The sequence below is a fragment of the Tepidiforma sp. genome (genome assembly GCF_026419595.1).
In the GTDB taxonomy this organism is placed as follows: Bacteria; Chloroflexota; Dehalococcoidia; order Tepidiformales; family Tepidiformaceae; genus Tepidiforma.
The window spans coordinates 1-54,914 of the sequence record NZ_JANZZD010000009.1; the positions used below are offsets into that span (position 1 = coordinate 1).

59 protein-coding genes and 4 tRNA genes (1 of these 63 running past the window's edge) are annotated in these 54,914 nt (G+C 70.7%); 34 read left to right on the forward strand and 29 right to left on the reverse strand.

Features of this window, described 5'->3' with window-relative positions; genetic code table 11:
* The 3 genes from pgk to N2041_RS06535 all read right to left on the reverse strand — a co-directional run.
* Positions 1-100 (reverse strand): phosphoglycerate kinase (gene pgk, locus N2041_RS06525; RefSeq protein WP_367187701.1); only part of this gene is annotated, 100 nt, incomplete at its 3' end.
* An 8-nt stretch (positions 101-108) separates the two neighbouring features.
* A complete protein-coding gene (gene rpiB / locus N2041_RS06530; protein ID WP_297677014.1) occupies positions 109-576 on the reverse strand; it encodes a ribose 5-phosphate isomerase B in 468 nt (155 codons plus the stop codon).
* Positions 573-1,217: an L-threonylcarbamoyladenylate synthase gene (locus N2041_RS06535; protein WP_297677016.1), complete on the reverse strand. Its 645-nt coding sequence runs from the start codon at positions 1,215-1,217 to the stop codon at positions 573-575. The genes rpiB and N2041_RS06535 overlap by 4 nt, the downstream gene beginning before the upstream one ends.
* A gap of 71 nt (positions 1,218-1,288) precedes the next feature.
* Here N2041_RS06535 and guaA point away from each other — a divergent pair, with 71 nt between their 5' ends.
* From guaA to N2041_RS06570, 7 genes are read left to right on the forward strand one after another with little or no spacing between them, the layout of a single operon-like run.
* Positions 1,289-2,878: a glutamine-hydrolyzing GMP synthase gene (gene guaA, locus N2041_RS06540; RefSeq protein ID WP_297677018.1), complete on the forward strand. Its 1,590-nt coding sequence runs from the start codon at positions 1,289-1,291 to the stop codon at positions 2,876-2,878.
* A gap of 4 nt (positions 2,879-2,882) precedes the next feature.
* The gene (gene purD / locus N2041_RS06545; protein ID WP_297677019.1) at positions 2,883-4,160 is read left to right on the forward strand and encodes a phosphoribosylamine--glycine ligase; all 1,278 of its coding nucleotides are present in this window, start codon (positions 2,883-2,885) and stop codon (positions 4,158-4,160) included.
* Positions 4,161-4,201: 41 nt separating this feature from the next.
* Complete coding sequence (gene purB, locus N2041_RS06550; RefSeq protein ID WP_297677021.1) at positions 4,202-5,494, forward strand: adenylosuccinate lyase; 1,293 nt, start codon at positions 4,202-4,204, stop codon at positions 5,492-5,494.
* Positions 5,491-6,273 carry a hypothetical protein gene (locus tag N2041_RS06555; protein WP_297677022.1) on the forward strand — a complete coding sequence of 261 codons (783 nt, stop codon included), beginning with the start codon at positions 5,491-5,493 and terminating at the stop codon, positions 6,271-6,273. The genes purB and N2041_RS06555 overlap by 4 nt, the downstream gene beginning before the upstream one ends.
* Positions 6,270-7,145: a phosphoribosylaminoimidazolesuccinocarboxamide synthase gene (locus tag N2041_RS06560; protein WP_367187702.1), complete on the forward strand. Its 876-nt coding sequence runs from the start codon at positions 6,270-6,272 to the stop codon at positions 7,143-7,145. Before N2041_RS06555 ends, N2041_RS06560 begins: the two co-directional genes overlap by 4 nt.
* A complete protein-coding gene (purS, locus tag N2041_RS06565) occupies positions 7,142-7,474 on the forward strand; it encodes a phosphoribosylformylglycinamidine synthase subunit PurS (RefSeq protein WP_297677025.1) in 333 nt (110 codons plus the stop codon). The genes N2041_RS06560 and purS overlap by 4 nt, the downstream gene beginning before the upstream one ends.
* A gap of 1 nt (position 7,475) precedes the next feature.
* A complete protein-coding gene (locus N2041_RS06570) occupies positions 7,476-8,264 on the forward strand; it encodes a cobalamin-binding protein (RefSeq protein ID WP_297677027.1) in 789 nt (262 codons plus the stop codon).
* On the opposite strand, the gene N2041_RS06575 is transcribed toward N2041_RS06570, so the two are convergent.
* The 10 genes from N2041_RS06575 to argF all read right to left on the reverse strand — a co-directional run bounded on the left by N2041_RS06575 (position 8,248) and on the right by argF (position 17,812).
* Positions 8,248-9,636, reverse strand: coding sequence for a hypothetical protein (locus N2041_RS06575; protein ID WP_297677029.1), 1,389 nt, complete (start codon positions 9,634-9,636; stop codon positions 8,248-8,250). The two genes, N2041_RS06570 and N2041_RS06575, sit on opposite strands and share 17 nt — an antisense overlap.
* Positions 9,637-9,738: 102 nt before the next feature.
* Positions 9,739-10,383, reverse strand: a complete 645-nt coding sequence (locus N2041_RS06580) for a GNAT family N-acetyltransferase (RefSeq protein WP_297677031.1) — start codon at positions 10,381-10,383, stop codon at positions 9,739-9,741.
* Complete coding sequence (locus N2041_RS06585; RefSeq protein WP_297677032.1) at positions 10,380-10,826, reverse strand: NUDIX hydrolase; 447 nt, start codon at positions 10,824-10,826, stop codon at positions 10,380-10,382. The genes N2041_RS06580 and N2041_RS06585 overlap by 4 nt, the downstream gene beginning before the upstream one ends.
* Complete coding sequence (locus tag N2041_RS06590) at positions 10,823-11,743, reverse strand: HEAT repeat domain-containing protein (protein ID WP_297677034.1); 921 nt, start codon at positions 11,741-11,743, stop codon at positions 10,823-10,825. Before N2041_RS06590 ends, N2041_RS06585 begins: the two co-directional genes overlap by 4 nt.
* Before the next feature lie 16 nt (positions 11,744-11,759).
* The gene (locus N2041_RS06595; RefSeq protein WP_297677036.1) at positions 11,760-12,767 is read right to left on the reverse strand and encodes an NAD(P)H-dependent glycerol-3-phosphate dehydrogenase; all 1,008 of its coding nucleotides are present in this window, start codon (positions 12,765-12,767) and stop codon (positions 11,760-11,762) included.
* Positions 12,767-13,390, reverse strand: a complete 624-nt coding sequence (gene plsY / locus N2041_RS06600; protein ID WP_297677038.1) for a glycerol-3-phosphate 1-O-acyltransferase PlsY — start codon at positions 13,388-13,390, stop codon at positions 12,767-12,769. The genes N2041_RS06595 and plsY overlap by 1 nt, the downstream gene beginning before the upstream one ends.
* A complete protein-coding gene (der, locus tag N2041_RS06605; RefSeq protein ID WP_297677040.1) occupies positions 13,387-14,730 on the reverse strand; it encodes a ribosome biogenesis GTPase Der in 1,344 nt (447 codons plus the stop codon). Before der ends, plsY begins: the two co-directional genes overlap by 4 nt.
* Positions 14,727-16,004 carry a CdaR family protein gene (locus N2041_RS06610; RefSeq protein WP_297677042.1) on the reverse strand — a complete coding sequence of 426 codons (1,278 nt, stop codon included), beginning with the start codon at positions 16,002-16,004 and terminating at the stop codon, positions 14,727-14,729. Before N2041_RS06610 ends, der begins: the two co-directional genes overlap by 4 nt.
* Positions 16,001-16,813 (reverse strand): diadenylate cyclase CdaA, encoded by an 813-nt coding sequence (cdaA, locus tag N2041_RS06615; protein ID WP_297677044.1) that lies wholly within the window; start codon positions 16,811-16,813, stop codon positions 16,001-16,003. The genes N2041_RS06610 and cdaA overlap by 4 nt, the downstream gene beginning before the upstream one ends.
* A gap of 66 nt (positions 16,814-16,879) precedes the next feature.
* Positions 16,880-17,812: an ornithine carbamoyltransferase gene (argF, locus tag N2041_RS06620; RefSeq protein WP_297677046.1), complete on the reverse strand. Its 933-nt coding sequence runs from the start codon at positions 17,810-17,812 to the stop codon at positions 16,880-16,882.
* Between the two features lie 93 nt (positions 17,813-17,905).
* Here argF and N2041_RS06625 point away from each other — a divergent pair, with 93 nt between their 5' ends.
* From N2041_RS06625 to N2041_RS06650, 6 genes are all read left to right on the forward strand, one after another.
* A complete protein-coding gene (locus N2041_RS06625) occupies positions 17,906-18,088 on the forward strand; it encodes a hypothetical protein (RefSeq protein WP_297677048.1) in 183 nt (60 codons plus the stop codon).
* A 51-nt stretch (positions 18,089-18,139) separates the two neighbouring features.
* Positions 18,140-18,215 (forward strand) — tRNA-Trp (locus tag N2041_RS06630).
* Between the two features lie 70 nt (positions 18,216-18,285).
* A tRNA-Leu gene (locus N2041_RS06635) sits at positions 18,286-18,370 on the forward strand.
* A 15-nt stretch (positions 18,371-18,385) separates the two neighbouring features.
* Positions 18,386-18,459 (forward strand) — tRNA-Cys (locus N2041_RS06640).
* Between the two features lie 116 nt (positions 18,460-18,575).
* Entirely contained in the window at positions 18,576-19,757 is a 1,182-nt protein-coding gene (locus tag N2041_RS06645; protein WP_297677049.1) for a thiolase family protein, read from the forward strand.
* Between the two features lie 4 nt (positions 19,758-19,761).
* On the forward strand, positions 19,762-20,181 hold the full coding sequence (locus tag N2041_RS06650) for a Zn-ribbon domain-containing OB-fold protein (RefSeq protein ID WP_297677050.1): 420 nt from the start codon (positions 19,762-19,764) through the stop codon (positions 20,179-20,181).
* Between the two features lie 11 nt (positions 20,182-20,192).
* Here the strand turns inward: N2041_RS06650 and N2041_RS06655 are convergent.
* From N2041_RS06655 to N2041_RS06665, 3 genes are all read right to left on the reverse strand, one after another.
* A tRNA-Pro gene (locus N2041_RS06655) sits at positions 20,193-20,269 on the reverse strand.
* An 86-nt stretch (positions 20,270-20,355) separates the two neighbouring features.
* Positions 20,356-21,690: an MFS transporter gene (locus N2041_RS06660; RefSeq protein WP_297677052.1), complete on the reverse strand. Its 1,335-nt coding sequence runs from the start codon at positions 21,688-21,690 to the stop codon at positions 20,356-20,358.
* Positions 21,691-21,772: 82 nt separating this feature from the next.
* A complete protein-coding gene (locus N2041_RS06665) occupies positions 21,773-22,552 on the reverse strand; it encodes an exodeoxyribonuclease III (protein WP_270056757.1) in 780 nt (259 codons plus the stop codon).
* A gap of 135 nt (positions 22,553-22,687) precedes the next feature.
* Here N2041_RS06665 and N2041_RS06670 point away from each other — a divergent pair, with 135 nt between their 5' ends.
* A complete protein-coding gene (locus N2041_RS06670) occupies positions 22,688-22,852 on the forward strand; it encodes a hypothetical protein (RefSeq protein ID WP_297677055.1) in 165 nt (54 codons plus the stop codon).
* A gap of 2 nt (positions 22,853-22,854) precedes the next feature.
* On the opposite strand, the gene N2041_RS06675 is transcribed toward N2041_RS06670, so the two are convergent.
* Both N2041_RS06675 and N2041_RS06680 read right to left on the reverse strand, forming a co-directional pair.
* Positions 22,855-23,628 carry a hypothetical protein gene (locus N2041_RS06675; RefSeq protein WP_297677195.1) on the reverse strand — a complete coding sequence of 258 codons (774 nt, stop codon included), beginning with the start codon at positions 23,626-23,628 and terminating at the stop codon, positions 22,855-22,857.
* 19 nt (positions 23,629-23,647) lie between these two features.
* Positions 23,648-24,544, reverse strand: a complete 897-nt coding sequence (locus N2041_RS06680; RefSeq protein ID WP_297677057.1) for an amidohydrolase family protein — start codon at positions 24,542-24,544, stop codon at positions 23,648-23,650.
* A gap of 101 nt (positions 24,545-24,645) precedes the next feature.
* On the opposite strand from N2041_RS06680, the gene N2041_RS06685 reads away from it, so the two are divergent.
* The 6 genes from N2041_RS06685 (at position 24,646) to acpP (ending at position 32,275) form a co-directional block, all read left to right on the forward strand.
* Entirely contained in the window at positions 24,646-25,887 is a 1,242-nt protein-coding gene (locus N2041_RS06685; protein WP_297677059.1) for an MFS transporter, read from the forward strand.
* Positions 25,888-25,917: 30 nt separating this feature from the next.
* The gene (gene priA, locus N2041_RS06690) at positions 25,918-28,392 is read left to right on the forward strand and encodes a primosomal protein N' (RefSeq protein ID WP_297677061.1); all 2,475 of its coding nucleotides are present in this window, start codon (positions 25,918-25,920) and stop codon (positions 28,390-28,392) included.
* 99 nt (positions 28,393-28,491) lie between these two features.
* The gene (fabD, locus tag N2041_RS06695; RefSeq protein ID WP_297677063.1) at positions 28,492-29,481 is read left to right on the forward strand and encodes an ACP S-malonyltransferase; all 990 of its coding nucleotides are present in this window, start codon (positions 28,492-28,494) and stop codon (positions 29,479-29,481) included.
* On the forward strand, positions 29,478-30,716 hold the full coding sequence (fabF, locus tag N2041_RS06700) for a beta-ketoacyl-ACP synthase II (RefSeq protein WP_297677065.1): 1,239 nt from the start codon (positions 29,478-29,480) through the stop codon (positions 30,714-30,716). The genes fabD and fabF (N2041_RS06700) overlap by 4 nt, the downstream gene beginning before the upstream one ends.
* Before the next feature lie 8 nt (positions 30,717-30,724).
* Complete coding sequence (fabF, locus tag N2041_RS06705; RefSeq protein ID WP_367187697.1) at positions 30,725-31,969, forward strand: beta-ketoacyl-ACP synthase II; 1,245 nt, start codon at positions 30,725-30,727, stop codon at positions 31,967-31,969.
* A gap of 54 nt (positions 31,970-32,023) precedes the next feature.
* Entirely contained in the window at positions 32,024-32,275 is a 252-nt protein-coding gene (gene acpP / locus N2041_RS06710; RefSeq protein ID WP_270056768.1) for an acyl carrier protein, read from the forward strand.
* 39 nt (positions 32,276-32,314) lie between these two features.
* Here acpP and N2041_RS06715 read toward each other — a convergent pair whose 3' ends face one another.
* The gene (locus N2041_RS06715; protein ID WP_297677070.1) at positions 32,315-33,484 is read right to left on the reverse strand and encodes a cysteine desulfurase family protein; all 1,170 of its coding nucleotides are present in this window, start codon (positions 33,482-33,484) and stop codon (positions 32,315-32,317) included.
* Between the two features lie 116 nt (positions 33,485-33,600).
* Here N2041_RS06715 and nusA point away from each other — a divergent pair, with 116 nt between their 5' ends.
* The 6 genes from nusA (at position 33,601) to N2041_RS06740 (ending at position 38,823) form a co-directional block, all read left to right on the forward strand.
* On the forward strand, positions 33,601-35,130 hold the full coding sequence (gene nusA, locus N2041_RS06720) for a transcription termination factor NusA (RefSeq protein WP_297677072.1): 1,530 nt from the start codon (positions 33,601-33,603) through the stop codon (positions 35,128-35,130).
* 30 nt (positions 35,131-35,160) lie between these two features.
* Positions 35,161-35,472 (forward strand): YlxR family protein, encoded by a 312-nt coding sequence (locus N2041_RS14905; RefSeq protein ID WP_367187698.1) that lies wholly within the window; start codon positions 35,161-35,163, stop codon positions 35,470-35,472.
* Positions 35,469-37,247: a translation initiation factor IF-2 gene (gene infB, locus N2041_RS06725; RefSeq protein WP_297677074.1), complete on the forward strand. Its 1,779-nt coding sequence runs from the start codon at positions 35,469-35,471 to the stop codon at positions 37,245-37,247. Before N2041_RS14905 ends, infB begins: the two co-directional genes overlap by 4 nt.
* A gap of 16 nt (positions 37,248-37,263) precedes the next feature.
* Positions 37,264-37,635, forward strand: a complete 372-nt coding sequence (rbfA, locus tag N2041_RS06730; protein ID WP_297677076.1) for a 30S ribosome-binding factor RbfA — start codon at positions 37,264-37,266, stop codon at positions 37,633-37,635.
* On the forward strand, positions 37,613-38,536 hold the full coding sequence (gene truB / locus N2041_RS06735; RefSeq protein ID WP_297677078.1) for a tRNA pseudouridine(55) synthase TruB: 924 nt from the start codon (positions 37,613-37,615) through the stop codon (positions 38,534-38,536). Before rbfA ends, truB begins: the two co-directional genes overlap by 23 nt.
* Positions 38,537-38,682: 146 nt before the next feature.
* Positions 38,683-38,823, forward strand: coding sequence for a DUF5679 domain-containing protein (locus tag N2041_RS06740; RefSeq protein ID WP_297677080.1), 141 nt, complete (start codon positions 38,683-38,685; stop codon positions 38,821-38,823).
* An 87-nt stretch (positions 38,824-38,910) separates the two neighbouring features.
* Here N2041_RS06740 and N2041_RS06745 read toward each other — a convergent pair whose 3' ends face one another.
* Genes N2041_RS06745 through N2041_RS06760 form a run of 4 tightly spaced genes read right to left on the reverse strand, consistent with a single transcriptional unit; the run spans position 38,911 to position 42,482 of the window.
* Positions 38,911-39,681, reverse strand: a complete 771-nt coding sequence (locus N2041_RS06745; protein ID WP_297677082.1) for an inositol monophosphatase family protein — start codon at positions 39,679-39,681, stop codon at positions 38,911-38,913.
* Positions 39,681-40,679, reverse strand: coding sequence for an aldo/keto reductase (locus N2041_RS06750; RefSeq protein ID WP_297677084.1), 999 nt, complete (start codon positions 40,677-40,679; stop codon positions 39,681-39,683). The genes N2041_RS06745 and N2041_RS06750 overlap by 1 nt, the downstream gene beginning before the upstream one ends.
* A gap of 42 nt (positions 40,680-40,721) precedes the next feature.
* On the reverse strand, positions 40,722-41,099 hold the full coding sequence (locus tag N2041_RS06755; protein ID WP_297677086.1) for a hypothetical protein: 378 nt from the start codon (positions 41,097-41,099) through the stop codon (positions 40,722-40,724).
* Between the two features lie 36 nt (positions 41,100-41,135).
* Positions 41,136-42,482 (reverse strand): aspartate aminotransferase family protein, encoded by a 1,347-nt coding sequence (locus N2041_RS06760; RefSeq protein ID WP_297677088.1) that lies wholly within the window; start codon positions 42,480-42,482, stop codon positions 41,136-41,138.
* A gap of 61 nt (positions 42,483-42,543) precedes the next feature.
* On the opposite strand from N2041_RS06760, the gene N2041_RS06765 reads away from it, so the two are divergent.
* The 5 genes from N2041_RS06765 (at position 42,544) to N2041_RS06785 (ending at position 48,008) form a co-directional block, all read left to right on the forward strand.
* Positions 42,544-43,218, forward strand: coding sequence for a bifunctional 2-polyprenyl-6-hydroxyphenol methylase/3-demethylubiquinol 3-O-methyltransferase UbiG (locus tag N2041_RS06765; protein WP_297677090.1), 675 nt, complete (start codon positions 42,544-42,546; stop codon positions 43,216-43,218).
* A gap of 110 nt (positions 43,219-43,328) precedes the next feature.
* Complete coding sequence (gene lpdA / locus N2041_RS06770; RefSeq protein WP_297677092.1) at positions 43,329-44,750, forward strand: dihydrolipoyl dehydrogenase; 1,422 nt, start codon at positions 43,329-43,331, stop codon at positions 44,748-44,750.
* Positions 44,747-45,736 carry a pyruvate dehydrogenase (acetyl-transferring) E1 component subunit alpha gene (gene pdhA, locus N2041_RS06775; protein WP_297677094.1) on the forward strand — a complete coding sequence of 330 codons (990 nt, stop codon included), beginning with the start codon at positions 44,747-44,749 and terminating at the stop codon, positions 45,734-45,736. Before lpdA ends, pdhA begins: the two co-directional genes overlap by 4 nt.
* A 3-nt stretch (positions 45,737-45,739) precedes the next feature.
* Positions 45,740-46,723, forward strand: coding sequence for an alpha-ketoacid dehydrogenase subunit beta (locus tag N2041_RS06780; protein ID WP_297677096.1), 984 nt, complete (start codon positions 45,740-45,742; stop codon positions 46,721-46,723).
* 4 nt (positions 46,724-46,727) lie between these two features.
* The gene (locus N2041_RS06785) at positions 46,728-48,008 is read left to right on the forward strand and encodes a dihydrolipoamide acetyltransferase family protein (RefSeq protein ID WP_297677098.1); all 1,281 of its coding nucleotides are present in this window, start codon (positions 46,728-46,730) and stop codon (positions 48,006-48,008) included.
* On the opposite strand, the gene N2041_RS06790 is transcribed toward N2041_RS06785, so the two are convergent.
* The 5 genes from N2041_RS06790 to N2041_RS06810 form a co-directional block, all read right to left on the reverse strand.
* Positions 48,005-48,871, reverse strand: a complete 867-nt coding sequence (locus tag N2041_RS06790; protein ID WP_297677099.1) for an acyl-CoA thioesterase II — start codon at positions 48,869-48,871, stop codon at positions 48,005-48,007. The genes N2041_RS06785 and N2041_RS06790 overlap by 4 nt on opposite strands.
* Positions 48,868-49,203, reverse strand: coding sequence for an RNHCP domain-containing protein (locus N2041_RS06795; protein WP_270056785.1), 336 nt, complete (start codon positions 49,201-49,203; stop codon positions 48,868-48,870). The genes N2041_RS06790 and N2041_RS06795 overlap by 4 nt, the downstream gene beginning before the upstream one ends.
* Positions 49,204-49,241: 38 nt before the next feature.
* On the reverse strand, positions 49,242-49,781 hold the full coding sequence (locus N2041_RS06800) for a GNAT family N-acetyltransferase (RefSeq protein ID WP_297677102.1): 540 nt from the start codon (positions 49,779-49,781) through the stop codon (positions 49,242-49,244).
* Position 49,782: 1 nt separating this feature from the next.
* On the reverse strand, positions 49,783-51,183 hold the full coding sequence (locus tag N2041_RS06805; RefSeq protein ID WP_297677104.1) for a hypothetical protein: 1,401 nt from the start codon (positions 51,181-51,183) through the stop codon (positions 49,783-49,785).
* Positions 51,184-51,383: 200 nt separating this feature from the next.
* Positions 51,384-52,001 carry a molybdenum cofactor guanylyltransferase gene (locus tag N2041_RS06810; protein ID WP_297677106.1) on the reverse strand — a complete coding sequence of 206 codons (618 nt, stop codon included), beginning with the start codon at positions 51,999-52,001 and terminating at the stop codon, positions 51,384-51,386.
* Positions 52,002-52,023: 22 nt separating this feature from the next.
* On the opposite strand from N2041_RS06810, the gene yqeC reads away from it, so the two are divergent.
* The 3 genes from yqeC to N2041_RS06825 all read left to right on the forward strand — a co-directional run bounded on the left by yqeC (position 52,024) and on the right by N2041_RS06825 (position 53,968).
* Positions 52,024-52,806, forward strand: coding sequence for a selenium cofactor biosynthesis protein YqeC (yqeC, locus tag N2041_RS06815; RefSeq protein ID WP_297677108.1), 783 nt, complete (start codon positions 52,024-52,026; stop codon positions 52,804-52,806).
* The gene (locus N2041_RS06820) at positions 52,769-53,149 is read left to right on the forward strand and encodes a hypothetical protein (RefSeq protein WP_297677110.1); all 381 of its coding nucleotides are present in this window, start codon (positions 52,769-52,771) and stop codon (positions 53,147-53,149) included. The genes yqeC and N2041_RS06820 overlap by 38 nt, the downstream gene beginning before the upstream one ends.
* Before the next feature lie 66 nt (positions 53,150-53,215).
* A complete protein-coding gene (locus N2041_RS06825; protein WP_297677113.1) occupies positions 53,216-53,968 on the forward strand; it encodes an ACT domain-containing protein in 753 nt (250 codons plus the stop codon).
* 3 nt (positions 53,969-53,971) lie between these two features.
* Here N2041_RS06825 and N2041_RS06830 read toward each other — a convergent pair whose 3' ends face one another.
* Positions 53,972-54,914: the 3' portion of a M20/M25/M40 family metallo-hydrolase gene (locus N2041_RS06830; protein WP_297677115.1), read on the reverse strand. The gene runs 149 nt beyond the window's last position; the window shows 943 of its 1,092 coding nt (coding positions 150-1,092); the start codon falls outside the window, past its right edge; it ends in the stop codon at positions 53,972-53,974.

Consider the following 54,914-nt stretch of genomic DNA (forward strand, 5'->3'; position numbering starts at 1 on the left):
CATCGGTGATGACCCCATTCTCGATGGGGACGTTGAGGTCGGCGCGGACGAGCACGCGCTTGCCGCGGACGTCGATATCGCGGACCGTCTTCTTGCCGATGCCGTCGCTCACGGGCGGCTCGCTTCTGCCGCGATGCCGCGGCGCTCGACGTCGCGCAGCTTGGCGACGCGCCGTTCGTGCCGGCCGCCTTCGAACTCGTTCGCGAGGAAGGCGCGGAGGATGTCCTCGGCGACGCCGCGGCCGATCTCCCATGCGCCGAGGGCGAGGACGTTGGCATCGACGTGCTGGCGGGCACGCGCCGCGCCCCAGCTGGTGTGGCAGAGCGCGCAGCGGATGCCGGGGACTTTGTTCGCGGTGATGCTGATGCCGACGCCGTTCGAGCAAAGGACGACGCCGAGGTCGGCGCGGCCATCGAGGACGGCGCGGGCGACGGCCTCGGCGAAATCCGGGTAGTCGACGGAGTCGGGGGAGTGGGTGCCGAGGTCGAGCACCTCGTGGCCGAGGCCGCGGGCGAAGTCGGCGAGGTGGTTTTTCAATTCGAAACCGGCGTGGTCGGCGCCGAAGGCGAGTTTCACGAGCGGACGCTCCTGCGGACCGGGATGGTGGCGAGGCCCAGTATACGGGCGAGATCTTGCGCGGCGATGGCGCCTTCGCGGAGGATGACGGGCTCCGCGCCGGAGAGGTCGATGACGGTGGAGTCGATGCCCTGCGCGGTCGGCCCGCCGTCGATGGTCATCGCGCAGAAGGCGCCAACCTGGCGGGAGGCTTCGTCGGCGGTGACCGGGCTGGGGCCGCCGTGGACGTTCGCGCTGGTTGCTGCGAGCGGAGCGCCGAGGGCGTCGACGATATCGAGGACGATATCGACCGGGACGATGCGGAAGCCGACGGTCGCGCCGCCGGAGAGCGCGGGGCTCGACCAGCCCGGGCGGGCGGGTACGATGATCGTCCACGCGCCGGGGCCGAGCGCTTCGACGAGGCGGAGCGCGGCCGGGGTCGGCGCCGCGTACTGCTCGAGGAGGGCCGGGTCGCGGCCGAAGAGCAGCTGGAGCGGCTGCGAGGGGTCGCGCTGCTTCGCGCGGTAGATGGCGGTGACGGCGTCGTCGTCGCGGACGTCGGCAGCGATGCCGTAGACGGTGTCCGTCGGGAGGATGATGAGTTCGCCGGCGCGGAGGAGGTCGACGGCGCGGTCGACGAGGGACGGGGAGGGTGCTGTCATCGGCATGAAACGGGGTCCGTTGCCCGGACCCCCGGGTTGGGATAGCGTTCGGTCAGAGTGTAACGCGTCCCATGGCAGGAACGGACCCGGCAGCTCCCCCGGCAGGCGCGCAGGACCCCGCGAAGCGGCACGAGAGCATCGTGGTGCTCGATTTCGGGTCGCAGTTTTCGATGCTGATCGCGCGGCGGGTGCGGGAGCTGAATACGTACTGCGAGCTGCTGCCGTACGACACGCCGCAGGAGCGGCTGGCGGGGATGGACGTGCGGGGCATCATCCTCTCGGGCGGGCCGAACAGCGTGTACGAAGACGGCGCACCGCTGGCGCCGGACTGGGTGTGGGCATCGGGGCTGCCGGTGCTCGGCATCTGCTACGGGATGCAGGTGATGGCCCACCAGCTGGGCGGCAAGGTGGCGCCCGGGCGGGAGCGGGAGTACGGGCCAGCGGTCGCGCACCGCGACCACGCCGCGCCGCTGCTGGAGGGGCTGCCGGCCGACTTCGAAGTCTGGATGAGCCACGGCGACCGGATCGAGGTGCTGCCGCCGGGCTTCACGGGGTATGCGAGCACGGCGAACTCACCCCATGCCGTGATGGCCGACCCTGCGCGGGGCTACTACGGCCTCCAGTTCCACCCGGAGGTGGTGCACACCCCGCGGGGGAAGGACATCCTGAGGAATTTCGTGCAGGGGGTGTGCGGCTGTGAAGGGACGTGGACGCCGGGGAACTTCATCGAGGAGACGGTCGCGGCCATCCGCGCGCAGGTCGGGAGCGGCCGCGTCATCTGCGGGCTCTCGGGCGGGGTGGACAGCGCGGTCGCGGCGGTGCTGGTCCACCGGGCGGTGGGCGACCAGCTGACCTGCATCTTCGTCGACAACGGGCTGCTGCGGGCGGGGGAGCCGGAGGAGGTGGTGACCACCTTCCGGAAGAACCTCGCCATCAACCTCGTGCACGTGGAGGCGGCGGGCGAGTTCCTCGCGCAGCTGGCGGAGGTGACGAACCCGGAGACCAAGCGCATCCGCATCGGGAACACGTTCGTGCGGGTGTTCGAACGGGAGGCGCGGAAGATCGAGGATGCGCGGTTCCTCTGCCAGGGGACGCTCTACCCGGATGTCATCGAGAGCGGCTCGCACGGGAAGGGCGCGAGCACGATCAAGACGCACCACAACGTCGGCGGGCTGCCGCCGGACATGAAGCTGGAACTGGTGGAGCCGCTGCGGTACCTGTTCAAGGACGAGGTTCGGCGGATTGGGGAGGCGCTCGGCCTGCCTGAGGAGATGGTGTGGCGGCACCCGTTCCCGGGGCCGGGCCTCGCCATCCGGTGCATCGGCGAGGTGACGGCGGAGAAGCTCGCGATCCTGCGGCAGGCGGACCGGATCGTGATGGACGAAATCCGCGAGGCGGGACTGTACCGGGACATCTGGCAGGCGTTCGCCGTCCTCACGGACACGAAGACGGTCGGCGTGATGGGCGACTTCCGGACCTACGGGTACGCCGTGGCGGTGCGGGCGGTGGTGGCCGACGACGCGATGACCGCCGACTGGGCGCGGCTGCCGCACGAGCTGCTGTCGCGGATTTCGAACCGCATCGTGAACGAGGTCCACGGCGTGAACCGGGTGGTGTACGACATCACGCCGAAGCCGCCGGGCACGATCGAATGGGAGTGAGCGCATGAGCGCGCGGGTCCTGCTGGTAGGGAGCGGCGGGCGCGAGCACGCCGTCGCGTGGAAGCTTTCACAGTCGCCGCAGGTTGGCGAGATCTTCGTCGCGCCCGGGAATGCCGGGACGGCCGCGCTGGCGCGGAATCTCGATATCCAGCCGACGGACATCGACGGGCTGGTGCGGGCGGCGAAGGAGCACCGCATCGACTTCTACCTCGCGACGATGGACGACCCGCAGCCGCTGGGCCTCGTGGACCGGCTGCAGGCGGAGGGCGTGCTCTGCTACGGCCCCTCAGCAGCGGCCGCGCGCATCGAGGCGAGCAAGGCGTGGGCGAAAGCGTTCATGGAACGGCACGGCATCCCGACCGCGCGGGGGCGCTCGTTCAGTTCGTTTGAGGAGGCGGCGGCGTGGGTCGAATCGCTGCCGGAGCAGCGGCTGTGGGTGAAGGCCTCGGGCCTCGCGGCCGGGAAGGGCGCGGTGGGCGCGGCGAACCGGGAGGAGGCGATCGGCATCCTGCGATCGATGCTCATCGAGCGGGCGTTCGGCGACGCCGGGAGCACGGTGGTGGTCGAAGAGGAGCTGAGCGGGTTCGAGACGAGCGCACACGCGTTCTGCGACGGGAAGATGGCCGTGCTGTGGCCGTTCGCGACCGACTACAAGCGCGCGCTCGACGGCGCGCAGGGGCTCAACACTGGCGGGATGGGCGCGTACGCACCGACCAAAGGCGTCGATTCGGGGCTGGCCGGGGTCATCAAGGAGCGCGTCATCGATCCGGTGCTGCGGGGCATGGAGGAGGAGGGGCACCCGTTCGTTGGCACGCTCTTCCCGGGGCTGATGGTGCGGGACGGCGACGTGAAGGTGATTGAGTACAACGCACGGTCGGGCGACCCGGAGACGCAGGTGCACATGCTGCGGCTGGAATCGGACCTGTACGCGGTGACGCGCGCCGCGGCGGAGGGGCGGCTGGGGGAGGTCGAGGTGCGGTGGGCCGCCGAGCCGGCGGTCTGCGTGGTGCTGGTGCCGGGCGGCTACCCGGGGAAGTACGAGACCGGCCACCCGATCGAAGGGCTCGACCGCGTCGACCCCGACGTGTTCGTCTTCCACGGCGGCACGAAGCTGGTCGACGGGCAGGTGGTGACGAGCGGCGGGCGCGCGCTGACGGTAGCGGCGCGGGCGGCGACGGTGCGCGAGGCACGGGAGAAGGTGTACGAGAACGTCCGGCGGATTCACTTCAAGGACATGCACTACCGGACAGATATCGCGCTGGAGGTGGCGGCCGGGGGCTGACGCGGCTTCTCCGAGCGGGGCCGGCGGGCTACCATTGCGGGGTGATCCCGCGCTACTCGCGGCCGGAGATGGCCGCCATCTGGACCGACGAAGCGAAGTACCGCCGCTGGCTCGACGTGGAGATCGCCGCGTGCGAGGCGTGGGCCGAGCTGGGCGTCATCCCGCGGGAAGCGGCGGAGAAGATCCGGCGGGACGCGCGCTTCGACCTCGCGAAGATCAACGAGTACCTCGCCATCACGCACCATGACGTGACGGCGTTCCTGCGCAGCGTGGCGGATTCGCTGGGCGAAGAGGGGCGGTACGTCCACTTCGGGCTGACGAGCTCGGACGTCTGGGACACGGCGACGGCGCTGCAGCTGCGGGACGCGAGCGACATCCTGCTCGCGGATATCGACGGGCTGCTGGCGGTGCTCGAGCGGCAGGCGCGGGCGCACCGGGACACGCTCTGCGTGGGCCGGACGCACGGGGTGCACGCGGAGCCGACGACGTTCGGGCTGAAGCTGGCCGTATGGGTCGACGAGATGCGCCGGAACCGGGCGCGGATGGCGGCCGCGCGGGAGGCGGTGGCGGTCGGGGCGATCTCGGGGACGGTGGGCACACACGCCTCGGTGCCGCCGCGGGTGGAGGAGCTGGTGTGCGAGAAGCTCGGCCTCGGCATCGAGGCGGCTTCGACGCAGGTCATCCAGCGGGACCGGCACGCGCAGTTCGTGACGACGCTGGCGCTCATCGGGGCGTCGCTGGAGAAGTTCGCGACGGAGATTCGTGCCCTGCAGAAGACGGAAGTGCGCGAGGCGGAGGAGCCGTTCGACGAGGGGCAGACAGGTTCGAGCGCGATGCCGCACAAGCGGAACCCGGAGCTGTGCGAGCGGATCACCGGGCTGGCGCGGGTGCTGCGCGGCTACGCCGTGACGGCGATGGAGAACGTGGCGCTCTGGCACGAGCGGGACATCAGCCATTCGTCGACGGAGCGGATCGTCTTCCCGGACGCGACGCTCGTGCTGGACTACATGCTGAACCTGTTCACCGGGATCATGGAGCGGCTGCGGGTGTACCCGGAGCACATGCGGGAGAACCTCGAGCGCTCCTACGGGCTGGTGTTTTCGCAGCGGGTGCTGCTGGCGCTCATCGAGACGGGGCTGAGCCGGCAGGAGGCGTACGCCATCGTGCAGCGGAACGCGATGCGCGCATGGAACGAGCGGGTGCCGTTCCTCGACCTGCTGCTGGCGGACCCGGAGGTGACTTCGCGGCTGCCGGAGGCGGAGCTGCGGGGGCTGTTCGACTACGGCTACTACCTGAAGAACATCGGCGCGACGTTCGAGCGCCTCGGCCTGTGATGCAGCAGGGCGCGCCGGGGAATGCGGGCCTGCTGCCGGCGCGCCGGGTCATCGGCACGGCGTGGGACGTCATCACCTCGCGGCCGCGGGAGGCGCTGCTGCCGGTGGCGGCGGTCGAAATCCCGGTCGCGGTGCTGACGGCCGGCGTGACGGCGCTGGCGCTGCTGACCGCGCTGGGGGACGTCGAACTCGGGACCGAGGACCGGGGCTACCTCCTCCTCATCATCGTGACGGCGGCGGTGCAGGCGCTCTTCGCGCAGGTGGCCCACGGGGCGGCAATCGTGTCGATTGCGGGGCTGCTGCGCGGCGAGCGGCTGACGCTGAGCGAGGCGCTGGACCCGCCGTTCACCCGGATGGGCGGGCTGCTGGCGATCCTCGTCATCCTGCTGGCGGTGACGGCGGGGCTCGCGCTGACGCTCATCGGGCTGGTGCTGCTGCCGTACATCGCGGTGCGGCTGGCGCTGACGCACCAGGCGTTCCTGCTGGAGGGGCGGTCGCCGTTCGGGGCGTTCGGCCGGAGCTGGGCGTTGATGCAGGGCCACATGCTCCGCATGCTGGGGGTGATGCTGCTGACGCTGCTCATCTTCATCGGGCCGGCGCTGCTCATCCAGGCGCTCGACGCGCTGGTCGTCGGGCCGCGCGGAGCGCAGGTGGCGCTGCAGGCGGGCGTCTCGGTGCTGCAGGGAATCCTGACGATCCCGCTGGTGGCGTTCACCTCCGCGACGACGACGGTGTTCTACCTGAACCTGGAAGGGGCGCAGCCGTGGTCGAAACGATGATCCGCTCGGAGCTGCCGTGGCCGGTCTACCGGGGCAAGGTGCGCGATACGTACGACCTGGGCGACCGGCTGCTGATCGTGGCGACGGACCGCATCTCGGCGCTGGACGTCGTGCTGCCCACGCCGATTCCCGGGAAGGGGAAGGTGCTGACGATGCTCTCGGCGTGGTGGTTCGAGCGCATCGGCGGCGTCGTACCGAACCACTTCATCGCCGTCATCACGGAGGCGAACCGCCGCGAGGTGCCGTTCGAGCTGGGGCCGGAGTATTTCGGGCGGTCGATGCTGGTGCGGAAGGCGAAGCGGCTCGACGCCGAGTGCATCGCACGGGGGTACCTCGCGGGTTCGGGCTGGAAGGAGTACCAGGCGACGGGCACGGTGTGCGGCATCCCGCTGCCGGAAGGGCTGCGGGAGTCGGACCGGCTGCCGGAGCCGATCTTCACGCCGAGCACGAAGGCGGCCGAGGGACACGACCGGAACATCACCTACGCGGAGCTGGAGGAGCTGGTAGGGCCGGAAGCAGCGAACGCGATGCGGATCCGGACGATGGCCGTCTACGGATATGCGCACACCGTGGCGCTGGAACGGGGCATCATCATCGCGGATACGAAGCTGGAGTTCGGCTGGTGGAACGAGGAGGTCATCCTCATCGACGAGGTGCTGACGCCGGACAGCAGCCGGTTCTGGCTCGCCGAAGAGTACCGGCCGGGCGGCCCCCAGCCGAGCCTCGACAAGCAGCCGGTGCGCGACTGGCTGGCGGCGAACTGGCGCGATGGCGACCCGGTGCCCGAGCTGCCGCGCGATGTGGTCGAGGCGACGACGGAACGGTACCTCCGGGGGTACCGGATGCTGACTGGAGAGGAGCTTTCGCTGTGAGCAAGAAGGACGGGAAGTCGAAGGCGGACAAGGCAGAAAAGGTCGAGAAGAAGGCCAGGAAGGAGCCCGGCGAGGCGAAGGGGTTCCTCGCGCGGGTGTACGTGGCGCTCAAGCCGACGGTGAACGACCCGGAGGGCCTGACCATCGCGAATGCGCTCGGGTCGCTGGGGTTCGATGGCGTCGACGGGGTGCGGTCGGGCAAGTACTTCCAGGTGCGGCTGCGGGCAGCGGACGCGAAGGCTGCGGCGGAACAGGTGGACCAGATGTGCAGCCGGCTGCTGGCGAACCCGGTCATCGAGACGTACGAGTTCGAACTCGAGAAGGCGTGAAATGGGCAGCGGTCCGCAACGGATCGTTTGCCTGACCGAGGAGACGACCGAGATCGCGTTCGCGGTCGGCGCGGGCGAGCGGGTGGTCGGGGTCACCGGTTACGCCATCCGGCCGCCGGAGGCGCGGAAGAAGCCGAAGGTCGCGGCCTTCCAGACGGCGCACGTGGAGCGGATCCTGGCGCTGGAGCCGGAGCTCGTGCTGGGCTTCAGCGACCTGCAGGCAGAGATCGCGCGGGAGCTCATCCGGGCGGGCGTGACGGTGCTCATCACGAACCAGCGGACGCTGGCGGAGACGGCCCAGGCGATCCGGCTCATCGGGGCAGCGTGCGGGGAGCCCGCGGCCGGCGAGCAGCTGGCGGAGCAGTTCGAGGCCGAGCTGGCGGCGATCGCGGCGCGGCCGACCCGCCCGGCGCGGCCGCCGCGGGTGTACTTCGAGGAGTGGGACGACCCGCTGATTTCGGGGATTGCGTGGGTGAGCGAGCTCATCGAGCGGTGCGGCGGGGAGGACATCTTCCCGGAACTGCGCAGGTGCCGGGCGGCGCCGCAGCGGGTGGTCGACCCGGCAGAGGTCGTGCGGCGCGACCCGGAGGTCATCGTCGCGAGCTGGTGCGGGAAGAAGGCGCGGCTCGAGCGGATAGCGGCGCGGCCGGGCTGGGACGGCATCGGCGCGGTGCGCGAGGGCCGGCTGTACGAAATCAAGTCGCCGGACATCCTGGCGCCGGGGCCGAGCCTGCTGCACGGGGCGCGGCAGCTGGCGGCGATTCTCGATGGGGTTACTGGCGCGGCGTGACGGGGCCGGGGTCGACCGCGAAGTAGACTTCGCAGGCGCGGCGGGCAGCGCCGGGTTCGAGCACGGGCGGGCGCTTCACGAAGCGGGATTCTTCGATGATGAGCTGGAGGATGTCGCGCGGGTGGCAGCTGCGGAGGTTGCCGCCAGAGGCGCGGCGGACGAGTTCGACGGCGACCTCGATGCCCTGGGGGCTCGCCTCGACGCCCATGGCGTCGGCGAAGCGGCGGAAGATCTCGGCCATCTGCTCGGGCGTCGGCTCGGGGATGCGGATCTTGTAGGGGATGCGGCGGAGGTGGGCCTCTTCGAGCATCGTTTTCGGCTCGAGGTTGGTGCTGAAGCAGATGGTCGAGCGGAACGGGAAGGTGATGCGTTCGCCGGTGACGAGCGACATGGTGTCTTCGCCGCGTTCGAGGGCGGCAATCCAGCGGTTGAGCAGGGCGTGGGGGGAGACCTGCTGGCGGCCGAAGTCGTCGATGGCGAGGAGGCCGCCGTGTGCCTTCACGTGGGCCGGCGCCTGGTGATAGCCGAGGGCCGGGTCGTAGGCGAGGTCGAGGTCTTCGGGGCGGAGTTCGCCGCCGACGAAGACGAACGGGCGGCGGATGCGCAGCCAGCGGCGGTCGAACTGGGAGGTGGCGTCGGCGGTGTCATCGCCTTCGACCGGCTGGTGCACGAGGTCGTCGTAGAGGCGAATGATGTGGCCGCTGACGTAGACGGCCATCGGCATGAGGGTGACGCCCTGGATCGCCTCGCTCGTGAGTTCGAGGATGGTCGTCTTGCCGTTGCCGGGGGCGCCCCAGAGCATGGCGGGGCGGCCGCTGGTGAGCGCGAGGCAGACCTTGGCGACGACGTCGCGGGCGAGGACGAGCTGCTGGAGGGCGCGGGCGAGGCGGACGGGGTCGGGCGCGCCGATTTCGGTGTCGCGTTCGAGGACGCGGAAGTAGTCCTGGATGGGTACGGGCACGGGGCCGACGTACTTGCTGCGGCCGAAGGCGTTCTCGGCTTCGCGCATGCCGAGTTCGGTGAGGCGGTACTGCCATTCGGTTTCGAGGCGGCCGGAGGCGGATGTGGTTTCGACGAGGCGCTGGCGGCGGAGCTCATCGAGGGCTTCGCGGGCGACGCCGGGGGAGACGCGCATGGCGTTCGCGATGCCGATCGGCGTGGGGACGGTGATGCGGTAGAGGGTCTTGAGGGTGAGGTCCTCGATGAAGCGCTCGGGGAGGCCCAGCTCGTAGATGTGGTCCGGGGCCTCGGGGAGCGAGGGGAGGGCGCGCAGGTGGCTGGGGGCCTGGCGCGGGGGCTGCTGGCGCGGTTCCTCGGCGTACTCCGGCTGCATGGCGAGGCTGCCGGAGGTCGGGGGGAATGGGTGCTCCATATCACCTACCTGCGTGGCACCGAGCGCCGTTCGGGGCGCGTGCCCTACCTTGAAGGTCGGCAGACGGGGAACCGCGCCCAGATCCGGGGGGTGATGAAGCGGCTATTCCCCCGGTGACAGCGGCGTGAACGGCGGGTGGTCGGGCCCGCGGCGCGGCGGGGGCGGGTCGGCGAATGCGAAACGGCCTTCCATGTCCCAGAGGAGCCACCATTCGCGGCGAACTTCCATCCGCAGGTAGCGGTCGGCGCCGCGGAGGACGGCGACCGTGGGGCTGAAGCCGGCAGCGGCGAAGGCGCGGCGGGCGGGCAGGTTGGATTCGAGCGTGTGGAGGTAGACCTCGCGGAAGGGGTGCGCGGCGAAGAGGTAGCGGAGGAAGAGGACGACCGCTTCGCGGCCGAGGCCGGCGCCGCGGCGGCGGGCATCGCCGATGGTGATGCCGAGTTCGGCGGCATCGCCGGCTTCGCCGTTGTAGTACATGACGGTGCCGATGTGTTCGCCCGCGATGGTGTCGATGGCGAGCTGGTCGCGGCCGTAGCCGGCGAGGCGGGTTTCCTGTTCGAAGGTTTCGAGGAAGCGCGCGAAGGAGGGCGGGACGGGCGCCTGGCCGTTGAGGCGGGCGGTTTCGGGGTCGCGCCGCCAGTGGTACTCATCGATGGCGTCGCTGCGGCGCCGGCGGCGAAGGAGAACGTTCCGGCCGCGGGCGACGACGATTTCGGCGTCGCCGGCTGGCGGCGTTTCGAGCGTCACACCTCGACTCCGAGGCGGCGGGCGGCTTCGCGGACGAGATTCCGCTCGCCTTCGTAGGTGAGGAGTTCGAGGGCTTCGGGGATGGAGACCCAGCGGACCTCGTCGAACTCGTGGTCGTGGTCGGCGACGTCGCCGCCGACGGGCTCCATCAGCCAGTGATGGACGCGCTTGTGGTAGCGGGTGCCGTTGGCGGTGAACCAGTACTCGATGCTGCCGATCGGTTCGCCGAGGCGGACATCGAGGCCGGTTTCTTCGCGGACTTCGCGGAGCGCGGTCTGTTCGAGGGGTTCGCCTTCATCGGGGGTGCCTTTGGGGAGCACCCAGAGGCGCTCGGCGCGGCGGCCGCAGATGGCCACCTGCACCTCGCCGGTTTCGCTGCGGCGCCACGGGATGCCGCCGGCGGAGACGACGTCTTCGATGGGGAGGCGGGAGCGCGAACTCACGACAGCTCTCCGAAGCGGCGGAACTGGATGCCGCGGGCGGCCTCGAGCGCGGCTTCGACAGCGTCTTCGAGGCCGGGCGGGACTTCCTCGCGGTAGGCTTCGAGGAGTTCGACGGCTTCTTCGCCGCCGATATCCCCGAGGGCTTCGATCACGGCGAAGAGCACCTCGGCGTCGTCGTCGCTGAGCGCGTCGCCGAGCGCGGGGACGAGCTCTTCGGAGCCCAGCGCGCCGGCGGCGAGGGCGGCCTCGAAGCGCATTTCGGGGTCATCGGCGGCGAGCTGCTCGGCGATGTACTCGGCCCATTCTTCGCGGGCGGAGTAGCCCATGGCCCGGATGGCGGCGAGGCGGAGGGCGGGCTGGCCGCTTTCGTAGGCGGCTTCGATGACGGCCGGGACGCGGGGGTCGCCGCTGGGGCCGAGCGCCTCGACCGCGGCGGCGCGGAGGTCTTCGGCGGCGGATTCAGCCGCTTCGAGGAGGGCAGCCGTCATGCGCCGCGCCGCGCTCTCCTCGAGGCGGCCGTATTCGGCGGCTTCGAGGAAGCGCAGGAGGCTGCGGGCAGCGGCGGCGCGGACCTCGAGGTCGCGTTCGGTTTCGACGAGGGCGACGAGGAGGTCGCCGGCAGCCGGGTCGAGCGATTCCCAGAGGGCCTGGATGGCGCGGAGGCGGACGGACGGTTCGGGGTCGGCGAGGCCGACGCGGCCGAGGGCGGTGAAATCGAGGGCGAGGTCTTCGTCGGCGAGCTCGTAGGCTTCATCGAGGAGGAATTCGCGCGCTTCGAGGGGGATGTCGAGCCAGCGCTCGCGAAGGTAGGCGGCGTCGGCGCGGTCCAGGTCGGAGAGGGCGGCGAAGTCCGCAGGCCGGGGGCGAGTGCCGGCGGCGACGGCGTCGAGGAAGCGCTGAATCCCGGGCGAGGGCATCACCGTGATCGTAGCATCACCGGCGGGGGAGTTCTTCGCGGGCGAGGGGGCGGCCGAGGAGGCGGAGCATCGCCTCGGGGACGGTGCGGGCGCCGCCGATGACGGCCGCGACCTCGGCCGTGATCGGAAGTTCGACGCCGGCGGCGGCGGCCATGCGGAGCGCGACCGGCGCGGTGCGCGCGCCTTCGACCGTTTCGCCGATTTCGGCCGCGGCCTCGGCGGGGGAGCGGCCGGCAGCGAGGAGTTCGCCGAAGCGGCGGTTGCGGCTGAGGGGCGAGAAGCAGGTCGCGGCGAGGTCGCCGACGCCGGCCAGGCCGTTGAAGGTGGCGAGTTCGGCACCAAGGGCGAGCCCGAGGCGGGTCATCTCGGCGAGGCCGCGGGTCATGATGGCGGCGACGGCGTTGGCGCCGAAGCCGAGCCCCCACGCTGCGCCGGCGGCGATGGCGATGACGTTCTTCAGGGCGCCGGCGAGCTCGACGCCGACGACGTCGGTGGAGGCGTAAACGCGGAAGGCGCCGTGGGAGAGCGCGTGCTGCCAGGCGAGGCCGAGGTCGGGGTCGGGGACGGCGACGACGGCGGCGGCGGGCAGGCCGCGGATGATTTCGTGCGCGAGGTTGGGGCCGGAAAGGGCGCCGGTGCGGCCGGGGTCGAAGCCGAGCGCGGCGAGGAGGGCGGTCATGCGGCTGGAGGTTTCGAGGTCGAGGCCCTTGGTGGCGGACACGACGGGCACCGTCGCGGGGAGGCCGCTGGCGAGGACGCTCTCGCGGACGGCGTGGGACGGGACGGCGACGAGCGCGCCGGCGAGGGAGGCCGCATGCTCGGGCGTGAGCGGCGCGGGGTGGACGTGGACGCGGGGGCCGAGCACGCGGCCGGCCCCGAGGCGTTCGAGGCCGCCGGCGGCGCGGACGGCGTGGGCCTCGAGGTCCGAGCGGACGACGAGGATGACGTCGCTGCCGGCGCGCTCGAGGAGGGCGGCGAGGGTGACGCCCCAGGAGGTGGCGCCGAGGACGGCGTAGGCGGCCATCAGCCGGTGGCGGGCCGGTCGCCGCCCTGGCCGATGCGCGGTTCGGTGCCATTGAGGAGGCGCCGGATGTTCGGGATGTGCTTGTATTCGACGAGGGCGGTGGCGAAGAGGCTGTACCAGGCGAAGGCCGGGTCCGTCTTCCCGGCGATGGCGAGGCCGCAGATGATGGCGGCGCAGATCGGCACGCCGACCACGGACATGAAGGAGACGTAGCGGGTCGCGCCGACGAGGACGGCGCCGATGAGCGGGAAGAGCAGGGAGATGAGGGGCGCAAGCCCGAGGATGCCCCCGTAGGTGCTGGCGACGCCGCGGCCGCCGCGGAAGCCGGCGAAGACCGGCCAGACGTGGCCGACGATGGCGGCGCCGGCGCCGACGGCCGCGACGTCGTTCGAATCGAAGACGTAGCGGCCGACGAGGGCCGGGACGGCCCCTTTGGCGATATCCAGCACCATCACGATGGCGGCGGGAACTTTGCCGGCGGTGCGGAGGACGTTGGTCGTGCCGGTCTTGCCGCTGCCGGATTCGCGGATATCGCGGCCGAGCCAGAGGTAGCCGACGATGAGGCCCCAGGGAAGGGAGCCGAGGAGGTACCCGAAAAGTGCGCTGACGACGTAGGGGATCACGAAGCGGAATCTTCGCCCGAACGCGCCCTGAAGACCAGCTTGATGGCGGTGCCTTCAAAATCGGCAGCCTCGCGGATGGCGCGTTCGAGGTAGCGGCGGTAGCTGAAGTGGACGAGCTCGGGGTCGTTCACGAAGAGGACGAAGGTCGGCGGGTCGATGCCGGCCTGGGTGGCGTAGAAAAGCTTGAAGCGGCGGTTGTGGACGAGCGGCGGGACGTGCTCGCGGACGGCGCGGGAGAGGATGGCATTCAGTTCAGGGGTCGGGATGCGGCGGCGGCGGGCTTCGCGGGCTGCCTGGACGAGACGGAGCAGCTCGGGAAGGCCGCGGCGTTCGAGCGCGGAGATGAACGTGTAGAGGGCCCAGGGCACGAAGCGGATGCGGCTGCGCATCTGCCGCTCCGCCCAGGCCTTGCGCTCGGCGGGGTCGTCCCAGAGGTCCGTCTTGTTGACGGCGATGACGAGGCCCTTGGCGTTGTCGACGGCGATGCCGGCGATGTGGGTGTCCTGCGCGGTCACGCCTTCGCTGCCATCGACGACGAGGACGGCGACGTCGCAGCGCTCGACGGCGCGCGTGGTGCGGAGGACGGAGTGGCGTTCGACGCCTTTGCCGAGCTTGCCGGGGCGGCGGACGCCAGCAGTGTCGATGAGAACGAAGGAGCCTTCCGGGGTGTCGATTTCGGTATCGATGGCGTCGCGGGTGGTGCCGGCGACATCGCTGACGATGACGCGCTCCTGGCCGAGGATAGCGTTGACGAGCATCGACTTGCCGACGTTGGGGCGGCCGATGATGGCGACGCGGGTGCGGTCGGACTCGGGGACGAGCGGGACGTCCGGCAGGAGCGCCACGACCATGTCGAGCATGGTGCGGACGTTCACATCGTGGAGCGCGCTGACGGGGAGGGGTTCGCCGAAACCGAGCGCCGAGGCCTCGGCGATACCGGCGAGTTCGCGGGCCTCGTTGTCGGCCTTGTTGGCGACGAGGATGGTGGGCTTCTGGGCGCGGCGAACGACATCGGCCATGTCGTAGTCGCTGGCGGTGAGGCCATCGCGGGCATCGACGACGAAGACGACGACGGCGGCGGTATCGATGGCCTGCTGAACCTGTCCCATGATGAGCGGGGCGTAGACGTTCTGTTCGTTCGTCTCGTAGCCGCCGGTGTCGATGATGCGGAAGCGGCGGTCGAGCCACTCGACGTCGGCCTCGAGGCGGTCGCGGGTGGTGCCGGGCTCATCTTCGACGATGGCGCGGCGTTCGCCGACGACGCGGTTGAAGATCGACGACTTGCCGACATTGGGACGGCCGACGATGACGACGCGGGGCAGGAGGTCGGTTGAGGTCACGGGAGCACCTGGATGAGGGTGACGGTGACCGTCGATGGGGCCTGCAGCTTGAGTCCAGAGGGACCGGTCACGGTTACAGGATAGGCGGCGGTGCCGGCTGTGGCACCGGTGAGGGTGACGACCGCCTTGATATCGGAGGGGCGCAGCGCCGAAACGAGGTCGGCGGGGCCGCTCACGCGGACTTCGACGGTGAGGGGGCGGGCGGGGTCGCGGGCGAGGCCGGCCGGGAGATTCTGGAGCTCGGGCGCGACGAGCAGGCTGGCGGCCGACTCGAGGGGTTCGAAGCGGATGGTGATCGTCACGGTACGGCGGTCGAGGGAGACGTTGGGGATGGTCACGAGGTTGCGGACGAGCCGGAGCTCCGTCCGGGCGCCGGTGACGTCGACTTTCTCGGCGGTCACGGCGTTCAGCTCGTTGACGACGGCGCGCTCGCCGGAGATGTTGACGGCTGGCGGGTCGATGGTGATGGAGGCCACGCGGTACCCCGCTGCGGGCGCCCCGGTGAGGTCGACGAGGACGGGGACGGAGCGCTGGACGAAGGCCTGGACGATGCGGATGGTGGCGGTCGCCCGCGGCGGCGAGATGGCGACGGTTTCGACGGTGCCGGTGGCGGAGCGGGCGACGAGTTCGCCGGTGACGACGTAGGACTGGTCTTTCACGCCGCTGAGGTTGACGTCGAGGTCGACGGACTGGACGGCCTGGACGCGCTCGGGGAGGCCCGAGATGGTGACGACGGCCGGCTCGACGCTGGTGCCGGCTTCGTCTTCGCGGAAGCCGGCGGGAAGCTGGCCGGAGCGGCGGAGGGTGACGGGCACTTCGCGGGTGGCGGGTTCGACGAGTGTGATGCGGACCTGGGAGGGGATGACCTGGAGGACGCGGATGCCGGGCCGGCGGGAGGTGACGCGGACCTGGCGGAACTCCTCCACGCCGGGCTGCATGCCGCGGACGTCGACGCGGGCGTCGAAGTCGGACGGCGCGAGGGCGGCGAGGTCGTCGGCGCGGCCCTCGGCGATGACGCGGACGGAGTGGCTTTCGCGGACGATGTAGGGGCCGGCGTTCTCGGCGGTCACCACGATGGAGGCGGGCTGGCCTTCTTCGGGGAAGGTGACGGAGACGCGCGGGTTTTCGACGTCCTGGACGACGAACCAGATGGCGAAAGCGGCGAGGAGGCTGAAGGAGGCCTGGGCCCAGTGCTCGCGAAGCGAGCGGGCGGTGCCGGCGAGCACCTGGGCAGCGGCCTGCCGGCGGGACGGCCGGCGGTGGTTGCCGTTCACGCGCGCACCTCGGCCGGGGATGCGGCCGCGCGGGCGCCATCGGGTTCGAGGACCCATTCGAGGACGGCGCGGAGGCGGCGCTCATCGGGCACGGGGGTGAGGCGGCCGTTGAGGGCGACGCTGATTTCACCGGTCTCTTCGGAGACGACAACTGCGAGGGCATCGGTGGTTTCGGTGATGCCGAGGGCGGCGCGGTGGCGGGTGCCGAGGTTCCGGTCGCCGGGGTCGGAGGCGAGGGGCAGGACGCAGCCGGCGGCGACGACGCGCTGGTCGCGGATGACGACGGCCATGTCGTGGAGGGGCGAATTCGGGAAGAAGATGCTGGTGAGCAGCTCCGGGGAGACGCGGGCATCGACGGGGACGCCGGTTTCGATGACGTCCTGGAGGCCGGTTTCGCGTTCGATGACGACGATGCCGCCGTGGCGGGCGGCGGCCATGCGGCCGGCGGCGCGGGAGACGGCATCGATGACGTCGCCGTATTCGGCGGTGCGGAACCAGCCGGAGAAGCCGGTGCGCCCGAGGCGGTCGAGCGCGCGGCGGATTTCGGGCTGGAAGATGATGACCGCGCCGACGAGGAGCGCCGTGACGGAATGCTGAATGAGGAAGTTGATGACGACGAGGTCGAGCGCGCGCCCCAGGACGACGAAGACGAGGAACAGGGCGACGACGCCCCGGAGCTGCGTCATGGCGCGCGTGCCGCTGAGGAGGCGAAGGGCCGCGTAGATCAGTACGGCGATGAGCAGGACATCGACGGCGCTGGTGAACGTGAACTGGGCGAGGACGTCGCGAACGTGGTCGAGGTCGAACATAGCAGCGGCGGGAGGCCCCGGGGCCGAGGCCGCCTCATCATACGCTGCCGGCGGGGAACGGCGGGTTCAGCGCTCGACCTGTCCGTCGGCGCCGAGGAGGAAGGCGACGACAGCAGCCTGCGCCCAGACGCGGTTTTCGGCCTGGTCGAAGATGATGGACGACGGCGATTCGAAGACGTCGTCGGTGATCTCTTCGCCGCGGTGGGCGGGCAGGTCGTGCATGATGAAGGCGCCGGGCTTCGCGTGGGCGACGAGCGCGGCGTTGAGCTGATAGGCGGCGAAGTCGATTTTGCGGCGCTCGGCTTCGCGCTCCTGGCCCATGGAGGTCCAGACGTCGGTGTACAGGGCTTCGGCGCCGCGCACGGCATCGACGGGGTCGGTGGTGGCGCGGAAGCTGCCGCCGGAGGCCGCGGCGCGGGCGGAGGCCTCGGCGACGGCCCATTCGGGCAGCTGGTAGCCGGGGGGCGACGCGATGCGGACGTCCATGCCGAGAGCGGTCGCGGTGATCACGAGGCTGGTGGAGACGTTGTTGCCATCGCCGACGAAGGCGAGGGAGCGGCCGCGGAGGTCGCCCATGTGCTCGCGCAGGGTGAGGAGGTCGGCGAGGGCCTGGCAGGGGTGCTCCTCATCGGTGAGGGCGTTGATGACCGGGATGGAGGAGAAGCGGGCGTACTCCTCGATGATGGACTGGCCGTAGGTGCGGACAGCGACGATGTCGACGTAGCGGGCGAGGACGCGGGAGACGTCGCGGATGGCTTCGCGTTCGCCGAGGCCGACCTCGCGGGGGTCGAGGTACATGGTGAAGGCACCGAGGTGGTCCATCGCGATTTCGAAGCTGACGCGCGTGCGGAGGGAGGCTTTCTCGAAGAGGAGGGCGAGGTGCTTTCCGGCGAGGACCTTCTGCGGGCGGCGCTTCAGCGCGGCGGCGAGGTCGAGCAGATACGCAATCTCGTCGGAAGAGAGGTCGGCGGAGCTGAGGAGATGGCGGGGCGTGTGCATCGTCGGAAGTATAGGAAGGGCGGCGGCTTATGTCCGATCGATGCTGCGCCGGTGGAAGGGGCGTGACGATAGTGATGACAGGAGGGTATCGCCGTGGAGGAGCGCAGGCTGCTGCAGCCGACGTGGGCGGGGAAGTTCGCCGAGGGGAAGATGTTCCGGAAGCTGGAGTGCGACCGGTGCGGGGCGCGCTTCCAGTTCGGGGAGCGGCCGCGGGTGACGCGGGTGCCGCGGTGCCCGGCGTGCGGTTCGCTGAGCAGCCACCCGCGGGCGGCGTGAGGCGGGGAGGGGATTCCGCATTGGGCCGGCTTTGCTACGATGAAGGCGGACAGGGGTGTAGCTCAGCTGGTAGAGCATCGGTCTCCAAAACCGAGTGTCGCGGGTTCGAGTCCTGCCACCCCTGCCAGGCCTCCCTGGCGCCGACCCTCAGGCGCTTGCCGCATGGCGGGGAGGGTTCGTAGGATGTGGGTTGCGTTGCCCAGGTGGTGGAATGGCAGACACGCTGTCTTGAGGGGGCAGTGCCGTACAGGCGTGTGAGTTCAAATCTCACCCTGGGCACCAAACGCAACGAATGCCGGCGCCATGGCCAAGTGGTAAGGCAGAGGTCTGCAAAACCTTCACCGCCGGTTCGAATCCGGCTGGCGCCTCCAGACCTCTCCGAAGGCTCCGACCATGGGGCCTTTTTTGTTGCCCGGCGCGGATCGCGCCGATGAGCGGGAGCGGGTAGGATGCGGCCGGCGTCTGCAACACGAAGGAGGTTCGACCTGTGAGAGGTTTGCGCGGCGAAGCGGCGATCGTCGGCATCGCCGAGTTCGCGCCGGTGCGGCGGCCGGACCGGACCTGGATGGGGCTGGAGGCGTATGCCGAGCTGGCGCGGCTCGCGCTCGAGGATGCGGGCTTCACCCACGGCGATGTCGACGGGCTGATGACGGGCCACGTGGCTGAGTCGGGCGGGCTGTTCGCGCCGGGGCACCTGACGGAGTACCTGGGCATCGGCTCGCACATCTCGGAGGTGGTGGACCTCGGCGGCGCGACGGGGGCGGGCGCGGTGCTGCGGGCGGCGATGGCGATCGAGCTGGGGCTGTGCGAAACGGCGCTCTGCATCGTGCACACGCTGCCGCGGCCGAAGAACCCGAAAGGCGGCGGCCCGACGTTCCGGATGGCCGCCTGGGGCTCGCCGATGGGCGAGTTCGACTACCCGTTCGGGGCCGTCGGGCAGAACTACGCCTACGCGATGATTGCGAACCGGTACGCCTACGAATTCGGGCTGACGGACGAGCAGCGTGCGAAGGTGGCGGTGGACCAGCGGACCAACGCGGCGGCGAACCCGAAGGCGGTATTCCGCGACCCGATCGACATCGACGACGTGCTGAATTCGCCGGTCATCGTCGACCCGCTGCACATGCTGGAGATCGTGATGCCGTGCTTCGGCGGCGCGGCGATCGTGGTGACCTCGAAGGAGAAGGCGAAGCGGGCGAAGCACCGGCCGGCGTACATCATCGGGGGCGGCGAGAACACGACGCACCTCTCGGTGACCTACGACCCGAGCTTCACGGAGACGCCGATCAAGGCGGCGGCCGACCGGGCGTTCGCGATGGCGGGCGTGAAGCGGTCGGAGATCGACCTTGCGTCGCTCTACGACTGCTACACGATCACGGTGCTGCTGACGCTGGAGGACACGGGCTTCTGCGGAAAGGGGGAGGCGGGGAAGTTCGTGGAGGAGCACGACCTGACGTATCGCGGGGATTTCCCGATGAATACGCACGGCGGGCAGCTGAGCTTCGGGCAGGCCGGGATGGCCGGCGGGATGTCGCACATCACGGAGGCGTACCTGCAGATGACGGGCCGGGCCGGGGAGCGGCAGCTGCGCCGGTGCGACACCGTGTTCGTGCACGGCAACGGCGGGCTGATGAGCGAGCAGGTCTCGCTGATTCTCCGGGGGGAATGACGGGATGCCGAAGTACCGTTCGAACATCGAGCCGCTGCCGGTGCCGACGCCGATTTCGCAGCCCTTCTGGGACGGGACGCGGCAACACCGGCTGCTCATCCAGCGGTGCGATGCGGGGCACGTGTTCTTCTACCCGCGGTCGCACTGCCCGCGCTGTCTTTCGAACCGGCTGGAGTGGGTGGAGGCGTCAGGCAAAGGGACGCTGTACAGCTACACGGTGGCCCGCCGGCCGACGTCGCCGGATTTCGAAGCCGACGTGCCGTTCGTCATCGCGGTGGTCGAGCTGGACGAGGGCCCGCGGATGACGTCGCGGCTGGTGGAAGTCGACCCGGACGCGGTGCGGATCGGGCTGCGGCTCGAGGTGGTGTTCGACGACGTAACGGAGGAGATCACGCTGCCGTACTTCCGGCCGGCGCCGGCGTAGGAAGCGGAGGATGGTCGGGGTGCCGCGATTCGAACGCGGGACCTCTTGAACCCCATTCAAGTGCGCTACCAGGCTGCGCTACACCCCGACCCGGGCGGGCTGGCGCGGCGTTCCGTCTGCGCGCCGTTCCACGCTACACCATACGAAGCGGCGGGCGCGGGGTCAAAGGCGGGCTCACTGCCCGGAGGGGAGCGGACCGGGAGCTGAGCGGCTGCCGGCCGGTTCCGCGGCTGGCGGTTCGTGGACGGGGGCGTGGCCGCGGACCGCGCCGCCGGAGCGAATTTCCGCGAGGCGCCGGCCGAAGAGGAGCAGGACGAGCCCGCTCATGGCGATGATGGCGGCGCCGAGGGTGAAGAGGCCGGGCCGAATGCCGAGGCCCTGCACGAGGAAGCCGGCGAGGATGGCGCCGAGCGGGATGAGGCCGCGGTCGAGACTGAGGAGCGACATGACGCGGCCGTGCATCTCCGGGGTGCTGTTGGAGAGCAGGATGCCATTGGTGAAGGCCATATAGGTGACGGTCATGCTGCCGGCGAGCGCGAGGAGGAGCGCAGTGAGCCAGGTGTTCTGCTGGAGGGAGATGGCAACGAGGGCGGCGCCGAAGACGAGCATGTTGATCATGAGCTGCAGGCCGGGCCGCGCGATATCGGACTTCCAGGCGACGAAGAGGGAGCCGGCGAAGGCGCCGACGCCGGTCGCGCCGGCGAGGAAGCCGACACCGGAATCGCCGAGGTCGAGCGTCTTCTTCGCGAGGAGCGGGACGAAGACCTGCTGGTAGGGGAAGCCGAAGATGAACAGGATGAGCGAGAGCCCGGTGACGACGAAGAGGACGGGCTGGCTGGCGACGTAGCGGAAGCCCTCGGCGAGGTCGGCGAAGAGGCCCGAGTCCTTCCGGCGGCGGGCTGCGGCGCCGTCGTCGAAGCGCATGAGCAGGGTGGTGAGGATGACGAGCAGGTAGATGCCAGCGGTGATGAGGTAGACGCCGCCGACGGAGGTGACGACGAGGAGGGCGCCGGCGAAGGCCCCGCCGCCGATGCGCATGAAGCTGAGCGCGGTGGAGTTCAGGGCGACAGCGTTCAGCAAATCTTCCGGCGGGACGGTGCGCGGGATGAGCGACTGGCGGACGGGCTGGTTGAAGGCCATCGCGGTGCCGGCGACGCCCGCGGTAAGGAAGACGTGCCAGACTTCGACGATGCCGGCGACGGCGACGACGCCGATGAACAGGTGGCAGGCGGTGGACGTGCACTGGGTGACGGTCAGGATGCGTTTTCGGTCGTAGCGGTCGGCGACGGCGCCGGCGATGAGGCCGAAGAGGAGGATGGGCGCGAGCCGGGTCGCGATGACGAGCGAGAGCATGACCGCGGAATCGGTCAGGTCGAGGATGAGGACGGCGCGGGCGACCTGGTCCATCCAGAGGGTGGCGGAGTGGCCGGTCTGGCCGAGCCAGAGGAGGCGGTAGTTGCGGTGGCGGAGGGCGCGGAAGGTGGTGTCGGCGCCGGGGAGGCGGGGCATACCGCGAATCGTACGTTTACGCGAGGGTGAGGGGAAGGAGTTGGGAGTTAGGAGTTAGGAGTTAGGAGTTGGGAGTTGGGAGTCAGAGGTCGAGTTCGATGCCGACGGGGCAGTGGTCGGAGCCCATGACCTCGGGCTGGATGAAGGCGCGGCGGACGCGCGGCATGAGGTCTTCGGAGACGAAGACGTAGTCGATGCGCCAGCCGACGTTGCGGGCGCGGCGGTCGCGCCACGGGTCCCAGTAGGTGTAGGCGTCGCGCTGGTCGGGGTGGAGGGCGCGGAAGGTATCGACGTAGCCGTTCTCGATGATGCGGGTGATCCAGGCGCGTTCTTCGGGGAGGAAGCCGGTGCCTTTGAGGGCCTCCTGCGGGCGGGCGACGTCCATTTCGGTGTGGGCGATGTTGAAGTCGCCCATGAAGACGAGGGAGCGGCCCTGGCTGCGGAGGTGGTTGACGTGGGCGAGGAAGGCCTCGTAGAACTCGAACTTGTAGGCGAGGCGGTCCTCGCCGCGGCCGGCGTTGGGGTAGTAGGATGTGAGGAGGGTGAACTCCGGGTAGTCGGCCTGGATGACCCGCCCTTCGATATCGAAGCGTTCGATGCCGAGCCCGAGACGGACTTCGAGCGGCTCGGGTTTGGAGAGCAGGAGCGCCCCGCTGTAGCCGGCCCGCTGGGCCGGGTGCCACCACGACCGGTAGCCGAGGTCGGTCCAGGGCTCGCCGTCGAGCTGGTCGGGCGTTGCCTTCACTTCCTGGAAGCCGGCGATATCCGGCGCGGTGGTTTGGAGCCACGCCTGGAGGTGGCCGCCTTTGAGGGCGGAGCGGATGCCGTTCACGTTCCAGGAGCAGATGGTGAGGGCGGCCACGGCGAAAGTTGACCCGAATCCGGGGCAGCGGGCAAGGCGCGGTTCGGGGGCATGCCGGACGGTGATGACGGGTTCACCCTGATCGGTTCGTTCATACGGAGCGGACGATACTTATGCAGAGAAAGGAGCGAAGCAATGACGAAGTGCCCGGTATGCATGGCGCGGTTCGTCGCTGCCGGGGCCGCTGAGCGGAAGTGGCTCGAGTGGCACATGGCGCGGTCGCACGGCATCCAGCGGATGCAGCTCGTCGCCGGGTGGCCGGCGGCGGCGGCGCACGGCCCCGGCCAGTCGGCCGCGTAAGGTCAGGCGAAGGCGCGGGCGAAGATGACCGCTGCCGAGGCGACGATGGTGACGACGGCGTACTCGGCGGCGGTGGACCATTCGAGGTCGTGGTCGAGCAGGTGGTGGACGATGCCGGTGGCGAGGTAGAAGGCGATGATGAGGAGGGCGCCGGCGAGGAGGCCATCGAGCGGGAAGAAGTAGAGCGCGAGGCGGAGTTCGGCGAGCGAAATGCCGATGGCGATGGACACGAGGAAAGAGCTGGGGCCCGTCAGGCGGCTTTCGCGGAGGAGTTCGAGGGCGAGGAGCATGCTGACGGCGCCGACCGCGGCGGAGGCCACGGGGAGCGGGTCGTCCCGGGTGAAGAGGACGGCGTAGAAGGAGAAGGCGACGAGGTAGGTCGCGACCGCCATGACGAGGCGGAACGGGCCGTAGAGGCGGGCGCGGACGTCGACGGTCTGGTATTCCCCGAAGGCGACGGCGCCGACGGTGAGGGCCGCGAACGCGGCGAGCGCGGGGCGGGCGTAGCCTTCGACGGCGTGGTCGATGAAGAGGGCAGACCCGAGGACGCCGAGGGCCGGCAGGAAGGTATAGACGAGCGAATCGACGGGGCCGCCGGACCAGCCGGGGTGGCGGCGGACGATGCCGTCGGTGGCGAAGGCGACGAGCACGGCGGTGAGCCACGGCAGCCACGGGAGTTCGGGCCGGAGGGTGACGGAGGCAACGAGGCCGCCGGCCGCGACGAGGGTGAGGAGGACGACGCGGGCCAGCGGTCCGCCATCGTTCGCCGTGGGCATGGAGTGCACGGCCAGGAGGCTACTCCGCGGCGAAGACCGGCTCTTCGAGCCCGTAGATTTCGGCGGCGTTGCGCCACCAGAGCCGCTCCTGCTCGTCCTCGGTGAGGCCGAGCTGCTCGTACATGGCGTCGAAGCGGCGGATGTGCTCGCCGATTTCGTCCATGCCGCAATCGCTGCCCCAGACGAGCTTTTCGACGCCGAACTCGCCCTGGGAGTTGGCCGCGAGGAGCTTCCGCTCGACGAGGTGGCGTTCGATGGTTTCGCCGCCGCTCATGTCGAACCAGACGTTATGGCGCCAGCGGGCGACGGAGGCGGCGTAGTCGTAGTTGCCCTGGTTGCCGACGTGGGCGCCGATGATTTTCAGCTTCGGGAAGCGGTTGGCGATGGTATCGAGGTGGAGCGGCGACATGCGGGTGGCGGAGACGTTGCGCGGGGGCATGCGGCTCTGCATCGCGAGCATGCGCTGGTAGGCCTGGGCGGCCGCCGCCGAGCGGCGCGGGTGGGTGATGGAGTAGTCGAGCCCGCCGCCGATGACGCCCATGTGGAAGAGGATGGGCATGCCGAGCTGTTCGGCCTTCGCGTACGTGGGGAGGTAGTCGGGTTCGTCGTAGGGGCGGGCGACGCCGATGAGCTTGAGGCCGCGATAGCCCATGTCGTAGAGGTGCTGGACCTCGGCGGGGCCGATTTCTTCGGGGTCGATGACGGCGACCGGGATGAAGAGGTCGCGGTACTTCTCGAGGATCTCCATGCCGCGCTCGTAGGTGGGGCCGAAGCGGCCGCCGGTGAGCATGCAGCCCTTCGTGATGCCGACGCGGACGGCGATCTCGGCGAGGCGGTCGACCATCGGGGCCTGGTCTTCGTCGGGGTTCTCCCAGTTGCGCGGGAAGTGGATATGGACGTCGAAGATTTTTCTCATGGGCGGGCCGACCGGGGGGATTGGCGCTCGTGCGAGTGTAGCACCCGGCCGCGCGTAGGCTCACCGAGCGGTTCAGGAAGCGATCGGGTAGGCTCGTGAGGATGCGATCGCGTCCGTTCGTCGCCCTGTACGTAGCGGTCTTCGTGGCGACGATGGGGATTTCGATGGTGAGCCCGCTGCTGCCGGTGTACGCGGAGGAGCTGGGGGCGACGGGCATCTGGCTGGGCCTCACGTTTTCGGTGTTCGCCATCGTGCAGACGTTCGTGGGGCCGTTCGCGGGGCGGCTCTCGGACCGGTACGGGCGGAAGCCGTTCATCGTGGCGGGGCTGCTGGTCTACCTCGTGGCGGCGCTCGGCTACCTGACGGCGCAGAGCTTCTACCAGGTGATTGCGTTCCGGGCGTTCTCTGGGCTGGGGACGAGCCTCATCTTCTCGGTGGCGCGGGCGTACGTGGGCGACCTCACGCCGCGGGGGCAGGAGGGGAAGTGGCTGGGCGTGTTCGCCACGGCGGACATCGTCGGGTTCGGCACGGGGCCGCTGGTGGCGGGCGTGCTGCGCGAGGTGCTGGGATTCCGGTCGGTGTTCATCGCGATGGCCTCGATGATGGCGCTCTCGGCGCTGGTGCTGACCATGTGGCTGCCCCGGCACAGCCCGGCCGAGCTGGAGCGGCGGGCGACGCGGCGCGCCGGGGGCACGGTGGAGCGGACGGACCGTTCGTTCCGGGAGGCGTTGAGCGACCGCGTGGTGCTGGCGGTGACGCTGCACGCGGGGATGGTGGCGGTGGCGGCGGGCGCGAGCCTGAGCTTCCTCGCGCTGCGGCTGGAACAGGGCATCGGCGCGACACCGATCATGATCGGCATCGCGTTCGCGACGCAGGACATCACGGGCGGGCTGGCACAGCCGATCCTGGGACGGATCGCGGACCGGCGGGACCGGCGGGTGCTGGTGGCCGGCGGGCTGGCGGCGTATGCGGCGCTGCTGGCGAGCCTCGGCATCGTGCCGAACTATGGCGCTGCGGTGGCGGTGCTGCTCGCGATGGGGGCGACGAGCTCCCTTTCGATGGTGTCGGCGGGCGCGATCCAGGTGGTGGCGGGGCGGCGTGCGGGGATGGGGACGGTGCTCGGGCTCAGTTCGGCGTCGAACGGCATCGGCATCGTGGCGGGGTCGCTGCTCTCCGGCGCGGTCGTCTCGCTGTTCGCGCTGGAGGGCGCGTTCTTTTTCGGGGGCGCCATCATGGCGGCGGGCATCCCGGCCTTCCTGTGGCTGACGCGCGGCGCGGCGGTCGCGGAGCCGGTGAACGCTGCGGGGCGGGTAGGCGAGGCCGAGGCGGAAGCGGCCGGCTGAGACCGGCCCCTGGCCGGGTACCATTGCGTCATGGCTGAGGAGGCATCGGCCGGGTTCGATGGGGCGTTCGTGCCGCCGCCGGGGACGGTCTTCGCGGAGGTGGCGGTCCACACGACGCAGCCGGCGCGGCGGCCGTTCACGTACGCGGTGCCACCGGGGATGCGGGTCGAGCCGGGGATGGCGGTCTTCGTGCCGTTCGGGCCGCGCATCGTGCAGGGCATCGTGCTGGCGGTGACGGACCAGAGCGAGGTCGAGGCCGTGCGGCCGGTGAGCGCGGTGCTGGACCCGGAACCGCTGCTGGACCCGGCGCGGGCCGGGCTGGCGCGGTGGATCGCGGAGGAGTACCTCGCGCCAATCTGGGAGTGCGTGGCGTGTTTCCTGCCGGCGGGGTTCGGGCAGAAGCCGGTGACGATGGTCTCGCCGGTGGAGGTGCCGCCGCTCCTGCCGGTGGACCCGAAGGACCGCGCGATTCTGCAGTACCTCGCGGAGCACGGGCAGGTGACGCTCGACGAGCTGCGCGAAGGGGTGGGACAGGTGCCGCTGGCGGCGCTCCAGCGGCTGCAGGAGAGCGGGCACCTCACCGTGGCGCAGGGGCTGGCGCGGCCGGCGGGCAGGCCGAAGTTCGAACGGCGGGTTGCGCTGGCAGTGGAGGCCGGGCGGGCGCGGGAGGAGGCGGCGGCGCTGCTCGGGGCGCGGGAGCGGTCGGTAGAAGGCCGGCTGCTGGCGCGGCTGAGCGAGGCGGGGGACATCCCGCTGAGCGAGGCGCGGGCGCTCGGCGCGACGCCCGCGCACCTCGAGCGGCTGGAGGAGCGGGGGCTGGTCCGGCGGTACGAGCGCCGGGTGGAGCGCGACCCCGCGGCCGCGGTCCGGGGCGGGAGCAGCCCGCCGCCCGTGCTGACGCCAGAGCAGGCGGCGGCCGCGGAGACGGCGTGGACAGCGCCGGTGACGCTGCTGCACGGCGTGACCGGGGCGGGAAAGACCGAGGTCTACCTCGAGCTCGTGCGGCGGACGCTGGCAGAGGGCCGGGGCGCCATCGTGCTGGTGCCGGAGATTTCGCTGACGCCGCAGGCGATTCGGCGGTTCGGCGAGCGGTTCGGCGACGAGCTGGCGGTGTTCCATTCGCGGCTTTCGACCGGCGAGCTGTACGACCAGTGGTTCCGGGTGCACCGCGGGGAGGCGCGGCTGGTGCTGGGCTCGCGGAGCGCGATCTTCGCGCCTGTCCGGGAGCCGGGGCTCATCGTGCTCGACGAGGAGCACGAGTGGAGCTACAAGCAGGCCGACCCGGTGCCACGCTACCACGCGCGGGACGTGGCGCTGCGGCTCGGCGAATTGACCGGGGCGCGCGTGGTGCTCGGCAGCGCGACGCCGGACGTGGTGACCTACCACCGGGCAGAGACGGGGCAGATCGCCCGGGCAGAGCTCGCGGCGCGGGTGGCGCCGGCGGCAGGCGGCCGACTGGCCGAGGGCGCAATGCCGGACGTGGAGGTGGTGGACATGCGGGAGGAGCTGCAGGCGGGCAACCGGAGCATGTTCAGCCGGGCGCTGCGGCAGGCGGTGCGGCAGGCGCTGGCTGCGGGGGAGCAGGCGATCCTGTTCGTGAACCGGCGGGGCTCGGCGCGCTTCGTGCTCTGCCGGGATTGCGGCTACCTGCCGCTCTGCCCCTCGTGCGAAGTCGCGATGAGCCTCGACCAGGAGGCCTCGATCCACGCGATGCTGCGCTGCCACCACTGCGGGCGGACGCGGCGGCTGGAGGACCGCTGCCCGAAGTGCGACAGCCTGCGCTACCGGCCGTTCGGGGTGGGCACGCAGCGGGTCGAGGCCGAGGCGCGGGCGGTGTTCGCCGGGGCGCGGGTGGCGCGCTGGGACAGCGACACGGCGCGGGGCCGGGACGCGCACGCGCGGATGGTGGCGGAGCTCGAGGCGGGCGCGATCGACATCGTGGTCGGCACGCAGCTGCTGGCGAAGGGGCTCGACCTGCCGAAGCTGACGACCGTCGGCGTGGTGGACGCCGACGTGGGCTTGAGCCTGCCCGACTACCGGGCGGCCGAGCGGACGTTCCAGCTGCTGAGCCAGGTGGCCGGGCGCGCCGGGCGCCGGGACCGGCCGGGGCAGGTCGTCATCCAGACGTACGAGCCGGAGGCGCCGCCGATCGTAGCGGCGGCAGCGCACGACTACCGGGGCTTCTACGAAGCGGAGATCGCGCACCGGCGGCGGGCGGGCTACCCGCCGTTCAACCGGCTGGTGCGGCTCATCTACCGGCACCCCAACCTCGAGGCGGGGCTCGAGGAGGCGACCCGGGTGGCGAGCGAGCTGCGGGTGCTGCGCGACGCGGCCGGGCGGGCGGAGCCGGACATCCTCGGGCCGACGCGGCCGTTCATCCCGCGGGTGCGGGGGGAGCACCGCTGGCAGATTTTGCTGCGAGGGCGGCGGCCGGCGGCGCTCGTCGCGGAGGTGCGGCTGGGCGAGCGGTGGTCAGTCGACGTCGACCCGGGGAGCCTGCTCTGACGATTCGGCGGGCGCGAACCTTCGCCCGGTGGTAGCCGTGCTGGTATCCTGCCATGCCAGCCGGGCCCGCAGGCCCGGCGCGCGAAGGGATGGTTCGGCATGGACCAGGAACTGAAGCCGTGGTCGCGGCTCGCCCTGATCTTCCCCGGGCAGGGGTCGCAGCACGTCGGCATGGGCGAAAAGCTGGCGCAAGTCTCGCGGGCGGCGCGGGAAGTGTTCCGGCGCGCCGATGAGCTGCTGGAACGGAATCTCTCGAAGCTCTGCTGGGAAGGGCCGGCGGAGGAGCTGGAATCGACGCGGAACCAGCAGCCGGCGAGCTTCGTCACGTCGATCGCGTGGCTGGAGGCGCTGAAGGAGCGCTGGGCGGCGATCGGGCGGCCGTTCCAGCCGTACCTGTACGCCGGGCATTCGATGGGCGAGTTCACGGCGGCGGTCGCCGCGGAATCGCTGACGTTCGAGGACGGGCTTCGGCTGGTGGAAGCGCGGGGCCGGCTGATGGAGGAAGCCGGGCAGGAGAATCCCGGCGGGATGGCCTCCATCCTCGGGCTGCCCGAGGAGAAGGTGCTCGAAATCTGCGCGGAGGCCTCGAAGGAGGGGTACGTCGGGCTGGCGAACGCCAACTGCGAAGGTCAGAGCGTCATCTCGGGCTACTTGAAGCCGCTGAAGCTGGCGATGGAGCTGGCGGAGAAAGCGAAGGCGCGGCGGGTGGTCCGCCTGCCGATTTCGATCGGGTCGCATTCGCCGCTCATGGCGAAGGCGAGCGAGGGGATGGCCGCGCTGCTCGACCGGGTGAAGGTGATGGACCCGATCCGGCCGCTCGTCGGGAACGTGAACGCGGACCTGCTGCGCACCGGCGCGGAGGTGTGCCACGAGCTGAAGGAGCAGCTGACGCACGGCGTGCAGTGGCAGAAGACGATCGAGCGGATGCGCGACGAGGGGGCGGACATGTTCCTCGAGGTCGGCCCGGGCTCGGTGCTTACGAAGCTGGTGCGGCGGATCGACTACAGCGTGAACAGCGTGGCGATCAGCGATGAGTACGAGGGGCTGCTGACCGAGCGGTGGGCGCTGGTGGAGGCTGCGGCGCGATGAGCCGGCGGGTGGTGGTGACGGGCGTCGGGGCCGTGACGGCGGTCGGCCACACGGCGGAAGAGACCTGGCAGGCGATGCTCGCCGGGCGGAGCGGCATCGGGCCGATCACGCTGTTCGACCCGGAGCCGTACCCGGTCCGCATCCAGGCGGAGGTGAAGGGGTACGAGCTGGGCAACCGGGTCGACCCGAAGCAGCAGCGGTACATGAACCGGTCGGTGACGTTCGGCGTGGGCGCGGCGCTGGATGCGCTGGCCGACAGCGGCCTCGAAGTCACCGAGGAGAACGCCGACATGGTGGGCGTCATCTTCGGCTCGGGGGCCGGCGGCACCGACATGATTCTCGAGCACCAGCGCATCCTCGAGGAGAAGGGACCGCGGCGGATCACGCCGTTCCTCGTGGCGAACTTCATCCCGGATGCAGCGAGCGGGCACATCGCGATCGCGACGGGCGCGCGGGGGCCGAACCTCGCGCCGGTGGCTGCCTGCGCCACGGGGGCAGCCGCCATCGGCGAGGCGTTCGAGACGATCCGCCGCGGCGACGCGGACGCCGTCATCACCGGCAGTTCGGAAGCGGTGCTGCTCCCGATTTACCACGCGACGTGGTGCTCGATGCGAGCGCTGGCGAGCGACAACGAGCACCCGGAGCGGGCGCTGAAGCCGTTCGACCTGAACCGGGACGGGTTCGTGGCCGGGGAAGGCGCGTGCGGGATGGTGCTCGAGGAGTACGAGCACGCGAAGGCGCGCGGCGCGCGGATCTACTGCGAGGTCATCGGGTACGGGGCCTCGAACGATGCCTACGACATGATTGCGCTCCACGAGACGGGGCGCGGGCTGAAGCGGGCGGTGATGGCGGCGATCCGGAAGGCGGGCATCGACCCGGCGGAGATCGACTACATCAACCCGCACGGGAGCGGGACACCGCTGAACGACCGGGTGGAGACGCTCGTCTTCAAGGACGTGATGGGCGAGGCGGCCTACCGGGCGGCGATTTCGTCGGTAAAGCCGATTACGGGGCACTGCATGGGCGCGAGCGGGTCAGTAGAGGCGCTCGCCTGCGTGATGGCGATCCGGGACCAGAAGGTGGCGCCCACCATCAACTACACGACGCCCGACCCGGAGTGCGACCTCGACTACGTGCCGAACGTCGCGCGGGAGATGCCCGTGCGGGTGGCGATGACCACCTCGGTGGGGCTGGGCGGGCACAACGCGTGCCTGATATTCCGGAAGGTCGACTGACCGGGGAGATGCCTGTGAGGCGAGCACTGGTGACCGGCGTGGGGGCCATCACGCCGATTGGACTGACCGCGCACGAGTTCTGGGAGAATCTCGTGGCGGGCGTTTCGGGCGCGGGGCCGATCACGCGGTTCGACACGGCGGACATGCCGGTGAAGATCGCGACCGAGGTGAAGGGGTTCGAGCCCGGGAAGTACATGGACACCAAAGAGGCGCGGCGGATGTCGCGGTTCGCGCAGTTCGCGGTGGCCGCGGCGAAGCTGGCCGCGGAGGATGCGGGGCTGACGCTGACCGACGAGGAGCGGCGACGCGCCGGGTCGGCGATCGCGACGGGTGCCGGCGGCGCCATCGACACGATGGAAGAGGTGCTGGTGCTGAAGGAGCGGGGGCCCGGCCGGGTGAGCCCGTTCTACGTGCCGACGATGGCGCCGAACATGGGCGCGTGCCAGGTTTCGATGCATCTCGGGCTCCGCGGCCCGGCGATGGCGAGCGTGGCGGCCTGCGCGAGCGGCCTCTACAGCTACCTCGAGGCGAAGCAGCTCATCGCTTCCGGGCGGTGCGACGTGGTGCTGGCGGGCGGCACCGAAGCAGCGCTGCACCCGCTGCCCATCGCAGCGCTGGCGAACATGAAGGCCCTGAGCCGCCGGAACGACGAGCCGGAGAAGGCGAGCCGGCCGTTCGACCGCGACCGCGACGGGTTCGTCTTCGGCGAAGGCGCCGTGGTGATGGTCATCGAGTCGGAGGAGCGGGCGAAGGCGCGGGGGGCGCGTGTCTACGCGGAGCTGGCGGGGGGCGGCCTGAGCTGCGACGCGTACCACATCACGGCCCCGCTGGAGGACGGCTCGGGCGCGTGCGACGCCATGGTGGAGGCGCTCCGGGATGCCGGCATGGCGCCGGAGGACGTGGACTACATCGCGGCGCATGGGACAGGGACGCCGCTGAACGACGTGGCGGAGACGAAGGCGATCAAGCTGGCCTACGGGGAGCACGCGCGGCGGCTGGCGGTGAGTTCGCCGAAGTCGATGGTGGGGCACCTGCTCGGGGCAGCCGGCGCGGTCGGCGCGCTGGCGGCGGCGCTGGCGGTGTACCATGACGTGGCGCCGCCCACGATCAACCTCGAGAACCCGGACCCCGAATGCGACCTGGACTACGTGCCGCTGAAGGCGCGGGCGATGCGCATCCGCGCGGCGGCAGCGAACGGGTTCGGCTTCGGGGGCCAGAACGGCTCGGTGATCTTCCGCAAGTACGAGGGCTGACGTAGCCTAGCGGACACCCGGCAGCGAACAGCACGAAGAGGGGAGCAATCGCCAATGGCAACAGTGTTCGAACGAGTCCGCGATGTGGTGGTGCGGCAGCTGAAGGTGAGCCCGGACGAAGTGACGCCGGAGGCGAGCCTCGTCGACGACCTGCGGGCCGACTCGCTCGATATCGTCGACCTGACGATTGCGATCGAGGAGGAGTTCGCGGACCAGGCGGAGTTCGAAATCCGCGACGAGGACGCCGAGAACATCAAGACGGTGCAGGACATCATCGACTTCCTGGCGCACCAGGGCATCCACTAGCACCCGGCGCGCCGGGATTTCCGCCGGGCGGCGGCGCGGTCAGCCGCCGGCGAGGGCGCGGAGCTTCTGGACGATGCCGGGAAGGACGTCGAGCACGCGCTCGATCTCGGCGTCGGTGGTGTGGCGGCCGAGGGTGAGGCGGAGGGAGGCGTGGGCGAGGTCGCGGTCGATGCCCATGGCGGTGAGCACGTGGGAGGGTTCGAGCGAGCCCGTCGTGCAGGCGGAGCCGCTGCTGGCGGCGATGTCGGCGAGATCGAGCGCGAGAAGGACGCTTTCGCCCTCCACGTTGCGGAAGCAGCAGGAGAAGTGATTCGGCAGGCGCCGCTCCGGTTCGGCCGGGCCGGTGATGACCGTGTCCGGGATGCGCTCGGGGAGTTCGTAGAGGAGCCGGTTGCGGAGACGGCCGACGCGGGCGTTGAACTCTTCGCGCTCCTGCCACGCGAGCTGCATGGCGGCGGCGAGGCCGACGATGCCGGGGACGTTTTCGGTGCCGGCGCGGCGCTCTTTCTCCTGGCTGCCGCCGAGGATGAGGGGCTGCCAGGGGGTCCGGTTCTTGATGTAGAGCAAGCCGACGCCTTTCGGGCCGTAGATCTTGTGGCCGGCGAGGCTGAGGAGGTCGACGCCGAGGCGGGAAGGGGTGATATCGAGCGAGCCGGCGGCCTGGACGGCGTCGGTATGGACGACGACGCGGGGGTTCCGTTCGCGGGCGATGCGGGCGGCCTCGGCGACGGGCTGGATGGTGCCGACCTCGTTGTTGGCGGTCATGATCGAAACGACGACGGTTTCCGGGCCGACCGCTTCGGCGAGGGCTTCGAGCGAGACGACCCCGTCGCGGTCGACGGGCAGGTAGGTGGCGCGGAAGCCTTCGCGCTCGAGCTGTTCGACCGTGTGGAGGACGGCGTGGTGCTCGATGGCGGTGGTGACGATGTGGTTGCCGCGGCCGCGGGCGCGCTGGGCGAAGGCAGCGCCGCGGATGGCGGCGTTGTCGGATTCGGTGCCGCCGGAGGTGAAGACGATTTCGCGGGGCGACGCGCCGAGGAGGTCGGCGACGGTCTTGCGTGCGGCGTCGAGCGCCTGCCGCGCCTGCTGGCCTTCGAGGTAGATGCTGGAGGGGTTGCCCCAGTGGGTGGTGAAGAAGGGGAGCATCGCTTCGACGACGCGCGGGTCGGGCGGGGTCGTCGCGGCGTGGTCGAGGTAGATGCGCGGCATAGGAACAGGGTAGCGGATGGTGCGGGCGGACGATCACGGGGCGGGCGGACGTGGTATGCTGAAAAGCGGCAATTCCATCCGGGAGTGGGCCCCGCGCCCACTTTTTTGTTGAGAGTATGAAAAACGAACTGTTGTTGGCGCTGAACCAGCTGGCGGCGGAGAAGAACCTCCCGCAGGAGACGGTATACGAGGCGGTGGAGGCGGCCCTGACCTCGGCCTTCCGGAGGGAAGAGGACGACGCGCCGAACATGTACGTGAAGATCGATGCGCGGAACGGCGAGATCCGGGCGTACCGCCAGATGATCGTCGTGGAGCAGGTGGAAGACCCGCGCGTCGAGATGAGCGTGGAGGAAGCACGGCGCTGGAAGAAGGACGCACGGCCCGGCGACGTGCTCGACTTCGAAGAGGAGATTCCGAAGAACGCGGGCCGGATCGCGGCGCAGACCGCGAAGCAGGTGGTGCTGCAGCGGCTGCGGGAAGCGGAGCGGGACGCCATCTACGAGGAGTACATCTCGAAGGTCGGCGAGCTGATCGTCGGGACGGTGCAGAAGGCGGAGGCCCGGCAGATCATCATGGACCTCGGCCGGGGGACGGAGGCGGTGCTGCCGGCGAGCGAGCAGGTGCGAAACGAGCACCTGCGGCCGGGGCAGCGGGTCCGCGTGCTGGTCGTCGAGGTGAACAAGGCCTCGAAGGGTCCGCAGATCGTGGTGAGCCGGGCGCACCGGAACCTGCTGCGGCGGCTGTTCGAGATGGAAGTGCCGGAGATCAAGAGCGGGACGGTGGAAATCAAGAGCATCGCGCGCGAGGGCGGGCACCGGAGCAAGATCGCGGTGTGGGCCCGGAACCCGGCGATCGACCCGATCGGGGCGTGCGTTGGGGTGCGCGGCACGCGCATCCAGAACATCGTCAACGAACTGAACGGCGAGCGGATCGACGTCATCAAGTGGGACCCGGACCCGGCGAAGTTCGTTTCGAACGCGCTGAGCCCGGCGCAGGTGACGGAGGTGGAGATCGACCCGGAGGAGCGGCTGGCGCGGGTGGTCGTCCCCGACAAGATGATGTCGCTGGCGATCGGAAAGGACGGCCAAAACGCGCGGCTGGCGGCGAAGCTGACCGGCTGGCGGATCACCGTGCTGAGCGAATCGGCGAAGGAGCGCCTGGAAGCGGGCGAGCCGGAGACGCCGATGGCGTTCGAGCCGTACGCCCCGGGCGAGGCGCCGGATATCGACATCCTGCACGCGGCGGAGCAGGTGGCGGCAGCGGCCGAGGAGGCTGCGGCGGCCCAGCCGGCGGCGTCGGTCGTGACAGAGCAGCCGCGTGTGCAGCCCGAGCCGGAGCCGGTGGAGGAAGAGGAGGAGATCTCGTTCGCGTCGATCGTCGAGTCGATCCCGGTGCCGCGCGGCGAAGAGCGCGAATCGGAGGACTACGGCGAGGACGAGGACGAGGAGTACGAGATTCCCGCTACGATCATCGAGGAGGAGCGGCCGTCGTCGATCCGGTTCGCGGAGGATGTCCTGCCGCGGCGGGAAGAGGAAGACGAGCCGCTGCCGAAGAAGGCGGCGGGGAAGAAGGGCAAGCGCGCGCCCCGCTATTACGACGAGGGCGACGACATGGAAGACATCGACTACGCGGGCCGGATTCACTGATGCCGGGCTGCGGGTCGCGAGCGCGGGGAGGTGTTCGCCATCACGACGGGGGTTCGGCCACGGAGGCAGCCGCAGCGGACGTGCATCGCCTGCCGCACTGAGCAGGGGAAGCGGGAGCTGGTGCGGCTCGTGCGCACGCCGGATGGGCGGGTGCGGGTCGACCCGACGGGGAAGGCGAACGGCCGCGGGGCCTACCTCCACCCCTATCGTGAGTGCTGGGAGAAAGCGCTCCGAGGGGGTACGATAAAGAATGCACTGAAAATTACCCCGGCCGTGGACGATATCGAAGCCCTGCGGGCCTTCGGGTTGGCGTTGCCGGCGAAGGAAGGCGATAGCGTATGACGGCAAAGAGTTCGACCCAATCGCGCGTGACGATCCCGGCCGCCCTGACGGTGCGGGAGCTGGCGGAGCTGCTGCGCGTCTCGCCGGTGGAAGTCATCAAGCGGCTGATGACGAACGGGGTGATGGCGAATCAGAACCAGACGATCGACTACGACACGGCGGCGATCGTCGCGGTCGAGCTGGGGTTCGAGCCGGAGCCGGAGGCCGCGGCCGCGCCAGAGCCGGGCGCACCGCTCGTGGAGCCGGAAGAGGAGCCGGACGACCCGGCATCGCTCAAGCCGCGGCCGCCGGTCGTGACCATCCTCGGGCACGTCGACCACGGGAAGACGAGCCTGCTCGACGCGATCCGGAAGACGCGGGTGGCCGCGGGCGAGGCGGGCGGCATCACCCAGCACATCGGCGCCTACCAGGTGGAGCGGGACGGGCACCTCATCACGTTCATCGATACGCCGGGGCACGCGGCCTTTACGGCGATGCGGGCGCGCGGCGCGCAGGTGACGGATATCGCGGTGCTGGTGGTGGCGGCGGACGACGGCGTGATGCCGCAGACGGTTGAAGCGATCAACCACGCGAAGGCGGCTGAGGTGCCGATCATCGTCGCCATCAACAAGATCGACCTGCCGGCAGCGAACCCGGACCGCGTGAAGCAGCAGCTTACGGAGCACAACATCGTCGTCGAAGAGTACGGCGGCGATACGGTGTGCGTGCCGGTTTCGGCGGCGACGGGGCAGGGCATTGGCGACCTCCTCGAGGCGATCAACCTCGTCGCGGAGATCAGCGAGCTCAAGGCGAACCCGAACCGGCCGGCATCGGCGGTCGTCATCGAGGCGGAACTGGACCCGAGCCGCGGGCCGGTGGCGACGGTGCTCGTGCAGCGGGGGACGCTGCGGCAGGGCGACGCGGTCGTGGTCGGCGAGACGAGCGGCAAGGTCCGGGCGATGCTGGACGACCGCGGCCGGCGGATCAAGGAGGCCGGGCCGTCGACGCCGGTGGTCATCCTCGGGCTCGAAGACGTGCCGGAGGCCGGCGAGCGGCTGCGCGCGGTGGCCGATGAGAAGCTGGCGCGGCAGATCGTGGAGGAGCGGCGCCGCCGGCGCGAGGCGCAGGAGCAGACCCAGCACGCGCGGGTCAACCTCGACACGCTGTTCAACGAGATCAGCGCCGGGAAGCTGAAGGAGCTGATCATCATTCTGAAGACGGACGTCCGCGGGAGCGCGGAGGCGATCAAGGGCGTGCTGGAGCGGCTGAGCACGCAGGAAGTGAAGCTGAAGATCATCCACGCGGCGACCGGGCCGGTGACGGACAGCGACGTCATGCTCGCCGAGGCCTCGAACGGCATCATCATCGCCTTCAACACGCGCATCGAGCCGAGCGCGAAGAAGCGCGCCGAGGCTGCCGGCATCGAAATCCGGAGCTACAACATCATCTACCAGGTGCTCGAGGACGTGGAGAAGGCGCTCCAGGGCATGCTCGAGCCGGTGTACCAGACCGTGGTCGACGGCCATGCGGAGGTTCGCGCGGTATTCAAGTCGAGCCGCGTCGGGCAGATCGCGGGCAGCTACGTCACCGACGGCGTGGTGCGGCGCGGTTCGCTGGCGCGCGTGCTCCGGGGCAAGGAGGAGGTGGCAAAGGGCCGCTGCGAGGGTCTGAAGCGCTTCCAGGACGACGTCCGCGAAGTGCAGACCGGCTACGAGTGCGGCATCGTCATCTCCGGGTTCGACAAGTTCCAGGTCGGCGACATCATCGAGTTCTACCACGAAGAGCGGGTGAGCTGACGCCGCGGAGGGCGCGATGACGATGCGCACGACGCGCGTGGGCGAATTGCTGCGCGCCGAGATTTCGGAGCTGCTGCTGCGCGAGGTGAAAGACCCGAGGGTCGGCCGCGGCATGGTTACGATCACGGAGGTGCAGGTCTCGCCGGATCTTCGGCGGGCGGTGGTCTACGTCTCCCACCTCGGGACGGAGTCGGAGCGGGCGGAGGCGCTCGAAGGGCTGCAGCACTCGGCGCCGTTCCTGCACCGGGAGCTGGTGCACCGGCTCTCGCTGCGGAACGTGCCGGAGCTGGTCTTCCGGTTCGACCCCTCGATCGAACGGGGGGCGCGGCTCGCCGAACTGATCGAGCAGGTGCGGGCGGAGCGGCGTGGCGAGGAAGCGGGCGAGTAGCGGCCTGGACGGCCTCGTCCTGGTCGACAAGCCGGCGGGCTGGACGAGCCATGACGTGGTGGCGAAGGCGCGCCGGCTGTTCGGGCAGCCGCGCATCGGGCACACGGGGACGCTGGACCCGTTCGCGACGGGGCTGCTCGTGCTCTGCCTCGGGCAGGCGACGCGGCTGGCGGAGTATCTCACCGCGCACGAAAAGGAGTACACCGGCGAGGTGGTGCTCGGTATCGAGACGGACACGGCGGACTCCGACGGCGAGGAAACCCGGCGGGCCCCGGTGCCGGACCTCGGCCCGGCCGACCTCGAGCGGCTCGCCGCCGCGTTCACCGGGCGGCTGGCGCAGGTGCCGCCGGCGCACAGCGCGGTGAAGGTCGGCGGGCAGCGCGCGTATGCGCTCGCGCGAAAGGGGGAGGCGGTCGAGCTGGCGCCGCGCGAGGTGGAAGTCTTCACCCTGGAGCTCGCGATGGCGGGCCGGGACCGGCTCACGCTGCGGGTGCGGTGCGGGCCGGGCACGTATGTCCGGGCGCTGGCGCGGGACATCGGGCGGGCGATCGGCTGCGGGGCGCACCTCGCGGCGCTCCGGCGGACGCGCTCGGGGCCGTTCCGGGTCGGGGAGGCATACACTCTCGAGGCGCTGGAGCGGCTCGCGGCGGCGGGTCGGGCCGGGGACGCGGTGCTGCCGGCCGATGAAGGGATGCTCCGGTGGAGCGCGGCGATCCTCGGCGCGGCGGGCGCCGGGGCGTTTGCGCGGGGGAACCCGCACCGCGGCGGCGGCTTCCGGGCGCCCGCAGCGCTGGCGCGGGTGTACGACGCGGCAGGCAGCTTTCTCGGCGTGGGGAGCGTCGATGGCGCCGGGATGGTGCGGCCGGTGAAGGTTCTTCGCGGGGAATCGCGCGAAATCTGACGTTATGTTGCTTTCAGGTTCACTTCCGTGTTGACAGGTGCAGGGTCGAGGGTGATCATGCTCGGTGGCCGGTTGGTCTGCGCAGCTGCGTAGGCACTCTCACAATTTGGCCGGTGCCGTCGAACGACGGGAGAAGGAGGGTCCATTTGGAAGCCTACTGCCTGAAGTGCCGGGAACGGCGCGAGATGAAGGAGCCGAAGGCGATCACGATGAAGAACGGGAAGCCCGCCACCGAGGGCACCTGCCCGGTGTGCGGGACGAAGATGTTCAAGATCGGGAAGGCCTGAGGCCGGGCTTTCCGCACCAGAACCGAACGCGCGGCGAACGCCCGCCGGGATCCCGGCGGGCGTTCGCGTTGGCGGCGATAGCGGAGCTCAGGGCAGGTCGGCGGCGAGCAGGCGGATGACCTCGGCGTGGAGGCGGCCGTTGGTGGCGACGGCGGAATCACCGAGGCGCGGGTTGCCGTCCCACTGGCTGAAGCCGCCGCCGGCCTCGCGGACGATGGGCTGGAGGGCGGCAGCGTCCCAGGTGCTCATGTCGGGGTCGAGCATGACTTCGGCGCGGCCGGTGGCGACGAGGAGATACCCGTAGCAATCGCCCCAGGCGCGGGCGAGCCCGCATCGTTCGACGAGGGCCGCGTAGCCGCGCGGCCGGCGGGCCGCGGTGCGGGCGAACGACGTCATGGTGAGCGTGGCGTCCTCGAGGCGGTCGACGGCGGAGACGCGGCAGGGCTCGCCGTTGAGGCGCGCGCCGCGGCCGAGGGCGGCGGCGACGGTTTCGCCGACGGCGTGACACGCGATGACGCCGATGACCGGCTCGCCGTCCTGTTCGAGGGCGACGAGGGTGCCGAAGAGCGGGACGCGGTGGATGAACGACTTCGTGCCGTCGATGGGGTCGACGATCCAGCGGTGGCGGCCGTCGCCGGGCGATTCACCGTACTCCTCACCGAGGACGCCGAAGCCGGGGGTTTCGCGGGCGAAGAACTCGCGCATGGCGATTTCGGCGCGGCGGTCGGCTTCGGTCACGGGGGTGCGGTCGGCCTTCCGTTCGACGTCGAAGCGGCCGGCGTAGATGGGCATGATGACATCGCGCGCGATGTCGGCGGCGCGGAGGGCGACGGCGAGGAGGTCATCGAGCTCGGCCATCAGCGGACGGCGTCTCCTCGGCGGTATTCGGCGGTGAGGTCGTCGAGCCGCTGTTTCAGGTCGGCGGGGAGCGGCGTTTCGGCGGCGGCGAGGGAGTCGGCGAGCTGCTCCGGGCGGCTGGCGCCGATGATCGGCGCGGTGACGGCCGGGTTGGCGAGCACCCAGGCGACCGCCATCTGCGCGAGCGACATGCCAGCTTCGGCAGCGATGGGGCGGAGCGCTTCGACCGTCTGGAACATCCGGTCGTGCCAGTAGCGGTCCTGGTAGATGCGGGCGGCGGTGCCGAGGGTGAAGCGGGAGCCTTCTTCGGGGCCGGCCGCCGGGCTGTGCTTCCCGGTGAGCAGGCCGCCGGCGAGCGGGTTGTAGGGGATGACGCCGATGCCTTCTTCGCGGCAGAGCGGGAGGAGCTCGCGCTCGATTTCGCGGAAGAGGAGGTTGTAGCGCGGCTGGACGGAATCGAAGCGGGCGACGCCGAGGACTTCGCTGCGGCCGATGGCGCGGGCGACCTGGTAGGCGAGGAAGTTCGAGCAGCCGATGTAGCGGACCTTGCCCCAGCGGACGAGGTCATCGAGGGCCTTGAGGGTCTCGTCGATGGGCGTGTCGGGGTCGGGGCCGTGCAGCTGGTAGAGGTCGATGTAATCGGTGCCGAGGCGGCGGAGGGAGGCGTCGACGGCGTCGAGGATGTGTTTGCGGGAGTTGCCGCGGTCCCACGGCGAGGGGCCGACGGGGGCGAAGCACTTGGTGGCGAGGACGATGCGGCTGCGGTTGCCGGTGCGGGCGAGCCAGCGCCCGATGATCTCTTCGGTGCGGCCCTGCGAGCCGGGCGGCGCGCCGAGGGGGTAGACGTCGGCGGTATCGAAAAAGGTGATGCCGCCGTCGAAGGCGCGGTCCATGATGGCGAACGAGGTCGGCTCGTCGCACTGGAAGCCGAAGGTCATGGTGCCGAGGCAGAGGCGGGAAACGTGCAGGCCGGTGCGGCCGAGGCGGGTGTACTGCATGCGGCGATTGTGCCGGAGGCGGCCGCCGGTGTCGCGGGCGCGTCAGTGGCGGGACTGGTCGATGATCTCCTCGGCTGCGCGGATGGCGGCTTCGGTGTCATCGAGCGGGTCGCCGCCGCCGGCCGGCGGGTCGGAGGGGCTGACCGGTTCGATGTAGGTGCAGTAGCGGCAGGAGGCCGAGGAGCCGACGAGGGCGAGCGCGAAGTGGCTGAAGGTGCGGCCGCAATTGGCGACCCGGGCGCGGCGGACGCGGGCGCGGCGCGGCGCGCGGGGCGGCTTCGCCTGTTTCGGTTTGGGGATGCCGCCGGCGATGCCGCCGCCCATGCCCTTCCGCGCCTCCCGCTGCGCGAGGTACGCGTTGAGGAGGTAGACGAAGAAGGGCAGCCCGAGGATCAGGAAGAAAAGCACCGACTGCAGCATGCCCGTAGTGTAGCGGATTTCGGATGCGCTATGCCGTCAGGCGGGCTCGAGATGTCCCTCGTCGCGAAGCTGGAGGAGCGCACCGCGCCAGGCTTCGAGGGTGGCTTCGATGTCGGCCTCCGTGTGCGCGGAGCTGAGCATGCCGCCGGTGCCGAAGAGCTGGACGCCGCGGTTGAGGAGGGCGAGCTGGAGGACCCGGGCGCGCTCGGGGGGCATCGGCGTTTCGAGGAGGCCGGGCGGGAGGTCGCGGCCGTCGGCGTCGCCGGCTTCGGGCACCGCGGAACCGGCGAGGTGAACGCGGAAGGCGGAGGACTGGCCGTAGACGATGCCCGGGATGCCGAGTTCGCAGAGCACGGCGTTCATGCCGCTGCGCAGGCTGGCGGCGAGGCTGGCGGCGCGCTGCTGGTGGGCGCCGTCGGCGACTTCGCGCAGGCAGGCGGTGCCGGCGGCGGCCGAGAGCGGGTTGGCGTTGAACGTGCCCGGGTGGCCGACCTTCTCCGTCCGCGGCCCCGCACCGGGGAACTGGAGGTACTCGAGGAGGTCGCGGCGGCCGGCGACGGCGCCGCCGGGGAATCCGCCGGCGAGGATCTTCGCGAGGGTGACGAGGTCGGGCCGGACGCCTTCGACCTCCTGGACGCCGCCGGGCGCCCAGCGGAAGCCGGTCACGACCTCGTCCATGATGAAGACCGCGCCGGCGCGGGCGCAGCGCTCGGCGAGGCCCTGGAGGAAGCCGCGGGGCAGCGGCACCTGACCGCTCGAAGCGCCAGCGGCTTCGACGATGACGGCGCCGATGTCGTCACGCTCCGCGAGTGCGCGGTCGACGGCATCGAGCGAGGGCGGCAGGACGAGGACGGAATCGAGGGTGGCGGCCGGGATGCCGGGCGGGACGCGGCCCGCGTAGCTGGAGGCAGGGACGACGTAATCGTGCCAGCCGTGGAAGTGGCGTTCGAACTTGATGACGGCGGGCTTGCCGGTGGCGGCCCGGGCGAGGCGGAGGGCCATCAGCGTCGCTTCGGTGCCGGAGGAGGTGAAGCGGACGACCTCAGCAGCAGGCACCAGGCGCACGACCTCTTCGGCCCAGGCGATTTCGAGCTCGTGGCTGGCGCCGTAGTGGGTGCCGCGGGTGAGCTGCGCCTGCGCGGCAGCGGTGACAGCCGGGTGGTTGTGGCCGAGGAGGACGGCGCCGTGCCCGACGACGTAGTCGATGTAGCGGTGGCCATCGACGTCCCACTTCGCCGCGCCGTCGGCACGGTCGGCGTAAATGGGGAAGGGGCGGAGGTAGCGGCTGTCGTGGGTGACGCCGCTGGGGAGGACCCGGGCGGCGCGTTCGTAAAGGGCGCGGGAGCCGGGGTGACGGTCGACGTACTCCTGTTCGATGGCCATGACGAGGGCGATGATACCGCCTTTTCTCGATGCTGCCGGGAGCGTAGATTGGCGATGCGGCATGGCGGACCAGTCGATTCTTCAGCCCGGCAATTTGCTGATGGTGCAGGAGCGGGAGCGGTACCTCGCGGGCCTGTTCCGGCGGGTCGGCTGGCAGTCGCTCGCGGAGCTGCGGGCGTTCGAAGCCGGGTGTTCGACGGGGTACAACCTGCGGATGCTGGTGCAGTGGGGCGCAAAGCCGGCGAACGTAGCGGGCCAGGACCTCGACCCGGGGGCGGTGGCCTACTGCCGGGCGCACGCGAGCGATATCCGCGTGCACGAGGGGAGCGCCGAGCGGATCCCGGAGCCGGACCGGGCGTTCGACCTCGCGCTGGCGTTCACGCTGTTCAGCTCGGTGCCGGACGAGGACGTGGCGCAGCGGATCGCGGCCGAGCTGGTCCGGATCACGCGGCCGGGCGGGCTGATCCTCGTGTACGACATGCGGCGGCGGAACCCGGCGAACCCGAACGTGCACCCGGTCCTCGAAGATGACGTGCGGCGGTGGTTCCCGCGGTGCCCGATGCGGACGAAGACGCTGACGCTGGCGCCGCCGATCGCGCGGCGCATCGGACGGTTCGCGCCGTGGCTGTACGGGCCGCTGGCGGCGGTGCCGGTGCTGCGGACGCACGCCCTGTACGTGCTGCGGCGGCCGGGGCAGGTGGATGTGTTCCGCGGGCGAGCGGGGCAGGAATCGTAAACGTCCCCGGATAGACAGGCGGTTGCGGATTCCGGCAGAGTGGAGGGGCGGCGCACTGCGGCCATGCCCGGGACCGTTCGATACTCGCTATGGTAGTCTAGGAGGACGCTATGGCTCAGTGGGACGTCGCAGTCATCGGGGGCGGGCCCGGCGGGTACGTGGCAGCGATCCGCGCGGCGCAGCTGGGCCTGAAGACGGCGGTCTTCGAAAAGGAGCGGGTCGGCGGGCTCTGCCTCAACTGGGGCTGCATCCCGAGCAAGGCGCTCTTGAAGAACGCGGACGTGGTGAACGCGGTGCGGGAGGGCGCGGCGTGGGGGCTTATCGGGGCGGAAGGGGTCCGGTTCGACTACGGCGCCGCGGTGGACCGGAGCCGGCGGGTCGTCGACCAGATCGTCGGCGGCGTCGAAGGGCTGCTGCGGGACAACGGCGTTGAGCTCATCGCCGCAGAGGCGCGGCTGACCGGGACGCGGACGGTCTCCGTGGGCGGAGCGGAGCACCGGGCGGCGAACGTCATCATTGCGACGGGGGCCGCGCCGCGGGTGCTGCCGGGGCTGGAGCCAGACGGCGAGACGGTCATCACGAGCCGTGAGGCGCTGGCGCGGCGGGATGCGCCGCACCGGGCGGCCATCATCGGCGCGGGGCCGGTCGGGGTGGAGTTCGCGCACCTGTGGGCGAGCTACGGCAGCGAAGTGACGCTCATCGAGCTGATGGAGACGCTGCTGCCGCTCGAGGACCCGGAGATCGGCCGGCTGCTGAAGCGGAGCTTCGAGGCGCGCGGCATTCGGTGCCTGGTCGGAACGCGGGTCGCCGGCATCGAGCGGACTTCGGCGGGCGCGCTGGTGCGGACGCAGGCGGAAGGGAGCGCATCGGCGATCGAGGCGGAGATCGTGCTGGTCGCGGTCGGGTTCACGCCGCGGACGGAGGGACTGGGGCTCGAGGCGGCGGGAGTGCGCACGACCCGCGGGTTCATCGACATCGACGGCCGGATGGCGACGAACGTCCCGGGGGTGTACGCGGTCGGCGACGTGACCGGCAAGCTGATGCTGGCGCATGTGGCGTCGCAGCAGGGCGTCCTCGCGGCGGAGGCGATTGCGGGCCTGCAGCGCCCGGAGCCGGATTACGTTCAGATGCCGCGCGCGACCTTCTGTCAGCCCCAGGCGGGCTCGATCGGGTACACGGAGGCGGGCGCGCGGCAGGCAGGCTTCGAGGTGAAGACCGGCCGGTTCCCGCTGACGGCGCTGGGAAAGGCGGTGGCAGCGGGGCACACGGAGGGGTTCGTAAAGGTCGTCGTCGATGCGGCGACGGGCCAGGTGCTTGGCATCCACATGGTCGGCCACGACATCAACGACCTGCTCGGCGAAGCGACGATGGTAGCGATGCTGGAAGCGACGACTGCCGAGCTGGGATTTGCGGTGCACGCGCATCCGACGCTGCCGGAAGCGCTGAAGGAGGCCGCGCTGGCGGCCGATGGCGAGGCGATCCACATCGCGAAGCGGCGGGCTGCGCCGCGGGAAGGAGCCGTGACAGCATGACGACCGACGTGCAGAGCGCGCTGATGCGCGAGCTGGGAGCGGAGCGGCTGGGGATGTTCCTCTACCAGATGGTGCTCATCCGGCATTTCGAAGAGAAGTGCGGCGAGCTGTACACGAAGGGGAAGATCCGCGGGTTCCTGCACCTCTACACGGGGCAGGAGGCGTGCGCGGTGGGCTCCATCAACTGCCTCGAGGACCGCGACAAGATCCTGACGCACTACCGCGACCACGGCCACGCGCTGGCGAGGGGGGTGGACCCGAACCGGGTGATGGCCGAGCTGTACGGCAAGGCGACGGGCGTCGCTGGGGGACGCGGCGGCTCGATGCACCTGTACGACGTGGAGAAAGGGTTCCTCGGCGGGTATGCGATCGTGGCGGCCCACCTGCCGCTGGCGGTCGGGCTCGGCGTCGCGGCGCAGATGAAGCGCGAAGACTTCGTTACGCTCTGCATCTTCGGCGACGGGAGCGTGGGCGAAGGCGAATTCCACGAGGCGCTGAACATGGCCGTGCTCTGGAACACGCCGACGATTTTCTTCTGCGAGAACAACCTGTACGGGATGGGCGTGCCATTCAAGGCGTCGCTCTCGACGGAGATCCCGAAGCTGGCGGCGGCGTACAACATGCCGGCGGTCTCGGTCGACGGGATGGACGTGCTGGCGGTGTATGCGGCCACCCGGGAGGCGGTCGCGCATGCGCGGGCGGGCAAGGGGCCCTACTTCATCGAAGCGATGACGTACCGCTACCGCGGGCATTCGATGGCTGACCCCGAGCTGTACCGCCTGAAGGAGGAGATCGAGGAAGCGAAGCAGCGGGACTGCATCGAGCGGCTGAAGCGGCAGATGATGGAGGCCGGGATGCTCGACGAACAGGGCTTCGCGGAGATCGACGCGCGGGCGACGGCAGTCGTCGATGAGGCGGTGGAGTTTTCGGAACGGAGCCCGCAGCCGGCGCTGGATACGCTCTTCGACCACCTCTACAAGGAGTAGACGATGGCCATCATGCGGATGCGGGACGCGCTCCGGGAAGCGCTGCGCGAGGAGATGCTCCGGGACGAGCGGATCTTCCTGATGGGCGAGGACATCGGGCTGTACGGCGGTTCGTACGCGGTGACGAAGGGGCTGCTGGAAGAGTTCGGCGAGGAGCGGGTGCGGGATACGCCGATCGCGGAATCGGCCATCGTCGGCATCGGGATCGGTGCGGCGATGGGCGGGCTGCACCCGATGGTCGAGATCATGACGATCAACTTCAGCTTCCTCGCGCTGGACCAGATCGTGAACAACGCGGCGAAGCTGCTCCACATGTCGAACGGGCAGATCACCGTGCCGCTCGTGATCCGGATGGCGAGCGGGGGCGGTTCGCAGCTGGCGGCGACGCACAGCCACAGCCTCGAGGGTCTCTACGCGCACTTCCCGGGCCTCAAGGTGGTCTGTCCCTCGACGCCGGCCGATGGGAAGGGCTTGCTCAAGCGGGCATTTCGCGACCAGAACACGGTCATCTTCATCGAACACACGGCGAACTACGGCCTCCGCGGCGAGGTGCCGGACGATCCCGATTTCCTGGTCGAATTCGGGGTGGCCAACGTCGTGCGCGAGGGAACGGACGTGACGATCGTGGGCTACAGCGGGAGCGTCCACCAGGCGATCCGGGCGGCCGAGCTGCTGGAGCAGCAGGAGGAGATCAGTGCGGAGGTCATCGACCTGCGGACGCTGCGGCCGCTGGATATGGACACCGTCATCCGGTCGGTGAAAAAGACGAACCGGGCCGTAATCGTGGAGGATGCGTGGAAGTTCGGCGGGTTCGGCGGCGAACTGGCGGCGCAAATCATGGAGCGGGCCTTCGACTGGCTGGACGCGCCGGTGGCGCGGGTGGCGTGCAAGGATGTGCCGCTTCCCTACAATCGCAACCTGGAGTTCCACGCGCTGCCGTCGGAAGAGGACGTCGTGGAAGCGGTCCTCGGGATGTTCAAGGAGTAGGCCGGTGACGATCGAAGTGACGATGCCGCAGATGGGCGCCGACATGATCGAGGGAACGCTCGTGCGCTGGCTGAAGCAGGTCGGCGACCCGGTGAAGCGGGGCGACGTCATCGCGGAGATCGAGACGGACAAGGCGACGGTCGAGCTCGAGGCGTTCGAATCGGGCACCATCCTGAAGCTCGTCGCGAACGAGGGCGACATCGTGCCGGTCGGCGATGTCATCGCCATCCTCGGGGAACCGAGCGAAGCCGCACCCGAGGTGGAGCGGAAGCCGGTCCCGCCGCCAGCGAAGCGGGAGATCGAGCCCGAAGTGAAGGCGGCAGCGCGGAAACCGGAGCCGGCTCCGGCCGCGGCGGCGCCGGCGGCCGCTGAGCCGGAGGACGGCCGCATCCGGATCAGTCCCGTGGCGCGGAAGATTGCGAAGGAAGCGGGCCTCGACATCCGCGGGCTGCAGGGTTCGGGGCCGGACGGCCGCATCCTGCGGCGGGACGTCGAGGCCGCGATTGCGGCACGGGGCGCGGCCGCAGCGCCGGCGCGGGCGCCGGAGCCTGCCGCCCCGCCAGCTCCGGCGCCCCGGCCCGCACCGGGTCCCGCGGCGGCGGCAGGCGAGGTCGCTGAGCTGGGCAAGATGCGAAAGGCGATTGCGCACCGCATGGCGCTCTCGAAGCAGACGCAGCCGCACTACTACCTGACGCTGGACATCGACATGACGGACGCGCTGGCGTTCCGGGCGCAGCTGAACGCGGGGCTGCCGGAGGGCCAGAAGGTCACGATCAACGACCTGATCGTGAAGGCGTGCGCGATTGCGCTGGAGCGGCACCCGAAATTCAACGCTGCCTACAGCGAAGAGGGCCTGCGGATGCACGAGCGGATCAACATCTGCATCGGCATCGCGCTGGATGAGGGGCTGATTGCGCCGGCCGTGCTCGACTGCCAGGCAAAGTCGCTGGGCCGCATCGCGCAGGAGACGAAGGATCTCATCGAACGGGCGCGGGCCGGGAAGCTGACCGCGGCAGAGTACGGCGAGGGGACGTTCACGATAACGAACCTCGGCGCTTACGGGGTGGAGACGCTCATCGGCATCATCAACCCGCCGCAGGCCGCCATTCTCGGCGTCGGCTCGGTGATGCCGAAACCGGTGGTGCGCGACGGTGAGATCGTCGTACGTCAGGTGATGAAGGTGGCGCTGAGTGCGGACCACCGGGTGACGGACGGGGCGGAAGGCGCCCGGTTCATCACGGAGATCCGGGGCATCCTGGAGCAGCCGGCGACGCTCGCGCTCTAGCGGCCGGGCGGGTCTTCGACGCGGTCGCGCGGGATGCGGATGAGGCCCTCCTGCGCCACGGAGGCGATGCGCAGGCCGCCCGGAGTCCAGATGGAGCCGAAGATGAGGCCGCGCGCGTGGCGGGCGACCGGGCTTTCGCTGGCGTAGAGCACCCAATCGTTGAACGTGACGGGGCCGTGGAACCAGACGGCGTGGTCGAGGCTCGCCGACATGCGGCGGCCCCAGGTGAGACCGTGGGGCCGGGCAGCGGTGGAGAGGAGGGTGCGGTCGCTGGCGTAGGTCAGGACCGCGGCGTGGATGAGCGGGTCATCCGGGAGCTCGCCGTTGGGGCGCATCCATATGCGGCGGCGGGCAGGGAGCCGCTCGCCGGGCAGGTCCGGGTCGACGACGCGGATTTCGATAGGCTGCGAGCGGCGGCGGCGCTCGGCGTCTTCGAGGATTTCGCCGCGGACGTCCTCCCAGTCGGGGAGGCCGTCCGGCGGGGGCGCGCCGGGCATGACGTCCTGGTGGGCGACGCCGTCTTCGGGCCGGGCGAAGGAGGCGGAGAGGTCGAAGATCGCTTCGCCGCCCTGGTAGGCGACCACGTGGCGGGTCGAGAACGTGCGGCCGTCGCGGATGCGGTCGACGACGAAGCGGATGGGGACGTCGTGGGTGCCGCCCTTGAGGAAGTAGGCGTGGAGGGAATGGATGAAGCCGGCGCCGGGTTCGAGGGTGAGGCCGGCGGCCATGACGGACTGGGCCGCGACGTGGCCGCCGAAGAGGCGGCCGGTGCCGGGCCCCGGCTGGCCGAGGAAGAGGTCGCGGTCGAGCCGTTCGAGCTGGAGATTCTGGAGCAGCAGGTCGAGGGCGCGGCTGCGGGTCACGGGAGGTACTCCAGGGGGACGGGTGGATTGGCGAGCGGCCGGGCGGCGATGGCCATGAGGATCATGAGGTTGTCGTCGCCAGCGATGCGGTTTTCGTGGAGGACGCCGCAGGATTTGCAGCGGTGGATGAGCATCCATTCGCCATCGGGGGCGACGAAGACGGCGAGCGGCTCCATCGGGCCGCCGCAGGCGGCCTTGCGGTCGCCCGGGAAATTGTCGACGTGGCGGCTCCAGAGGCACTGGTTGCAGTGGTTGCGCTGGGTGGTGCCGAAGGCGAGGGTTTCGACCGTGCTCCGGCATTTGATGCAGCGAAAGGTCTCGGCATCGGGCATGGGGTTGGGAGTAAAGGTAGCGCCGGCTGCGATTACGGTCAGCGGAGGCGGCGGCCCATGATGTAAAAGGGCCAGCCGCCTGCAGTGAACGTCATCTCGGCGAGGTACTCGAAGCCGAGGCGGTGGTAGAGCTCGTGGGCGCGGCTGTCGGTGCGGGTGCTGAGGACGGCGGTGCGCTCCGGGCGGCCTTCGAGCAGCGCGGTGACGAGCGCGGTGCCGATGCCGCGGCCCTGCGCGGCGGGCGCGACGGCGACTTCGACCACTTCGTAGGCGTCGCTGAGCCATTCGGCGGATTTGCGGGGGCCGAGCCAGCGGGCGACGGCGTCGTGCCACCACTGGCCGTCTTCGCCGCGGTAGCCGTAGGCCATGCCGAGGACGGCGCCCTCCGATTCGGCGACGAGGAAGCGGAAGCCTTTGCGGTGGCGGTGGGTGTCGCGGATGCGGGCGCGGACTTCGCGGCCGCGGTCGAGGTCGCTGTAGGGGGGCTCGGCGAAGGAGTCGCCGTAGACGGCAATGGCCCCCTCGAAGAGGGGGCCAGCCGGTTCGATGTCGCGGATGCGGAGGTCGGTGGCGGTCACCTTAGCCACGGTACTGGGTTTTGCCGCCGACGCGGTCTTTGTTGAGCCGCTTGTTGAGGTGGAGGCCTTCGAGGATGAATTCGAGCGCGGCGGCGGTCTCGGCATCGCTGCGGCTGCCGCCGAGCTTGTCGATGGCGGGCATGAGGCCTTCGATCTGGCGGGCGATGGCGGCGTGCTCGCGGGACGGGACCATATCGCCGACTTCGACGGCGACGCCGGCCTTGAAGCGGTTCACGACGGGCTCGAGTTCGCCGAGGTTGAAGGAGCGGTTGAAGACGGCGACGACGGCGCCCTGGATGAGCTTCTCGATGATCTGGTCTTCGCGGCCGTCCTCGACGGTTTCGAATTCGACTTTGCCGGAAAGGGCGGGGACGACGTAGGGGAGGTCGCTGACGCGCGGGACGACGCGGTCTTCGCCGGTGACGATGGCGCGGCGCAGCGCGTTGGCGAGCATGGATTCGTAGTTGGCGATGGAGGCGCGGACACTGACGCCGGAGCGCTGGTTGATATCCGGGCTGCGGCGCGCGAGGCGGCTGATCTCGGCGATGATCTCCTTCATGTACTGCGGGACGGCGACGTCGAAGTCGGCCGGCACCGGGTGGTGCTCCGCTTCCATGATGTCGATTTCGTACTCGATGCGCGTCGGGTAGTGGGTGCGGACCTGCGCGCCGTAGCGGTCTTTGAGCGGGGTAATGATGCGGCCGCGGTTGGTGTAGTCCTCGGGGTTGGCGGAGGCGACGATGAAGACATCGAGCGGCAGGCGGATGCGGTAGCCGCGAATCTGCACGTCGCGCTCTTCCATGATGTTGAGGAGACCGACCTGGATGCGCTCGGCGAGGTCGGGCAGCTCGTTGATGCAGAAGATGCCGCGGTTGGTGCGGGGGATGAGCCCGTAGTGGATCGTGAGCTCGTCGCTCAGGTAGCGGCCTTCGGCGACTTTGATGGGGTCGACCTCGCCGATGAGGTCGGCGATGGTGATATCGGGGGTGGCGAGCTTTTCGCCGTAGCGCTTGTCGCGCGGGAGCCACTCGAGCTCCGCGTCGTCGCCCTTCTCGGCGAGGATGTCGCGCCCGGCCTGGGTGATGGGTTCGAAGGGGTTTTCGGGGATTTCACAGCCGGCGAGGATGGGGATTTCGTCGTCGAGGAGGGAGACGAGGGAGCGGATGATGCGGGATTTCGCCTGGCCGCGCTCGCCGAGGAAGATGATGTCCTGGCCGGCGAGGATGGCGTTGACGATGTGGGGGATGACGGTTTCTTCGTAGCCGTAGATGCCGGGGAAGAGGGGTTCGCCGCTGCGGATCTTGGCGATGAGGTTCTTGCGCATCTCCTCGCGGACGGGGAGGACGCGGTAGCCGGAGGCGCGCAGTTCGCCAACCGTGCGAGGCCGTTCGAGTGTCGTCACTGGTGTCCCACTCCGAGTTGGTTACCGGCGGAGGCCGGGAGCCGATGGAGGGGCGGCGCCCCGCGGCGCGAGCCCGATCCCGGACACTGCCGAGGAGGCAGTGCGCCCGGAACTTCGAGGGTGCCGGGCCTCTGGCTCGATCATAGGGTGCCCCCCAGGCGTGTCAACCGAGGGTAAGCGGGCTGGCATGGCCCGCCCGGTCACCCCAGCAGGCAGTCGATCTCCGCGAGGCGCTCGGGGGTGTTGGCGTTGAGGAAGCTGCGGAGGTCCGGGTCGACGGGGCGCAGGTCGGCTTCGCCCGGTTCGATGACGCGGAGGCCTTCGCAGGCGGCGACGATGCGGAGGCCGCCGGCGCCGGTCTCGAGCGCGCGGCGGAAGGCGGGGAGGCAGGCGGCGGGGCGGTACACCGCAACGAGCGGCTGGGGAAAGCCGCCGACCAGCGGCCGGACGACATCGGCGGCGGTTTCGCGGGCGATGGCGGCGAGGCGGGCGACCAGCGCGGGGGCGATGAGCGGGGCGTCGCAGGAGCAGGCGAAGGCGAGGTCCGACTCGACGGCGGCGAACCCGGCGGCGAGGCCCGCGAGCGGGCCGAGGCCGGGCAGCTCGTCTTCGACGACTTCGACCGGCAGGGGAACGTCGATGGCCGGCAGCGGCTGGCCCGGGGCCCGGACGATGACGATGCGGTCCACAGCGGGGGCGACCGCACCGGCGACCCACTGGAGGAGCGGGCGGCCGCGGAGCGGGGCCGAGGCTTTGTCGCGGCCGAAGCGTGTGCTGCGGCCGCCGGCGAGGATGACCGCCTCGATGCCGCGGCTCACTGGAGACCGTAGGATGGGAGGGATGTCGCTGCTGGAGGCATTCGGCGCTGGCCCCGGGTCCATGGTGGCCGCCGTCGGCGGCGGGGGCAAGACGAGCCTCGTATTCCGGCTTGCGCTCGAGGCGGAGGCGCGCCGCATCCCGGCGGCGGTGACGACGACGGTGAAGTTCACGCGGCCGGCGGGGCTGCCGATGCCGCCCATCGTCGTGACGCACGCGGACGGGCTGGCGGAACGGTACGCTGAAACGCTGGCTGCCGGCGGCGCGGTCACCCTGGTCAGCGGGGAGGGGGACCGGGGGCGGCTGCTCGGTTTCGCGCCGGGGGTTCTCGACGGGCTGCGGGCGCCGGGCAGGCTGGTGCTGGTGGAGGCAGACGGGTCGGCGCACCGGCCGTTCAAGGCGCCGGCGGCGCACGAGCCTGTCATCCCCGGCGCGGCGACGCACGTGGTGGTCTGCGCGGGACTGCAGGCGCTCGGGCAGCCGCTGGATGAACGGTGGGTGCACCGGCCGGAGCTGGCCGCGCGGCTGTGCGGCCTGCAGCCCGGGCAGGCGCTGACGGCAGAGGCGATGGCGGCGGTGCTGCTCCACCCGGAGGGCGGGAGGAAGGGGGTGCCGGCCGGCGCGCGGCTGATGGCGCTGCTGAACGCGCCGACCGGGTTCGGCGGGGGCGGGGACGCGGCCCGGCTCGCTGACGCACTGGCCGCCGGCGGGTTCGAGGCGGTGGTCATCGCGACCGCCCACCTGGGCATCGTGTACGGGGTGAAACGACATGGGATGGTTTCGGCGCCGGCCGCGCATCACGGATGAGATTTACGGCAACCTGATGACGTCGTTCGGGCGGGTCGTGGACCGGGACCCGCTGGTGAAGCTGCCGGCGGCGGCCCTGGCCGAGCGGGTGGCTGGCGAGTTCGCGGCGATGGTCGAGGAGCTGGACGCGAAGACGTACCGGGGCTCGACGATTTACCACCTGCGGCTGCTCGCGGGCGCGTGGATCATGGCGCGGGAGGGCGCCGTGCCGCGGGCGACGGCGGAGGTGTTCGAAGAGGCGTTCGCGTGGCGGTTCGAGCCGGTGCGGAAGGGGAGCGGGGCGCTCGCCCGGCGGCTGAGCGAGCTGGCGAACGGCACGTTCGAACGCGAGACGCTGCCCTGAGACGGCGCAACACGGGCGAAATGCGCTCGAAATGCGGCGGCAACGGGCGGCTGGCATCCTCGAGATATGGCAGTCGTCCGCTCCATCCGCATCACGATGCCCGACCGGCCGGGGGCGCTCTCGGCGGTCACGACCGCGCTCGCGGCGCACCGGGTCGATATCGTCCGGCTCGATGTGGTATCGCACGAGGGCGAGCTCGTGGTCGACGACCTGCTGCTGGAGGCGGCGACCGCCGAAGACATCGGCGCGGCCATTGGGGGGTTCTGGCCGGAGGTGAGCGTGCGGACGTTCGATGCGCCGGTCGCGGACCCGGCGGTGGAGATGGGCCGGGCGGTTGCGGCGGCGACCGGTGCCCCGACGCGGGTCGATGCAGCGGCGCGCACGGTGAGCGGCATCATTCGCGTGATGCGGGCCGACCGCGCCGCGGTGCTGCGATGCATCGATACGGGCGGGTTCGTACCGGTAGCCGGGCTGCCGGCGACGGCGGTCATCGGCCCGCGCGAGCCGTTCGCGGGCCGGTGGGTGCTGGCGCAGGGGGTCGCGGCGGCGTTCCCCGCGGGCGAGGGCTGGGCGCCGGCGGCGTTCGCGGCCGAGACGCGCGCAGCGTGGGTGGCGCTGGCGCCGCTGGGCGGGACGGATATCGCGGCGGCGTTCCGGTGCACGAACGTGCCGTTCTACCGGGGCGAGCTGGAGCGGCTGGAGGCGCTGGCGATGGCGGTAGCGCCAGCGCTCGGGGCCGGCACTGCGGGCAGGCCGCAGCCGGCGCCCCCCGGGCTCGGCAGCCTGCCGGCGCGCGCCATCACGCTCGGGGCGGCCTGATCGTCAGCCCGCGCCGGATCGGGCCGCGGCTTCGACGACGCGAGCGCAGTCGAGCATCTCGGGGATGACGAGATATTCGTCTTTCGTGTGCTGGTTGTACCCGCCGCGGCCGATGACGACGGCGCTGATGCCGCGGCCGCGGAAGACGTTGCCATCGGTGCCGCCGCCGACAGGGTGGGGATTCGGTTCGAAGCCGAGCGAGCGGAGGACGGGAAAGAGAAGGTCGACGGCGGGGTCGCCGGGTTCGAGCCGGTAGCCCGGGTAGGCCATGCCGAGGCGGACATCGATGCGGGCGCCCGGGTGCCGCTCGCGGACGAGATCGATATGGCGGCGGGCGTTGCGGGCGAGTGTCTCGGCCTTTTCTTCGACCATGGAGCGGAATTCGCCCTGGACGAGGCAGTAGTCGGGCACGGCGTTGCGGACGAGGCCGCCGCGGATGATGCCGACGTTGCCGGTGGTCTCGCTGTCGAGGCGGCCCTGGGGGAGACCGGCGACGATCTCGGCGGCGATGGTGATGGCGGGGATGCCTTTTTCGGGTTCGAGGCCGGCATGGGCGCTCCGGCCATGGACCTCGATGTCGTAGGTGTAGTGGTAGGGCGCCTGGCCCTGGATGCTGGATGGCGGGCCGCCGCTGTCGATGACGATGGCGATGCGCGCGGTGATTCGGGAGTAGTCCATGTTGGCAGCGCCGACCAGGCCGACTTCCTCGCCGCGGCTGATGGCGACTTCGACCGGGCGGTGGGGGCCGCCGTCTTCGATGAGCGACTGGAGGACTTCGAGGATGACGGCGCAGCCGGCCTTGTTGTCGGCGCCGAGGATGGTGGAGCCGTCGCTGCGGATGATATCCGGGCCATCCCAGCGGGGGGTGATGCCGCGGCCCGGCTCGACGGTATCCATGTGGGCGGAGAGGAGGACCGGATCGCCGGTGCCCTCCAGGCGGGCGAGG

Coding starts and splice junctions, on each gene's coding strand:
- N2041_RS06535 (WP_297677016.1), bottom strand. CDS start 1,217: ATGACAGCACCCTCCCCGTCCCTCGTCGACCGCGCCGTCGACCTCCTC.
- guaA (WP_297677018.1), top strand. CDS start 1,289: ATGGCAGGAACGGACCCGGCAGCTCCCCCGGCAGGCGCGCAGGACCCC.
- purD (WP_297677019.1), top strand. CDS start 2,883: ATGAGCGCGCGGGTCCTGCTGGTAGGGAGCGGCGGGCGCGAGCACGCC.
- N2041_RS06560 (WP_367187702.1), top strand. CDS start 6,270: ATGATCCGCTCGGAGCTGCCGTGGCCGGTCTACCGGGGCAAGGTGCGC.
- N2041_RS06570 (WP_297677027.1), top strand. CDS start 7,476: ATGGGCAGCGGTCCGCAACGGATCGTTTGCCTGACCGAGGAGACGACC.
- N2041_RS06575 (WP_297677029.1), bottom strand. CDS start 9,636: ATGGAGCACCCATTCCCCCCGACCTCCGGCAGCCTCGCCATGCAGCCG.
- N2041_RS06590 (WP_297677034.1), bottom strand. CDS start 11,743: ATGCCCTCGCCCGGGATTCAGCGCTTCCTCGACGCCGTCGCCGCCGGC.
- N2041_RS06595 (WP_297677036.1), bottom strand. CDS start 12,767: ATGGCCGCCTACGCCGTCCTCGGCGCCACCTCCTGGGGCGTCACCCTC.
- cdaA (WP_297677044.1), bottom strand. CDS start 16,813: ATGTTCGACCTCGACCACGTTCGCGACGTCCTCGCCCAGTTCACGTTC.
- argF (WP_297677046.1), bottom strand. CDS start 17,812: ATGCACACGCCCCGCCATCTCCTCAGCTCCGCCGACCTCTCTTCCGAC.
- N2041_RS06650 (WP_297677050.1), top strand. CDS start 19,762: ATGCCGAAGTACCGTTCGAACATCGAGCCGCTGCCGGTGCCGACGCCG.
- N2041_RS06660 (WP_297677052.1), bottom strand. CDS start 21,690: ATGCCCCGCCTCCCCGGCGCCGACACCACCTTCCGCGCCCTCCGCCAC.
- N2041_RS06670 (WP_297677055.1), top strand. CDS start 22,688: ATGACGAAGTGCCCGGTATGCATGGCGCGGTTCGTCGCTGCCGGGGCC.
- N2041_RS06675 (WP_297677195.1), bottom strand. CDS start 23,628: ATGCCCACGGCGAACGATGGCGGACCGCTGGCCCGCGTCGTCCTCCTC.
- N2041_RS06680 (WP_297677057.1), bottom strand. CDS start 24,544: ATGAGAAAAATCTTCGACGTCCATATCCACTTCCCGCGCAACTGGGAG.
- N2041_RS06685 (WP_297677059.1), top strand. CDS start 24,646: ATGCGATCGCGTCCGTTCGTCGCCCTGTACGTAGCGGTCTTCGTGGCG.
- priA (WP_297677061.1), top strand. CDS start 25,918: ATGGCTGAGGAGGCATCGGCCGGGTTCGATGGGGCGTTCGTGCCGCCG.
- fabD (WP_297677063.1), top strand. CDS start 28,492: ATGGACCAGGAACTGAAGCCGTGGTCGCGGCTCGCCCTGATCTTCCCC.
- fabF (WP_297677065.1), top strand. CDS start 29,478: ATGAGCCGGCGGGTGGTGGTGACGGGCGTCGGGGCCGTGACGGCGGTC.
- fabF (WP_367187697.1), top strand. CDS start 30,725: ATGCCTGTGAGGCGAGCACTGGTGACCGGCGTGGGGGCCATCACGCCG.
- acpP (WP_270056768.1), top strand. CDS start 32,024: ATGGCAACAGTGTTCGAACGAGTCCGCGATGTGGTGGTGCGGCAGCTG.
- N2041_RS06715 (WP_297677070.1), bottom strand. CDS start 33,484: ATGCCGCGCATCTACCTCGACCACGCCGCGACGACCCCGCCCGACCCG.
- nusA (WP_297677072.1), top strand. CDS start 33,601: ATGAAAAACGAACTGTTGTTGGCGCTGAACCAGCTGGCGGCGGAGAAG.
- infB (WP_297677074.1), top strand. CDS start 35,469: ATGACGGCAAAGAGTTCGACCCAATCGCGCGTGACGATCCCGGCCGCC.
- rbfA (WP_297677076.1), top strand. CDS start 37,264: ATGACGATGCGCACGACGCGCGTGGGCGAATTGCTGCGCGCCGAGATT.
- N2041_RS06745 (WP_297677082.1), bottom strand. CDS start 39,681: ATGGCCGAGCTCGATGACCTCCTCGCCGTCGCCCTCCGCGCCGCCGAC.
- N2041_RS06750 (WP_297677084.1), bottom strand. CDS start 40,679: ATGCAGTACACCCGCCTCGGCCGCACCGGCCTGCACGTTTCCCGCCTC.
- N2041_RS06755 (WP_297677086.1), bottom strand. CDS start 41,099: ATGCTGCAGTCGGTGCTTTTCTTCCTGATCCTCGGGCTGCCCTTCTTC.
- N2041_RS06760 (WP_297677088.1), bottom strand. CDS start 42,482: ATGGCCATCGAACAGGAGTACGTCGACCGTCACCCCGGCTCCCGCGCC.
- N2041_RS06765 (WP_297677090.1), top strand. CDS start 42,544: ATGGCGGACCAGTCGATTCTTCAGCCCGGCAATTTGCTGATGGTGCAG.
- lpdA (WP_297677092.1), top strand. CDS start 43,329: ATGGCTCAGTGGGACGTCGCAGTCATCGGGGGCGGGCCCGGCGGGTAC.
- pdhA (WP_297677094.1), top strand. CDS start 44,747: ATGACGACCGACGTGCAGAGCGCGCTGATGCGCGAGCTGGGAGCGGAG.
- N2041_RS06780 (WP_297677096.1), top strand. CDS start 45,740: ATGGCCATCATGCGGATGCGGGACGCGCTCCGGGAAGCGCTGCGCGAG.
- N2041_RS06795 (WP_270056785.1), bottom strand. CDS start 49,203: ATGCCCGATGCCGAGACCTTTCGCTGCATCAAATGCCGGAGCACGGTC.
- yqeC (WP_297677108.1), top strand. CDS start 52,024: ATGTCGCTGCTGGAGGCATTCGGCGCTGGCCCCGGGTCCATGGTGGCC.
- N2041_RS06820 (WP_297677110.1), top strand. CDS start 52,769: ATGGGATGGTTTCGGCGCCGGCCGCGCATCACGGATGAGATTTACGGC.
- N2041_RS06825 (WP_297677113.1), top strand. CDS start 53,216: ATGGCAGTCGTCCGCTCCATCCGCATCACGATGCCCGACCGGCCGGGG.